51 protein-coding genes and 1 rRNA gene are annotated in these 57,671 nt (G+C 36.4%); 16 read left to right on the top strand and 36 right to left on the bottom strand.

All coding sequences use genetic code 11. The annotated features are described in order from the left end of the window. Window positions 1-166: 166 nt before the first annotated feature. Window positions 167-1,285 carry an alanine dehydrogenase gene (ald, locus tag BUB45_RS12775; RefSeq protein WP_073010059.1) on the bottom strand — a complete coding sequence of 373 codons (1,119 nt, stop codon included), beginning with the start codon at window positions 1,283-1,285 and terminating at the stop codon, window positions 167-169. 306 nt (window positions 1,286-1,591) lie between these two features. Further along, the gene (locus BUB45_RS19920; protein ID WP_170861759.1) at window positions 1,592-1,756 is read right to left on the bottom strand and encodes a hypothetical protein; all 165 of its coding nucleotides are present in this window, start codon (window positions 1,754-1,756) and stop codon (window positions 1,592-1,594) included. Window positions 1,757-1,934: 178 nt separating this feature from the next. On the opposite strand from BUB45_RS19920, the gene BUB45_RS12770 reads away from it, so the two are divergent. Further along, complete coding sequence (locus tag BUB45_RS12770) at window positions 1,935-2,366, top strand: universal stress protein (protein WP_073010055.1); 432 nt, start codon at window positions 1,935-1,937, stop codon at window positions 2,364-2,366. A gap of 375 nt (window positions 2,367-2,741) precedes the next feature. On the opposite strand, the gene BUB45_RS12765 is transcribed toward BUB45_RS12770, so the two are convergent. The 5 genes from BUB45_RS12765 to BUB45_RS12745 form a co-directional block, all read right to left on the bottom strand. Beyond that, window positions 2,742-3,932 carry an acetate kinase gene (locus tag BUB45_RS12765; protein WP_073010052.1) on the bottom strand — a complete coding sequence of 397 codons (1,191 nt, stop codon included), beginning with the start codon at window positions 3,930-3,932 and terminating at the stop codon, window positions 2,742-2,744. Window positions 3,933-3,938: 6 nt separating this feature from the next. Beyond that, the gene (locus tag BUB45_RS12760) at window positions 3,939-4,934 is read right to left on the bottom strand and encodes a class I SAM-dependent methyltransferase (protein WP_073010049.1); all 996 of its coding nucleotides are present in this window, start codon (window positions 4,932-4,934) and stop codon (window positions 3,939-3,941) included. 126 nt (window positions 4,935-5,060) lie between these two features. After that, complete coding sequence (gene tpx / locus BUB45_RS12755; RefSeq protein ID WP_073010046.1) at window positions 5,061-5,561, bottom strand: thiol peroxidase; 501 nt, start codon at window positions 5,559-5,561, stop codon at window positions 5,061-5,063. Between the two features lie 236 nt (window positions 5,562-5,797). After that, window positions 5,798-6,253, bottom strand: coding sequence for a GerW family sporulation protein (ytfJ, locus tag BUB45_RS12750; protein WP_073010043.1), 456 nt, complete (start codon window positions 6,251-6,253; stop codon window positions 5,798-5,800). Between the two features lie 15 nt (window positions 6,254-6,268). Then, a complete protein-coding gene (locus tag BUB45_RS12745; protein ID WP_073010040.1) occupies window positions 6,269-6,835 on the bottom strand; it encodes a DUF2953 domain-containing protein in 567 nt (188 codons plus the stop codon). A gap of 162 nt (window positions 6,836-6,997) precedes the next feature. On the opposite strand from BUB45_RS12745, the gene BUB45_RS12740 reads away from it, so the two are divergent. Beyond that, entirely contained in the window at window positions 6,998-7,795 is a 798-nt protein-coding gene (locus BUB45_RS12740) for an NAD kinase (protein WP_073010037.1), read from the top strand. A 318-nt stretch (window positions 7,796-8,113) separates the two neighbouring features. Here BUB45_RS12740 and BUB45_RS12735 read toward each other — a convergent pair whose 3' ends face one another. The 5 genes from BUB45_RS12735 to refZ all read right to left on the bottom strand — a co-directional run bounded on the left by BUB45_RS12735 (window position 8,114) and on the right by refZ (window position 13,944). Beyond that, complete coding sequence (locus BUB45_RS12735) at window positions 8,114-8,317, bottom strand: alpha/beta-type small acid-soluble spore protein (RefSeq protein WP_073010034.1); 204 nt, start codon at window positions 8,315-8,317, stop codon at window positions 8,114-8,116. 250 nt (window positions 8,318-8,567) lie between these two features. Beyond that, window positions 8,568-9,761, bottom strand: a complete 1,194-nt coding sequence (gene thiI / locus BUB45_RS12730) for a tRNA uracil 4-sulfurtransferase ThiI (RefSeq protein WP_073010031.1) — start codon at window positions 9,759-9,761, stop codon at window positions 8,568-8,570. Window positions 9,762-9,768: 7 nt separating this feature from the next. Next, window positions 9,769-10,908, bottom strand: coding sequence for a cysteine desulfurase family protein (locus tag BUB45_RS12725; protein ID WP_073010028.1), 1,140 nt, complete (start codon window positions 10,906-10,908; stop codon window positions 9,769-9,771). A gap of 270 nt (window positions 10,909-11,178) precedes the next feature. Further along, window positions 11,179-12,873, bottom strand: coding sequence for a septation ring formation regulator EzrA (ezrA, locus tag BUB45_RS12720; RefSeq protein ID WP_073010025.1), 1,695 nt, complete (start codon window positions 12,871-12,873; stop codon window positions 11,179-11,181). Between the two features lie 450 nt (window positions 12,874-13,323). Further along, window positions 13,324-13,944 (bottom strand): forespore capture DNA-binding protein RefZ, encoded by a 621-nt coding sequence (gene refZ, locus BUB45_RS12715; protein ID WP_073010022.1) that lies wholly within the window; start codon window positions 13,942-13,944, stop codon window positions 13,324-13,326. A gap of 116 nt (window positions 13,945-14,060) precedes the next feature. Between refZ and BUB45_RS12710 the strand changes: the two genes are divergently transcribed. Further along, entirely contained in the window at window positions 14,061-14,567 is a 507-nt protein-coding gene (locus tag BUB45_RS12710; protein ID WP_073010019.1) for a GAF domain-containing protein, read from the top strand. A gap of 87 nt (window positions 14,568-14,654) precedes the next feature. On the opposite strand, the gene BUB45_RS12705 is transcribed toward BUB45_RS12710, so the two are convergent. After that, window positions 14,655-16,409: a sensor domain-containing diguanylate cyclase gene (locus BUB45_RS12705; protein ID WP_073010016.1), complete on the bottom strand. Its 1,755-nt coding sequence runs from the start codon at window positions 16,407-16,409 to the stop codon at window positions 14,655-14,657. A gap of 385 nt (window positions 16,410-16,794) precedes the next feature. Between BUB45_RS12705 and rpsD the strand changes: the two genes are divergently transcribed. Then, the gene (gene rpsD / locus BUB45_RS12700) at window positions 16,795-17,397 is read left to right on the top strand and encodes a 30S ribosomal protein S4 (protein WP_073010013.1); all 603 of its coding nucleotides are present in this window, start codon (window positions 16,795-16,797) and stop codon (window positions 17,395-17,397) included. 449 nt (window positions 17,398-17,846) lie between these two features. Here the strand turns inward: rpsD and BUB45_RS12695 are convergent, their stop codons facing one another. Next, window positions 17,847-18,140, bottom strand: a complete 294-nt coding sequence (locus BUB45_RS12695) for a hypothetical protein (RefSeq protein WP_073010011.1) — start codon at window positions 18,138-18,140, stop codon at window positions 17,847-17,849. A 588-nt stretch (window positions 18,141-18,728) separates the two neighbouring features. Between BUB45_RS12695 and BUB45_RS12690 the strand changes: the two genes are divergently transcribed. From BUB45_RS12690 to BUB45_RS12670, 5 genes are all read left to right on the top strand, one after another. Then, window positions 18,729-19,160, top strand: coding sequence for a DUF4064 domain-containing protein (locus BUB45_RS12690; RefSeq protein ID WP_073010008.1), 432 nt, complete (start codon window positions 18,729-18,731; stop codon window positions 19,158-19,160). 496 nt (window positions 19,161-19,656) lie between these two features. Then, window positions 19,657-22,713 carry a transglycosylase domain-containing protein gene (locus BUB45_RS12685; protein ID WP_073010004.1) on the top strand — a complete coding sequence of 1,019 codons (3,057 nt, stop codon included), beginning with the start codon at window positions 19,657-19,659 and terminating at the stop codon, window positions 22,711-22,713. Window positions 22,714-22,934: 221 nt separating this feature from the next. Further along, window positions 22,935-23,588 carry a GNAT family N-acetyltransferase gene (locus BUB45_RS12680; protein WP_073010001.1) on the top strand — a complete coding sequence of 218 codons (654 nt, stop codon included), beginning with the start codon at window positions 22,935-22,937 and terminating at the stop codon, window positions 23,586-23,588. After that, window positions 23,588-24,241, top strand: coding sequence for an acetoin utilization AcuB family protein (locus BUB45_RS12675; protein ID WP_073009998.1), 654 nt, complete (start codon window positions 23,588-23,590; stop codon window positions 24,239-24,241). Before BUB45_RS12680 ends, BUB45_RS12675 begins: the two co-directional genes overlap by 1 nt. Continuing rightward, the gene (locus tag BUB45_RS12670) at window positions 24,238-25,413 is read left to right on the top strand and encodes an acetoin utilization protein AcuC (protein ID WP_073009995.1); all 1,176 of its coding nucleotides are present in this window, start codon (window positions 24,238-24,240) and stop codon (window positions 25,411-25,413) included. The genes BUB45_RS12675 and BUB45_RS12670 overlap by 4 nt, the downstream gene beginning before the upstream one ends. Window positions 25,414-25,802: 389 nt before the next feature. On the opposite strand, the gene motS is transcribed toward BUB45_RS12670, so the two are convergent. From motS to BUB45_RS12650, 4 genes are all read right to left on the bottom strand, one after another. After that, window positions 25,803-26,609 (bottom strand): flagellar motor protein MotS, encoded by an 807-nt coding sequence (gene motS, locus BUB45_RS12665; RefSeq protein ID WP_073009992.1) that lies wholly within the window; start codon window positions 26,607-26,609, stop codon window positions 25,803-25,805. Further along, window positions 26,599-27,429: a flagellar motor protein MotP gene (gene motP, locus BUB45_RS12660; protein WP_073009989.1), complete on the bottom strand. Its 831-nt coding sequence runs from the start codon at window positions 27,427-27,429 to the stop codon at window positions 26,599-26,601. The genes motS and motP overlap by 11 nt, the downstream gene beginning before the upstream one ends. A 63-nt stretch (window positions 27,430-27,492) precedes the next feature. Then, complete coding sequence (gene ccpA / locus BUB45_RS12655) at window positions 27,493-28,443, bottom strand: catabolite control protein A (RefSeq protein WP_240458817.1); 951 nt, start codon at window positions 28,441-28,443, stop codon at window positions 27,493-27,495. A 324-nt stretch (window positions 28,444-28,767) separates the two neighbouring features. Beyond that, window positions 28,768-29,838 (bottom strand): bifunctional 3-deoxy-7-phosphoheptulonate synthase/chorismate mutase, encoded by a 1,071-nt coding sequence (locus tag BUB45_RS12650; protein WP_073009983.1) that lies wholly within the window; start codon window positions 29,836-29,838, stop codon window positions 28,768-28,770. A 318-nt stretch (window positions 29,839-30,156) separates the two neighbouring features. Between BUB45_RS12650 and pilM the strand changes: the two genes are divergently transcribed. Then, window positions 30,157-32,286: a pilus assembly protein PilM gene (gene pilM, locus BUB45_RS12645; protein WP_073009980.1), complete on the top strand. Its 2,130-nt coding sequence runs from the start codon at window positions 30,157-30,159 to the stop codon at window positions 32,284-32,286. Window positions 32,287-32,774: 488 nt separating this feature from the next. On the opposite strand, the gene BUB45_RS12640 is transcribed toward pilM, so the two are convergent. The 8 genes from BUB45_RS12640 to BUB45_RS12605 all read right to left on the bottom strand — a co-directional run bounded on the left by BUB45_RS12640 (window position 32,775) and on the right by BUB45_RS12605 (window position 41,946). After that, the gene (locus tag BUB45_RS12640) at window positions 32,775-33,194 is read right to left on the bottom strand and encodes a YtxH domain-containing protein (protein WP_073009977.1); all 420 of its coding nucleotides are present in this window, start codon (window positions 33,192-33,194) and stop codon (window positions 32,775-32,777) included. Window positions 33,195-33,217: 23 nt separating this feature from the next. Next, on the bottom strand, window positions 33,218-33,622 hold the full coding sequence (locus tag BUB45_RS12635; protein ID WP_073009974.1) for a DUF948 domain-containing protein: 405 nt from the start codon (window positions 33,620-33,622) through the stop codon (window positions 33,218-33,220). A 631-nt stretch (window positions 33,623-34,253) separates the two neighbouring features. Continuing rightward, window positions 34,254-35,552 (bottom strand): UDP-N-acetylmuramate--L-alanine ligase, encoded by a 1,299-nt coding sequence (gene murC / locus BUB45_RS12630; protein WP_073009971.1) that lies wholly within the window; start codon window positions 35,550-35,552, stop codon window positions 34,254-34,256. A 167-nt stretch (window positions 35,553-35,719) separates the two neighbouring features. After that, window positions 35,720-36,832 carry a nicotinate phosphoribosyltransferase gene (locus tag BUB45_RS12625; RefSeq protein ID WP_073009968.1) on the bottom strand — a complete coding sequence of 371 codons (1,113 nt, stop codon included), beginning with the start codon at window positions 36,830-36,832 and terminating at the stop codon, window positions 35,720-35,722. A 388-nt stretch (window positions 36,833-37,220) separates the two neighbouring features. Then, window positions 37,221-39,797, bottom strand: a complete 2,577-nt coding sequence (locus BUB45_RS12620) for a DNA translocase FtsK (protein WP_073009965.1) — start codon at window positions 39,795-39,797, stop codon at window positions 37,221-37,223. 366 nt (window positions 39,798-40,163) lie between these two features. After that, a complete protein-coding gene (ytpR, locus tag BUB45_RS12615; RefSeq protein ID WP_073009962.1) occupies window positions 40,164-40,766 on the bottom strand; it encodes a YtpR family tRNA-binding protein in 603 nt (200 codons plus the stop codon). Window positions 40,767-40,788: 22 nt separating this feature from the next. After that, window positions 40,789-41,598, bottom strand: a complete 810-nt coding sequence (locus BUB45_RS12610) for a DUF1444 domain-containing protein (protein ID WP_073009959.1) — start codon at window positions 41,596-41,598, stop codon at window positions 40,789-40,791. A 30-nt stretch (window positions 41,599-41,628) separates the two neighbouring features. After that, window positions 41,629-41,946, bottom strand: a complete 318-nt coding sequence (locus BUB45_RS12605; RefSeq protein ID WP_073009956.1) for a thioredoxin family protein — start codon at window positions 41,944-41,946, stop codon at window positions 41,629-41,631. 452 nt (window positions 41,947-42,398) lie between these two features. Between BUB45_RS12605 and BUB45_RS12600 the strand changes: the two genes are divergently transcribed. Next, complete coding sequence (locus BUB45_RS12600) at window positions 42,399-42,839, top strand: YtoQ family protein (RefSeq protein WP_073009935.1); 441 nt, start codon at window positions 42,399-42,401, stop codon at window positions 42,837-42,839. A 260-nt stretch (window positions 42,840-43,099) separates the two neighbouring features. Here BUB45_RS12600 and BUB45_RS12595 read toward each other — a convergent pair whose 3' ends face one another. Both BUB45_RS12595 and BUB45_RS12590 read right to left on the bottom strand, forming a co-directional pair. After that, on the bottom strand, window positions 43,100-43,600 hold the full coding sequence (locus tag BUB45_RS12595) for a DUF84 family protein (protein ID WP_073009897.1): 501 nt from the start codon (window positions 43,598-43,600) through the stop codon (window positions 43,100-43,102). 23 nt (window positions 43,601-43,623) lie between these two features. Beyond that, complete coding sequence (locus BUB45_RS12590) at window positions 43,624-44,691, bottom strand: M42 family metallopeptidase (RefSeq protein ID WP_073009895.1); 1,068 nt, start codon at window positions 44,689-44,691, stop codon at window positions 43,624-43,626. 461 nt (window positions 44,692-45,152) lie between these two features. Here BUB45_RS12590 and BUB45_RS12585 point away from each other — a divergent pair, with 461 nt between their 5' ends. Next, the gene (locus BUB45_RS12585; protein ID WP_073009893.1) at window positions 45,153-45,467 is read left to right on the top strand and encodes a PepSY domain-containing protein; all 315 of its coding nucleotides are present in this window, start codon (window positions 45,153-45,155) and stop codon (window positions 45,465-45,467) included. 351 nt (window positions 45,468-45,818) lie between these two features. On the opposite strand, the gene BUB45_RS12580 is transcribed toward BUB45_RS12585, so the two are convergent. Both BUB45_RS12580 and trmB read right to left on the bottom strand, forming a co-directional pair. Beyond that, window positions 45,819-46,661, bottom strand: coding sequence for a YtnP family quorum-quenching lactonase (locus BUB45_RS12580; protein WP_073009890.1), 843 nt, complete (start codon window positions 46,659-46,661; stop codon window positions 45,819-45,821). A 341-nt stretch (window positions 46,662-47,002) separates the two neighbouring features. After that, window positions 47,003-47,659 (bottom strand): tRNA (guanosine(46)-N7)-methyltransferase TrmB, encoded by a 657-nt coding sequence (gene trmB / locus BUB45_RS12575; RefSeq protein ID WP_073009888.1) that lies wholly within the window; start codon window positions 47,657-47,659, stop codon window positions 47,003-47,005. 76 nt (window positions 47,660-47,735) lie between these two features. Between trmB and BUB45_RS12570 the strand changes: the two genes are divergently transcribed. Next, on the top strand, window positions 47,736-48,023 hold the full coding sequence (locus BUB45_RS12570) for a YtzH-like family protein (RefSeq protein ID WP_073009886.1): 288 nt from the start codon (window positions 47,736-47,738) through the stop codon (window positions 48,021-48,023). On the opposite strand, the gene BUB45_RS12565 is transcribed toward BUB45_RS12570, so the two are convergent. From BUB45_RS12565 to BUB45_RS12545, 5 genes are all read right to left on the bottom strand, one after another. Further along, window positions 48,015-48,827 (bottom strand): phosphotransferase family protein, encoded by an 813-nt coding sequence (locus BUB45_RS12565; RefSeq protein ID WP_073009883.1) that lies wholly within the window; start codon window positions 48,825-48,827, stop codon window positions 48,015-48,017. The two genes, BUB45_RS12570 and BUB45_RS12565, sit on opposite strands and share 9 nt — an antisense overlap. A gap of 352 nt (window positions 48,828-49,179) precedes the next feature. Then, a complete protein-coding gene (locus BUB45_RS12560) occupies window positions 49,180-50,115 on the bottom strand; it encodes an NERD domain-containing protein (RefSeq protein WP_139300159.1) in 936 nt (311 codons plus the stop codon). Window positions 50,116-50,207: 92 nt separating this feature from the next. Continuing rightward, window positions 50,208-50,765, bottom strand: a complete 558-nt coding sequence (gene thpR, locus BUB45_RS12555) for an RNA 2',3'-cyclic phosphodiesterase (RefSeq protein ID WP_073009879.1) — start codon at window positions 50,763-50,765, stop codon at window positions 50,208-50,210. 45 nt (window positions 50,766-50,810) lie between these two features. Next, entirely contained in the window at window positions 50,811-51,521 is a 711-nt protein-coding gene (locus BUB45_RS12550; RefSeq protein ID WP_073009875.1) for a pseudouridine synthase, read from the bottom strand. An 11-nt stretch (window positions 51,522-51,532) separates the two neighbouring features. Further along, window positions 51,533-53,146, bottom strand: coding sequence for a putative polysaccharide biosynthesis protein (locus BUB45_RS12545; RefSeq protein WP_073009872.1), 1,614 nt, complete (start codon window positions 53,144-53,146; stop codon window positions 51,533-51,535). 341 nt (window positions 53,147-53,487) lie between these two features. On the opposite strand from BUB45_RS12545, the gene BUB45_RS12540 reads away from it, so the two are divergent. The 3 genes from BUB45_RS12540 (at window position 53,488) to BUB45_RS12530 (ending at window position 56,767) form a co-directional block, all read left to right on the top strand. After that, on the top strand, window positions 53,488-54,753 hold the full coding sequence (locus BUB45_RS12540; protein WP_073009870.1) for a BaiN/RdsA family NAD(P)/FAD-dependent oxidoreductase: 1,266 nt from the start codon (window positions 53,488-53,490) through the stop codon (window positions 54,751-54,753). Between the two features lie 78 nt (window positions 54,754-54,831). Then, window positions 54,832-55,032 carry a hypothetical protein gene (locus tag BUB45_RS12535; RefSeq protein WP_084723667.1) on the top strand — a complete coding sequence of 67 codons (201 nt, stop codon included), beginning with the start codon at window positions 54,832-54,834 and terminating at the stop codon, window positions 55,030-55,032. 547 nt (window positions 55,033-55,579) lie between these two features. Continuing rightward, window positions 55,580-56,767: a dicarboxylate/amino acid:cation symporter gene (locus BUB45_RS12530; protein WP_073009867.1), complete on the top strand. Its 1,188-nt coding sequence runs from the start codon at window positions 55,580-55,582 to the stop codon at window positions 56,765-56,767. 590 nt (window positions 56,768-57,357) lie between these two features. Here BUB45_RS12530 and rrf read toward each other — a convergent pair. Then, window positions 57,358-57,473, bottom strand: a 5S ribosomal RNA gene (rrf, locus tag BUB45_RS12525). Window positions 57,474-57,671: the final 198 nt, after the last annotated feature.

Genomic DNA, 57,671 nt, shown 5'->3' with positions numbered 1-57,671 from the left:
TTCATTCTAAATAGGAAGGCCGACTAAAGAGGCTTGCCGGAGGGCGCCGACATACTCCGGTTGCAGGAGCATGATTCCTAAACCTTTCGTTGGTTCGTTCCACTCGCTACGTTGCTAACCGGGCGCCCCGAGCCTTTGGTCTTTTACTTGTCGTTTTCACATATTATTACAACTCAAGTAATGTGTGTGGGTCGACATAGTTCATTTCATGAGCATTTGCGACGCCTTGATGAGTTACAATTCCTTTCCATGTATTTACCCCTTTTAAGAGTGATTCGTTATTTTGAAAAGCCATCTCCACTCCAAAGTTAGCCAATTGCAAAGCATATGGCACAGTGACATTCGTCAATCCAATAGTAGACGTTCTAGGAACAGCTCCTGGCATATTAGCTACGGAGTAATGTAAGACACCATGCTTCGTATAAGTTGGGTTATCATGCGTAGTGACATGGTCACTCGTCTCAAATATTCCTCCTTGGTCAATAGCTACATCTACAATGACAGACCCATCAGACATATTTTGTACCATTTCTTCCGTTACTAATTTTGGTGCTTTCGCTCCTGGGATTAGCACTGCTCCTATGACAAGATCCGACTCAGCTAAAGCGAGACTTATATTCATTGGATTCGACATCATCGTATTAATTGAGAAACCAAAAATATCATCAAGCTGTCGTAAACGTTCTGGATTCAAATCAATTAAAGTTACATCTGCTCCTAAACCGACAGCTATTTTCGCTGCGTTTGTTCCAACAACTCCGCCACCAATAATAGTGATTTTGGCCCGTCTGACACCAGGAATTCCGCTTAACAGAATACCTTTTCCACCTTTCGTTTTCTCTAAAAACTGAGCGCCGATTTGTGAAGCCATCTTCCCAGCTACTTCACTCATAGGTGTTAAAAGCGGTAATGTATTATTTGGTAATTGCACTGTCTCATAAGCAATTGCAGTCACTTTTTTATTAACTAGCTCTTTCGTTAACTCTGCTTCTGCTGCTAAATGCAAATATGTAAATAAAATTTGACCTTCATAAAAATAACTATATTCTTCTGGTAAAGGCTCTTTCACTTTCATTACCATTTCTTGTGACCATGCTTCTTTTGGGCTTGAAACAATGGTAGCGCCAGCATTTACGTATTGCTCATCAGAAAAACCTGATCCTAAACCTGCATTTGTTTCCATAAAAATTTGATGACCAGCCTTTGTTAATGTTAAGACGCCAGACGGAGCCATCGCCACCCTATTTTCATTGTTTTTTATCTCTTTTGGTACTCCGATGTTCATCTTGTAAATACCTCCTTCATCAATATAATTCATTTATAATCTAACAGTATCAAATATTTAAAAAAATAGGAAGTAGAAAGAAATGGAGAAATAGGTTTTTTTGAAAAAATTTCCTAATAGAGCTTATGAAAATGTAAACTTTTTACGTTTTCAGTTTTGTTTAAAGTGGGGATAAATTAATAACAATCGGGATGAAAGGGATAGGAAGAACAGTGATGATGAAAGACCGCTTCTTTGCCCTACAGGAAAAGAGACTCACTAGTCTTTAACGGAAAACCGTAGCGACGAGAGCCTCTATTAAAAAAATTAATTTTTTTGATTATTAAAAGTATAGATCCCCTTATTATTATGCAGTTGTTCCACAACCCCACTTTGATAGCTTTCATTTAACTGATTTCGAACTGCCTCTACACCTTTTTTATCTGTAAACAATTTCTTGGAACCATGGTTTTGCTGATTATTTTTCGCCAAATATATCCCTCTTTCACTGAATAGAGATTGTAGCAAAAGCGAAATGGCTTTTGAACTCACTTATAGTATTGCCGTGATATGTAGCGATATTATACTATTATTTTAACAAAAACACCATATATTGATTGTTGTAAAAGTAAAATGGGTATATAGTGGAATTAGAAAGGGGAGATGAAAAGTGGAATATAAAAATATTGTTGTTGCGGTAGATGGATCTGAAGCATCTGAAAAAGCATTTAAGAAATCACTCGCCATCGCCAAAAGGAATAACGATGCAAGGCTCATTCTAGCACATGTTGTTGATTCTCGAACATTTGCTACTGCAGAAGCATACGATCGTACTTTAGCAGAAAGAGCGGATGAGTATGCAAAAGAGCTACTAGATAGCTACGTTGATAACGCTAAAGGAGCCGGAGTGGATGATTTAGTACGTTGTGTGGAATATGGATCTCCGAAAGTAAAAATTGCAAAAGATATTGCCAAACAATTTGAAGCGGATTTAATTATTTGTGGAGCAACAGGTATGAATGCAGTAGAAAGATTTTTAATTGGAAGTGTATCCGAAAACATTACTCGTTACGCCACATGTGACGTTCTTGTCGTTCGATAAAAGCTTTAACCGTAGACAGCGCTTCTGTTAGGAAGCGCTGTCTGAACTATAGCAACAAGTTTTTATAAGGGTTTTGTCATGGCTAAACCACGCCAAAACCTTTATAATTGTCTAGAAAATTATAAAATTTTGCAAGGTGTGGATAGACTAACTAAGTATTTAGCCACGTACGGCTCCAGCGCCCAGCAACTAGGCGACGTACTTCATTGCCCTAAGCTAAGTCATCATCGGTTCGTTCTAATTAGGAAGGCCGACTAAAGACGGGCTTGTCGAAGGGCGCCGGCATACTCCTGTTGCAGGAGTATGATTTCTAAAACTTTCGTTGATTCGTTCCACTCGCTACGTTGCTAAAACGAGCGCCCCGAGCCTTTGGTCTTAAATTGACTCTGTTAGTCGAACTGTGTCCCGTGCAATCATTACTTCTTCATTTGTAGGAATAATGATTACTTTTACAGGGGAATGAGGATAATTAACAAATTGTTCTTTTCCTCGTGTGTTATTCAATGTAGGATCCCAGTATACACCCATAAATTCTAAGCCGCGTAAAACTTTCTCCCGAATTAATACACTGTTTTCTCCAACTCCAGCTGTGAAAATGATTGCATCGACGCCACTCATTTTAGCTGCATAAGAACCTAAGTATTTATGGATACGTTCAGCAAATACATCTAATGCAAGCTTAGCTCTAGGATCTTCATCTGCCTTTTGCTCAATATCCCTTAAATCGCTAGAAAAACCAGATAAAGCTAACATACCACTTTCTTTATTTAGCACATGAACGACTTCCGAAGCTGATTTCCCTGTTTTTTCCATAATATATGGTATAAGTGCTGGATCAATGTCTCCAGAACGAGTCCCCATTGTTAAACCAGCTAGTGGTGTGAACCCCATTGACGTATCAAGTGATTCTCCACCTTGAATAGCAGCGATACTAGACCCATTTCCTAAGTGGCAAGATATTAACCTTAAATTTTCAAGTGGCACACCTAACAATTCTGCTGCACGCTGGGAAACGTATTTATGCGATGTCCCATGGAAACCATATTTACGAATACCATAGTCTTCATAGTAATTATATGGCAAACTATATAAGTAAGATGACGGCGGCATGGTTTGATGAAACGCAGTATCAAACACAGCAACCATAGGCACTTCTGGCAAGATATGACGAAATGCATGAATGCCCGTTAAATGTGCTGGATTGTGTAAAGGAGCTAATTCAGAGATTTCTTCAATTCCTTGAATAACCTGTTCAGTAATTAACACAGAATCGCTAAATTTTTCTCCTCCATGAACAATACGATGTCCTACTGCATTAATTTCATCAAGTGACGTAATGACACCCGATTTTTTCAAACCTTCTAATAATTTCTTTACAGCTTCTTCATGATTAGGAATGTCACCTACGAATTTTTCTTCTTTCTCTTGTGCTTTCATTTCAAAGATAGCTTCATGAAGACCAATTCTTTCTACAAGCCCTTTAGCAAGAACCGTTTCTTCTGGCATTTTTATTAGTTGGAATTTCAAAGATGAACTACCGGCATTAATAGCCAATACGTTACTCATTGCTGTTCAACTCCTCTTTTTATACGTTTGGAACCAATTATTTATTTGACCTAAAATATCTCCCATTGCATTGGTATTTGAAAAAGAAGGCATTTTCACCAATAATGGTTGTTTAGGAGTGGTGGTATGGTGACCTTTTTTTTGTAAAATTAATATACTCTTTTTTTGTTTATCTGTTTGGAATGCTGTATCAGGTAAACCTAGTAGTCCTACAATATGTGCATGTTCATGTAAAAAATTCTTTAATTGATCTGCCTGATCACTTTCAAACAAAAACTCAGGAATAACAAATATAAGATATCCTCCATCTACAGTATACTTAAGACTTTGCTCCATAAATAAATGATGTGCATAGGAATGGCCTTCTTTTGCTTGTAATTCAAAGCGTGACGCCCGCACATCATCAGGGTAATAACCCACTGGTAAATCTGCTACAACTAAATCAACCGGGTCTAGTAAAAAAGGTTGCAAACTATCTTGGTGAAAAAATTCAATTTGCTGCTTTTGCAGATTGGCATTCCATACACCTAGTTGAATTAATGTTGAATCGACTTCACTTGCATACGCTTCTTTATCTTGAGAAAGTTGACTAAATACAGTTGTCAACAAGTTTCCAGTACCGCTTGCTGGATCAAAAATACGTATTTCTTTTTTCTCATCCATTAGTTTGTTGCTTAGATAAGCTATAATCAAAGCAATTGTTTCAGGAGTCATCATATGCTGTGCTTGAGTTGAGCCTTTCATTCCTTTTAATATTGCTAGCTGATTTGCCTTTCTAATCTCTTCAACTGTATAGTCAGCTAAGGATGTGGTTTGTAATAATGTTTCCAGCTTATGAGTCAGTTGTTCGTCATGATTTATTGTAGGTGAGCAGTGAAAAATACATTCTTGTGCATATATCAAGCTGTCTAAATAAGTTTCATTCACATATTCTTGGATAGTTGTAGTAATCTCATCTATCCAACTATAAAGTGACTCTACATTTGTTTTTGAATTCTTCATTCATTGCAGCCTCCATTCGGTTGCTATAAAGCGTCATCTATTGTATCAAAAGGATTAAATGAATACAATGAATTGTGCTTTCATCCGATTGGACAGTAAAAATCCCCCTCCCAATGGAGAGAGATGTTAATTTGCTTTCTTCGCAGCCTCCAGAGCAGCTTCATAATCTGGATGATTGCTCACTTCACTCACATATTCGACGTATTGAACTGTGTCGTTACGATCGATGATAAAAATAGCTCGCGCAAGCAAGCGTAATTCTTTTATAAGAACTCCGTATTGATGACCAAAATTTGCATCACGGTGGTCGGATAACGTTTCTAATTTATCGATATTATGCTCGGTTACCCAACGCTTTTGTGCAAAAGGCAAATCCATACTCATTGTTAGCACTTGAACGCTACCTATTGCAAATGCTTCTTCATTAAACCGCTTTGTTTGGTCAGCACATACACCAGTATCAATCGAAGGAACGACACTGATTAGCTTTACTTTCCCTTTGTAATCATCCAACGTTGCATCTTGTAAATCAGTCGTCAATACCCTGAAGTTTGGTGCTTGATCACCAACTTGCACCTCTGTACCTAACAGGGTAACTGGTTTATGTTGGAATGTCACATTTGCCATAAGAATCATTCCTTCCTAAATAATTGTATTCCCCTACTATTATGAATTGATTCATGATCCATGTCCACTATTTTACGAGGAATAATTTGTGAACAAAATAACAACCGCTTTCATTTTTGTTTATACACATTCAACTTTGTTTCACCATTCCGTTTACAAATCACTCCGATTACCATATTTATAGTGAAAATGATAATTCCCCTTTAGAATTACCCCAAAAGTTCAATACTCTTAAATCAAACATCATATTGCGTCGGAGCTTGTTTCTCTTTTTTTTCGGTATCTTTCTTAGATGACTGTTTCTTGTCAGCAGATTGAATGATCTCTTGTACTTTTTCGACAACTTGAGGAGCAAAATGCAACATTTTTTCATAAATATGTGTTTGCTCATCTAAATGAACCATCTTAATTCCTTGATTACTTGCAATTAAAAAGGCTACAGGTGTAATGGATACGCCACCTCCACTACCACCACCAAAGGGCAATGTCGCTTCACTGTCTGATGAAAGGTTACTTGTTGATTGAAATTCACTACCACCTGCTGCAAAACCAAAACCAACTTTAGATACAGGAATAATTATACTACCATCTGGAGATTGTACAGGATTACCTATAATGGTATTTGCCTCCACCATATCCTTTAAGTTTTCCATTGCTGTTGTCATTAAACCTTGTATTGGATGATCTTCCATATACTTTACACTCCTTTAACTTTGCTTTGTTTGCATATCTACTATTCGTAACACTTGTATAAAACTAGTTATAGCTTGTGTGATTTTAATGGATACCATACAAGAAAAATACACCTCTATATATCTTTGTTGAAATAAAGGTTGCACTTGCAAGTCTGATTTGCAACTTTGCTTACTTTTCCCCATAATCCAGCTAGTTATGACACCTTTAATTCCCCAAACGAAACCAGAAAGCGTGCCTGTTACAGCCGCATCCCCTGTCCCTCCTTTCGTATACCATTGCCATTGCTGAATAACGATATGTTGTAAAATAGCTTTGGCTATAGCATTAATCTCTTTTAGAAGACGATACATTTTTTGTAACTGGTCAGATAAACAATCAAAAGAATGCGCTTCATACGTTTCCAGTTGCTGAAGTTGAATTGTCTTATTTACTATTTGAATAAAAAGCCAACTTATTTTTATATGTAAAACAAATTGCGTTGGAGAGTATTCAATACGAATATTCATTTTCCAATTAATGGAACAAATCATGATAATAAGTATTAATAAAATAAATAAAATCCAAAATATAATCCACACACTTTTCACCCCATTACAAGTTATTATTCTACTGCAATTCTATTTTTATCCAAAAATAACTACAAACGGTACTTTTTTTAAATCTTTTGTTAAACATGGTAGAATGAAGTGAAACAATCTATCATAATAAAAAAAGCATACATAGACGGAGGGTGTAATAGGATGGAACGAAATAACTTGTTTTTTTACTACTTAAATCCAACCGGTATAGAAGAAAAAATAGCGACTATTCATCATGCAGCAATTGAAAACGGTTTTAAAGTTGTAGAAGATGCTAAACACGCAAATATAATTGTGAGTATCGGTGGCGATGGTGCTTTTCTGCAGGCAGCTAGAAAAACAAAATACCGTCAAGATTGCATTTATATTGGAATTAATCGCTCAGGAGAAGCCAGTTTATATTGTGATTTTTATTTGGACAATGTTAATGAAATGATGCATACTATGCAGCATGAAGAACTTGAAGTAAGACGTTTTCCTATTATTAAAGTAAAAATTAACGATGAGACTAGCTTCTTTTGCCTTAACGAACTAAGTGTTCGTTCTACCATTATAAAGTCAATTGTGATGGATGTATTCATTGATGAGCAACATTTTGAAACATTTCGCGGAGATGGCTTAATTGTTGCTACTCCTACTGGGAGTACTGGATATAATAAATCTACAAATGGTGCTGTCATAGACCCTCGCATTCCTTGTTTCCAAGTAACAGAACTGGCATCCATTAACAATAACCGTTATCGTACACTTGGTTCTTCTTTTATACTTAACAAAGACAGAACTTTACGTTTGTCTGTGCGTCAAGATGGAAATGATTACCCAATTATTGGCCTTGATAATGAAGCATATTCCATTAAAAACATTCAGGATATCACTGTTACTTTAAGCGACAAAGTCGTAAAAACTGTAAAATTAAAAAATAACTCTTTCTGGGATCGTGTCAAACGAACCTTTCTGTAAGTTAACTTTATACTCTACTTCTACGCATTGCGAAATTTAGCTTTTAAAGGCACAAAAGCACAAGCGCCCGTTTAGCAACGTAGCTACTGGAGCGAATCAACGAATGTTTTAGTAATCATGGTGAGACGGAGTTGACGAACCAATGATGACATAGCTTAGGGGCGATTCGTAGTTGCCTAGTTGCTGGGCGATGGAGCCGGACGCGGCTAAATAACTTAGTAAGTTTATCCACAGCTGCTAAATTTTTAATAATTTCCTAGTCTACAAGCAAAAGGACTACCCTTGAACGGATAGTCCTTTTTTACCATACATATTATTTTAGTAAGTTTGTTGACCACCAAATTGTTGCTCTGCCATTTGTACTAGACGTTTCGTAATTTCCCCACCAACAGATCCGTTAGAGCGAGAAGTTGAATCTGGTCCTAATTGAACACCAAATTCTTGAGCAATTTCATACTTCATTTGATCTAGAGCTTGTTGTACACCAGGGACTACTAATTGATTTGAATTGTTAGTTGCCATGTTAAATCACCTCCTTGGTACTTATAGAATGTGTACCAAGAAGAAAATCCATTCATAATTTTGTTTGGTAGTTACTGTAAATAAAGGAATAGATGTTACATATATAACCCAAACATAGCAAAGCACCTTAAGAACTGATACAAGAATACGCCGCGCTTTAACTAAACAGTGTATATTCCACTATGCCAGAAATAAAAACACCTTCGACAAAATGTTAACTATGTCAAGCCATTCATTTTGCATTTTGTCTTTAAAATAAATCAACGTAAGCATTTTCGTTAGAAGTAATTTTAATTGTCTCTACTTCCATTATAGCTTCATTCATTAACTTCGTGAAATCTGTTTTTGCTTCAAAATGATTAGCTTTATCTCTTTTTGGTTTGGTTTTTGGAGATTTTGGCACAAAGACCGTACAGCAATCCTCATAAGGAAGAATGGAAGTCTCAAATGTACCAATTCTTTTAGCTATATCAATTATTTCTGTTTTGTCCATTGCAACCAATGGCCTCAATATAGGGAAGTTTGTAACTTCATTAATAACATGCATGCTTTCCATCGTTTGACTAGCAACTTGACCTAAATTTTCTCCTGTAGTTAAGGATAAAATGGATTGATCTTGACAAATTTTTTCACTAATTTGCATCATTACACGACGCATAATCGTCATTGCATAACCATCGGGCACCTGCCGAAATATTTCCTGTTGTAACTTCGTAAATGGCACCAGATGAACTTGCATAGATTTCCCAAAATGTGTCAATTGTTTAGCTAAATCAAGCACTTTTTGCTTTGCTCGCTCGCTCGTAAATGGAGGGGAATGGAAGTGTATAGCCTCCAATTGAACACCTCGTTTCATTGCCAGATAACCAGCAACAGGACTATCAATACCGCCGGATAATAGCAATAACGATTTACCAGAAGTACCAACTGGTAACCCGCCAGCTCCTTGGACAACACTGGACGTAATATACGTGGCTTCATGGCGAATTTCAATTTTAATTTCTATATCTGGGCGATGAACATCTACTGTAATATCACTTGTATTCAATAACAAATGTCGTCCTACTACCTGGTTAAATTCTTGCGATCGAATTGGAAAAGCTTTGTTTATGCGCTTTACTGTCACTTTAAATGTCTTAGCAGCAGTATTTTTCTTTAGTGCATATAGCGCTGCTGCTTTAATATTTTCAGGTTCATTTTCTTCCTTAATGGCCAAGCTTAAACTATGAATACCAAAAATATATTTACACTTCGCTATGATCGGTTCTGGATCATGACCATTTAATAAAATAAACATTCTGCCTTGCGTGCGTTTTACCTTTACGTTTTCATAATCCTGCAATTTACTTTGAATATTCTCCTGCAAACGAAGAACAAATGCTTTCATATTTTTTCCTTTTAAAGCCATTTCTCCGTAACGAATTAATATATGATCGTATTGCATAATATATCTACCCCAGTACATTTTTTAATTGCTGTATACTCTTACTTAATATATTAATAAACCTTTGTAACTCTTCCATTGTATTCATATAGGAAAGACTAATACGAAGTGCAGATGTTGCCCTTGACTTAGGTAAACCACAACCTACAAGAACCCTACTGTCCTCGGATTGCTTAGAAGAACAAGCGGACTTCGTTGAAATATAAATACCATGATTGGCTAGTGTGTGAATGAGAACCTCTGGCTTTATACCAGGAACAGAAAAATTGATAATGTGTGGTGCTGCATGTAACGGCGTATTTATAAAAACATCCGGCAGTTCCTCTAGCTCCTTACGAATGTATTGTTGCATTTGTATTAGGTCGTATCTTTGATTTTTTTCTTTTTCCAAAATCAATCGTAATGCTTTTATGAATGAAACTGCTCCTGGCAAATTTTCTGTTCCAGAACGTATTCCTTGTTCCTGAGACCCTCCATGAAATAATGGATAAAGTGTGGTTCGATCTTTCACATATAAGATGCCAGTTCCCTTTAACCCATGGATTTTATGGCCTGACATCGTACACAGATCTATTCCACTATCTTTGAAAGACAAAGGCACTTTCCCTAGCCCCTGCACGTAGTCAACATGGAAAAATAATTTCGGATAACGCTTGGAAATTTTTGCAATTTCCTCAATAGGTTGTATCGATCCAAGTTCGCTATTTACGTGCATGATACTTATTAAAATTGTGTCATCTTGGATAGCCGCCTGTAAATCATTTAAATTAATAACCCCCTCTTGGTTAACGGGTAAATAGGTGACATCAAAGCCTAATGTCTCGAGACCTTTACACGCTTCGTATACAGATGCATGTTCAATAGCAGTTGTAATTATATGCTTTCCTCTATGCTGATGCTCAAAAGCAATTCCTTTAATTGCTAGATTATTCCCTTCCGTTCCACCAGAAGTAAATACAATTTCGGAAGGAGCAACTTCTAATAACTTAGCTGCCTCTCCTTTTGCTTGATGCAACAATTTCTCCGATTCTCCCCCTAGTGAATGGATAGAAGAAGGGTTCGCAAAAAAATGCATGGACACTTTTTCATAGCTTTTTAACACAGATGCTTCCGGTTTAGTGGTTGCACTATTATCTAAATAAATCATTTTCTATATTGCCATACCTTTCTTTTTTTATGTTTCATATCCAAGCTAAAACGTGTTACAAAAAACTTGGCTTGTCGCGACATTTTTATGGCGACAAGCCATGTTTTTTATACTATAAAAAAGTATAAAAACAAAGGTCTATAGTGAGAAAAACTACAGCTTTTTCCAGAGTGTCTTGGCGATAGATCAAGTTCTTCTAATCACCTTTTTTAAAGTGAAAAAAGGATATCATCGAATGCATATCCTTCTTCCATACGACCTTGTATATACTTATTCCTCAACAGCGGATTGGTAAGCCTCAATGCGCTTTAGGGCTCCCGGCTCGACCTCTTCAATTGCTTTAGCCGCATTCTCAAGTGCTAATTCATACTCATATTTCCGAAACAAACGTTCCGACTCCGCCAATTTTTCCGCTAACAACGGGTATTGACTCCGATATCGGTTTGCATATTGAATGACCTGCTCAGTCAAATAGGCTTGTTCTAACATCAATTCTGTTTGTTCTACACAATAGGTCACAGCGTTTTTCGCATCATTTAATGCTTGTTGCACTTCTGCCATCTCTAAAGGCTGATTTTCTAATGCTTTTACGACACGTTGATTTTTATCATTCGCTGTTTCTATAAGATTCCAAATAAATGTAGGAACTCCAGGTACATTACTTTTTTTAAGCTTTCGTTGTACAGAATACAACTCATTCCGCATTTCTGTCAACTTTTCCTTAGCCTCTAGCTCATCTTTGCGTAGGTTTTGAATTCGTTTTCTGAATGCTTGATGGCTTTCTTTTAATTTCTCAATTTCTTCAAGGGCTGCTTCTATTTCATTTCGAAGCTTTGTATGCGGCGATTTTTCTTCTTTCAAATCGGAGACGACTGTTTCCACTTGTGAATTTAATTTCGAAATCAATTTTTCCAAGGATATATATTTTTCCATATCACTATCTTCAAAATAATAAGCCTTTTGTAGCTGCTCTACCTCTTGCTTTGTGTCATTAAAAGTAGCTGTAACTTCTTGCATCGTTTGTTGATAAGTCGGTAATTTTGTTTCCACATAATTTTTAGCAATTGCCTCTTTTTCCAATAATTGATACATTTCCTTGGAACGTGTTTCGATCTCTTCAATTAATGTCTCGCCATTAGCCATGTCACCTTTATCCAGTTTATCCACCATCTGTGTAAGCTTTTGCTGATAGTTGCGAATTTCTTTTTCAAACGCAAGATGCTCAACGCGGTACCCTTCACTTTTCATTTCCTTAATTCCCGAAAGTAGATCATCTAATTGAGAAGGAAGCTCTTGTTTACACATTTTATAAACATGTGGAAATTCCTCAAGCTGTATTTGCAAATGGTCAAGAGAAAGTTTAAGATTATCAACCAATTGTTTTGCCTCTATGTAATTCCCTTCTTCTATTAGTTCATAGTAAGAAGCAAGCTCTTTAAACAGTTCATCTAATTTTGTTTCAAAATAACTCTCTGCTTTCCCATATTGATAACGATTTTGCGATAGTTTCTTCCGCAAATCTTTTAGCGTTGGTTCAACATATTCCATTTCTTTTCGACTCTCTGCTTCAGAATTGAGTAATTCATCCACTTCTTTAATAATTTGTTCAATTTCCATTTCTACTTTTTGAAGTATTTTTTCCACTTCTGCTAAAGTTTTTTTTGCTTTTGAAAAGCGATAACGGTCTGCTGCTTCCTCTGCATCAAACAAATGCTCTTCAATATCTGTTAATTCCTTTGTAACAATATGTTCCCAACGCTCTTTCCACGCCTCAAACTTATCTTGCGTTTCTCCAGACAAGTTAAGTATTTTTATACGGGAGAGCTCGGCATTGATGTTTCGACCCATGATATCCATTTTCCAAGCTTCATTGCGATCGACAACATCATATACCCTTTTACGTAAAATTAGTCCTGTAATAATAAGTGCGATAACTACAAGTATAATGCCAATGATGTATGCCATAAAATGCCTCCCAACTAAATCTCCTAAGACCCTTTTCCTAATTTTTCAATTACAACGCTTCGATAACTAAAACGATACGCCTTTAATATTTATATTGAAACCACTACTCACGCGGATTCAAGGTATCACGTAACTCTTATATAAGCATATAACAAACATTCTCTTAAACAAGGGAAAATACACACAACTTTCGACTGTAGTTCGTATAGGTATTATAATAACAAAATTAGAGAATGGTTTTTTTACATTATATTTAGCGAATCATAATAAATCTACCTATTATAATACCATGTTCTACGTACCTTTTGCTAAAAAAATACAAATTAATTGCATAATCGTTAAAAATATTACGTTTGATAAATAAAAATAATCCCTAGAAATTATTTCCTCCCATTCTATAATTTGCAAACCTTATACGAAATGACTTTATTTGTCTATCAAATCTATCCTCTACGCATAATTTTTTTGCTTCATAACTAAACAATCAAGCCAGTCATGAATTGTTTTCACATAATTTCGAACGAAGATTTGGTGCGAGTATTCTCCAATTATTTGATGTTTCCATTCATTTGGCATCATATATGGTGTTACTAACATACCTTTCAACTGCATAAACAAATAGGTTCGATCATTAATTGATGTCCGTTCCTCATCCAACACTCCGTAGAACGCTTGAGTTAATAGATGATTTTCCTTCGCTAAGTATGTAACGGAGATTTCTCTTACAAAAACGGAATCTAATGACAACTCTCTATGGATAAAACAAGAGAATTGATGCTTTGTTTGTTTATACTGTATAATGAAAAAAATTAATTCTTTTAGTTGTTGCAATTTGTTTAAATGTTGATTCTGTTTAATGGTAGCTTCTACTGTTTCAAGGTATTTTTCATAGTAATCTGTAACAGCAAATTCAAGTAAACCTTGTTTTCCTTTGAAATAATAGCTGATCAAGGATACATTGACTCTTGCTTTATCTGCAATATCACGTACGGATGTACCATGAAACCCTTTTTGAAAAAAGAGTTCAGTAGCCGCTTCAATAACCTTTTGTTTTGAGGGATTTATTTTCATTTAATTCAACTCCTTATATCAACTTTACGACAAACGGAATCACTTATCCTGCATTTTTTACTCGACAAAAATAACACCTTTGTCGAAATTCACTGTAATAAAGGGGACGTTTTTTTATGTTTCAAACTATTTATTATTCGGGAGATAAACAGAAAGATTATGATTTGTTAATTCGCCAGCTTCAAGCGTTAAGCGATGGGGAGCAAGATGAAATAGCCGTTCTCTCTAATGCATCTGCGCTTTTAAATCAATTTTTAGATAACACAAACTGGGTTGGATTTTATATTTGGAAAGAAGAACAAAATGAATTAGTGCTAGGGCCTTTTCAAGGCTTACCAGCCTGTATTCGAATTGGTTATGGAAAAGGCGTTTGTGGTACAGCTATTTTGGAAAAAAAGACGCAACTCGTTGCAGATGTCCACCAATTCCCTGGTCATATTGCTTGCGATGGGGACACTAATTCGGAAATAGTCGTACCTATTATACTAGATGATAAAATATTTGGCGTACTAGATATTGATAGCCCTATACATGATCGATTTGATGAAACAGATCGAATTTACTTGGAGAAATTTGTACAAACGTTGCAGTACTATTTAAGCGTACCTAAGACGACTAGTTAGAAAACTTGGCTTACCGCCAACTTTTTATAGCGGAAGCTGTAGCTTTTCACACTTTCATATGGATGGGTCTTACACCATTTGTTACACCTACCCTCTTACAACACTGTTTTTACCTTTATGCTTTGCCTTGTACAGTGCACGATCTGCACGAATAAACAACTCACTAATAGAGTCATTGTAATTGTTTTCCCAAGTAGACACACCACAAGAGAGAGTTACTGGCGGGTCCGTATTATTTTCCACATAGTTGCAAATTTCTTCTGCCAATACTACCGCTTCGTTAATTTTCTTATCCGGTGCGTAAATCGCTAACTCTTCCCCACCCCATCTCGCTGGAATTGCGTGATGATTCGAATATTGCCGAATAATTTCCGCTACTTGTTTTAACACATGATCACCAACATGGTGTCCATATGTATCATTTACTTTTTTAAAATCATCAATATCAAAAAGAATTAATGAACCATTTCGTGTTATTTGTCGCTGTTGACTAATTTTTCCTTCTAAATAATTCCTCGAATAAAGTTTCGTTAAATCATCTGTAATCACTGCTTTTTGAAGTTCTTCTTTTAAAATAGTGTTAAAGAACGCTAAAGAACAATGCTGAATAAGTGATTGCATAAATTTAAACATCTCAAAGGAAAAGAAATAAGAAGAAGAATGCATAAGTACTACCATGCCATAAACCTTAACTCCTTGCTGTAAAGGAATCCATATTAAAGAGCGATATGGCAAACCGGGAAAAGCATTGTAATTTCCATGAAAGGTTGCTCGCATGTCTTGCTCCATTAAAAACGTAGTAAAGCTATCAGAACCATGAAAATAATCTGTGCTTGCTTGTAAAATTGTCATCTCTCCAGTTTTCGTATAAAAAATAAAGCCAATTTCCTGTGCTTCACATATTTCTATAATGGTGTCTCGTATATACTCCGCAATATCTTTCAAATCTAAGTTGGAATTAAGGTGATGCGTGACGTCATTAATTAATTTTAATTCTGAAATGAGTCGTTTGTTATGTTCCATTAGACTAGCATTTTCAATTGCCTTCCCTGCCGTTTGCGCTACATTAGTCACAAATAAAATATCTTGGTTTGAAAAATCATGCCCACCCTTCCCAAATAATTGAATGACACCATAAACGCCTTGGTTTCCTGTTAACGGCAAGAAAATGCTGGATACAGTTTCTAATTGTTTTTCAACTTGCACCTCTCCAGATATAAATGCCTTGGTACTCAAACTTACTGACTGTTTATCCTTATATTCAATTGATTCTATTGGATAATCAACATCTATTTCCGTGTCTTGTGATAACGATAAATGAATTTTAATGGTAGGATAAAAGTGCATGAAGGCATGCAATATTATTTCTACGATGGTTGATTTCTGTTTTTGCACAAACAAAGTAGCCGTTAAATGGTAAAGGAATTGATATTGTGTTCTTTCATTCATTTGTCCTTGCATCACATCCAACATATTTATAACTTCGGAACGTATAAGAGAACGAATGGAAGCTTGCATAGGCTTCCTTGTTGTAATTAATAACAAATAATCCTCCTTTACCTGTATCGGGTATCCCTTTTCATTTGTTCCTTCGTAAAGCTTTTGTTCTTCTATTGTCATCTTTTCAGGAGTAGCATACGTACTGTTTTTTAGCTCGTGTAAAAGAATGCGTTTGTAGTAGGTACCATGCCATTGATAAACAGCCACAACGTCAACTTCATTTAAAGCATATATTTGATTTACAATAAATGATAAGTGGTCCATACGCTTGCAATCCCATATACTACAGAGTAATTTATCATATGCTTGTTGTAGATGATCCCTTACATGTTGTAAATCCATTATTCTCACCATCTTAATAGAATATTTTATAATCCTAAAGTATGCCAAGATATTCAGATCAGATACTTGAAATAACCCTTGACTGTACATCTTTTTTTATTTCTATTATAAACCAAATAGGACTTTATTCCTATAACAAAACATAATATTTAATTCACCTCAAATAGTTGACTTATAAACAAAAAAACTATATACTATTCGTTGTGTAAAATAATAAAGTAGCCTTAGTGATCTGGCACCTGTTGTCATGTTGTTCCTCCAAATAAAGAGGTGTATCGCGTAACTCTTAGCTGCTGGAGCGATGGTACATGAAAACATCATGAGCAAGTGAATAGAACACGCTCTTTTATTTTATACAAATAAAAGAAAAAGGAGGAAATGTCTTATGGCTCGCTATACTGGACCAGTATGGAAAAAATCACGTCGTCTTGGCATTTCATTAACAGGAACTGGTAAGGAGTTAGATAAACGTCCTTACGCACCAGGTCAACATGGACCGAATCAACGTAAAAAAATGTCTGAATATGGTTTACAGCAACAAGAAAAGCAAAAGCTTCGTTTTATGTATGGTTTAAATGAACGTCAATTCCGTACTTTGTTTAACAAAGCAGGAAAAATGAAAGGTGTTCACGGTGAGAATTTCATGCTATTACTTGATTCTCGTCTTGATAACTTAGTTTACCGCTTAGGTTTTGCTCGTACACGCAGACAAGCTCGCCAGCTTGTTAATCATGGTCATATTACAGTTGATGGTTCTCGCGTAGATATTCCATCTTACATGGTCAAACCTGGCCAAGTTATCGGTTTACGTGAAAAATCTAAAAACCTAAATATCGTAAAAGAAGCAATGGAAGTAAACAACTTTGTTCCTGATTACTTGTCACTTGATGAAGAAAAATTAGAAGGAACATTCACGCGCTACGCAGAGCGTGAAGAGTTACCAGCAGAAATTAACGAATCCTTAATTGTCGAATTCTACTCTCGTTAATCTTTGTAGTTTGCAAGATAACAGACAAACCCTTGAAATGTTGTTATACCAACGTTTCAAGGGTTTTTTTACTTTGCAAAATAAAGCAAGTTAATACACTAATCCGGGGCCAAGTGTGACCAAAAAATTGATCGCATGGGTGAAAGATTGGAAAGAAACAAGTAGCACAAAATAATTATATGGCGCAATACATTTCTCCGTCTGCTGCCAAAGCTTGATAAGGTGAGCGCACTGAACGACACGAATAGTTGGTTAATTGTAATGTTTGCATCTTTCCATCGCCTTCCGGATGTCTACTTTTCGATTTACTTTCACTTGTTGAAGTTCAAGACTCCTTATTGATGACTTGGTTAAAAGCCTTATCAAACAGGTCTTTCATTTGTTAAATTACACGGCCTATACCTTGTCTTACGATAATTAGATATAGAAGAGTTTGTTAAACATTATAACTATACATTCCACGAAGCGACAAAAAACTTTAATAATTTCCATGAGAAAAATGCTATAAATAATAGGAGAGCTCCAAATAAAATACCTACCGGCAGACCAAGATAGGTAGGAACTGGAAAGTTAGGACCTAATTGCATTCTAATATCTACACCAAAAGTATACAATAGGCCAGCAACTACAGCAATAAACGTACATAGGCATAATCCAACTGTAAAGACAGCAAGTACTGGGATTGCCAACAAACTAATAATTCTTTTTAATATAGAAACACCCATCATCAGCTTCCCTTTCATTATTTTTTAGTACCCTCAATAGAGCACGTAACACCTCCTAATCCAACTAATTCCCAACTTAACTTTAGTGACCTAATGATTGAAAAGAATGGCATTGAATCGTTCCATAACTGCTCGGCTATCAAAATTTCCAATACATTCTGCATTTATCCTGAGAAAATCAGCAAATCATTTATATACTTTTTCACTAAAATGATCATTTTTTCAGATTATGGAAGAAACAATGATTTGTAATATTTACTAATTTCCCATTTTGATGACTCTATTCATTAAAAGGATAACATAAAATAAATTAAATAGAGTAAAAAACTAGTAAAAAGGATGTCAAATCCAACACTTTTTAAAAAATTATAACTATTTATCTGGAGTTTATTATCAATAATATTGATTGTCAACAATAAATAACATTAGTCGACAAGAATTTGGCACATACCATTACTGGTTCTCAATAGCTTACTATGAAAAAATGTGATATCTTATTAGCATGTTTCCTTTATTTGCATACATATATTTTTCTCAAAGGTAAATTTTACGACTCATTTATCAACTAACAGATATTGAGTTAATCGATGTATAGGAGGTATAAAAATGAAGCGTACAGTTGAAATGATTTTCACTAGTATTGGATTAGTGATTTTCTTGTTAATGACAGTTAGTGTTGGCGTCGTTGCGTTTACGGATAATGATACGATGAAATCAATGGTTGAAGAGTTTATGCAACTCCAAGAAGAAACTTCGCAACCTGGAGTTGAAGAATTAAATGAACAAGAGTTTAAAACCGTGCTTGAAACAGGAACAAACTATCTATTCTTTGTGTTTTTAGTTCAAGTAGCGTTGGGTGCCCTTGCATTTTTCTTCTTAATAGGAGACAAAAAACCGAAAGCTGCAGGAATATTACTCATTGTTACCGCTATTGTAGGTACCGTTGCCAGCCTTTTCTTTGGTATTTTCGGAGGCGCCGCTTACCTAATCGCAGGTATTATTGCCCTCGTTCGTAGACCTAAAAAAATGATCGAATAAATGTTATATGGTCGGTACCCACTTGAAATGGGTACTGGCTATTATTTTTGCAAAAACCCCTATGTCTACAACTTTACATCACTTGTTTAACATATAATTAAAATACTACTCGCTCGCTTTTCAAATTCCCTTAAATTTGTCCTCAACTCGATATCGCTTGTAGAACATAACGCGTAACCTACGTCTTTGATCCTCTTTTTCATTTAAAAGTCCCCCAAGCATACCTGCCCCTAAAAAAGGGCAATTCATTTACGACCTACTTAACAAAATCTTTTCTACGTAGATATTATATAATGCCTGCTGTACAATCGACATTGCAATACAGTGTTACTTCATTTTTCTGCAAGATGTTTATCTTTCTGCCCTCTGTCGTCAACTTGGCATTTGTATATGTATCTTAATTACAAAGCCATTGAATATGCAATAGCAGGAAAAATTTTGTTATTGCCTTTGATAGGATTGTGCTATAATAAGAAAGGATTTAGGAGGGTAGTACATGAATTTTAAAGAAAAATGTCAAGCTTTATTCGATAAATGGAAATCTAAATTAAGCCAAACAAGTATATCTTCCCGACCATTACTTCAAGAATGGAAGGAATTATGGAAAACAGGCAAAATCCAGCGAACCTCACGCATTTCCTATCATGTTGTTTGGAATGTTATTCTATTTTTTCTTATCATAGGTTTAATCGGTGTGTTTTTTGCTGGTGGCGTAGGTGCTGGGTATTTCGCTTCGCTGGTCAAGGACGAACCTGTCCTACCTTATCAGGTGATGAAGCAAGACATATACAATTACGATGAAACGTCCAAATTGTATTTTGCGAATGAAACATACTTGGGTGAATTGCAATCGGATCTTTACAGGGAAGAAACAACTCTGAAAAACATATCCCCGCATTTAATTGATGCGGTTATCGCAACAGAAGATGAGTATTTTCAAGAGCATAAAGGTATTGTCCCAAAGGCGATTGTTCGGGCTATTTTTCAAGAAGTAACCAACGCCGAGACAAAAACAGGTGGAAGCACACTAACACAACAGCTTATTAAAAACCAAATTTTAACCAATGAAGTTTCTTTTGAGCGGAAAGCAAAAGAGATGTTACTCGCTTTACGTCTAGAACGGTTCTTTGAGAAAGAAGAAATATTAGAAGCGTATCTCAACGTCGTTCCGTACGGGAGAAACGCGTCAGGCGATAATATTGCAGGAATAGAAACCGCTGCCCAAGGAGTTTTTGGTGTTTCAGCAAAAGAATTAAACCTTGCTCAATCAGCTTATTTAGCTGGGTTACCGCAAAGCCCGTCCATGTATACACCGTTTCAAAATGATGGTACTCTAAAAGACAAAGACATGCTACAATATGGCATTGACCGCATGAAATCTGTCCTAAAAAGGATGTATGAATCTGAGTATATTACGGAGAAAGAATATAAAGAAGCCTCAGCTTATGATGTTGCGAAAGATTTTACAGAAGGTTCGCCTTCTTCAATTGATAAATATCCCTATTTAACTTTTACCATAGAAGATAGAGCGGAAAAAATCTTAGCAAAGCAGTTGGCCAAAAAAGATGGGCATAGCGAGAAAGACTTGGAAACGGACAAAGATTTGCAAGCTGATTATTTAGAGCGTGCTAAACGCGATTTACGGGTTAATGGTTATGAAATCCATACTACAATTGACAAAAAAATGTATGATGCTATGCAAAAAACTGCCAAAGAATTTGCTTACTATGGACCAGACCGTACTTACACGAAAAAAAATCCAAATACTGGTGAAGTAGAAAAAATTACAGAAAAAGTGCAAACAGCTAGTGTTTTAATTGAAAATAGTTCTGGAAAGATTCTCAGCTTCGTTGGTGGTCGTGGCTATGAAGACGATAATTGGAACCATGCATTTCAAGGCAAAAGATCTAATGGAAGTACAATGAAACCCTTATTAGCATACGCTCCCGCTATGGAAGAAGGGGTTATTCAACCAGGTAGCGTTATTGCTGACTACCCAAAACAGATACCAGGTTGGGAGTTTGGTAAGCCAGGAAACTACAGTGGAGGACATTACGGACTTATTTCAGCCAGAGAAGCCTTAGCAAAATCGCATAACTTTCCTGTAGCTGAAATTTACTCAAAAATAATTAACAACGACCCTGCTTCCAAATATTTGGAAAAAATGGGTTTCACATCACTAACCAAAGGAGATCATGTGCATCCCTCCTTATCCATCGGAGGTATGGAGCATGGTGTATCTGTGGAGGAAAATGTGAACGCCTTTACAACGTTTGGTAATAACGGAAAATTTGTTGATGCCTATATGATTGAGAAAATAACGACAAAAAGTGGAGATGTAGTTTATGAGCATAAAGCAGATGCTGTTGATGTTTTCTCTCCACAAACAACTTATTTAACTGTAGATATGATGCGAGATGTACTCACAAATGGTACCGGAGTATACGCTAATTCACAATTGAAACATCGCGGTGTTGACTGGGCAGGTAAAACTGGGACATCTCAAGAGTATAAGGATTCTTGGTTCGTAGCAACAAACCCTAATGTTACATTTGGAACATGGATTGGATATAAAACCGCGTATTCCTTAAATGATGCAGGAATGGGCCTAAGCTATGGACAGCGAAATATTAAGTTATGGGCGGAATTAATCAACAGCGCAACAGATGTAGACCCAGAGTTGTTGGCACCTTCTAAAAACTTTCAACGACCTAATGGGATTGTTTCAAGAAGTTATTGTGCTATATCAGGTTTACTACCTTCAGAGCTTTGTGAACAAGCTGGTTTAGTGAAAAGCGATATTTATAACAGTAAATACGTTCCAACTAAAGTAGATGATAGCCTCGTATCTGGTGGAAGTATGGTTGTAGTCAATGGAAAAACAATTGCGGCAGGTCCAAATACGCCTAGTGAATTTACCATTGGAGATGGTTTAGCATTTAACTCGGCATTTTTAAAACGAAAAGGCTACGATAAATTAAGTGACCTCAGTATCTTGTTCCCACGAACAGAGCGGGAAAAATGGGAGAAGATTAGTGGTGTTGGAAGCAGTTCTGGAGGTGCGATTAAAAATGATGGCAAAGCACCAAATACGCCGAGTTCATTAAGAAAAAGCGGCGGAAAACTTACTTGGGGCAAGTCATCAAGCAAAGACGTGGTCGGGTATCGCATTTACCAAGCTACTGGGCCGGGTAACAGCTTCTCCCAAATTGGTCATACAACTTCTACTTCTTACAATATTAACAGCGGGAACGCGCGCTATTATGTGAAGGCAGTCGACTATTTCGGGAAGGAATCTACACCTTCTGCAGAGTTAATCGTTGGCGATACAAAAAAAGAAGAACCAGAAAAACCAGATAAAGGAAACAATAAAGAAAGCCATAAAGAAGCTGAAAAACCATCCAATGCTGTCCAAGAAGAACAGCAAGCTGAAACAACAACGGATGAGACAGATAAGCAACCCGAAAATACAGAAGATGATGATAAAGACAGTACAGAAGAAAATCAAGACGCAGAAGGAGATGATACACCAGAAGCAACAACCGAAGAATAACTTTTCTTGCAGCTGAAAAGATATGATTCTCTATAAAAACCAAAAATCTCGTACCTACGGGATTTTTGGTTTTCTATGTATTATAAGGAAAGGCCAGCATTAATCTAACAGACGTGCCTCTCTCCTCTTCTCAATACATTTATTATAGATTTCACTAAAAATTCTGATCGCACTGTTGTATAATGGTATGTAAGCGGATTATATAATTAGGTGGTGGGCCAATGAAACATGAAAAAAAGCACTATAAGCTAACAAGAGAAACACAAACAGAAACAATCACCATTGAAGGACCATTAGAGAAAGAAGAATTACAGCAATATAAATTCCATGAAGATTTAATTGCATTTCGACCGCCTTCAAAACAATTTGAAGCTATTTTGAATATCTCTACTTTTCCTGAAGGGCGCATTATCGTAGCAAGGACAAATGACACAATTATTGGATATGTTACTTATTTACATCCAGACCCTTTAGAACGTTGGTCAGAATTTAAGATGGATGAATTAATTGAGCTAGGCGCTATTGAAGTTATTCCTGCTTTTCGTGGTGCAAGAATTGCATCTGGGTTACTTGAAGTATCTATGATGGATGCATTCATGGAAAACTATATTATTATTTCGACAGAATACTATTGGCATTGGGACTTAAATGGTACAAAGCTTAGTATCTGGGATTATCGAAAAGTAATGGAGAAAATGATGGCTGCTGGTGGTTTAGTCCCTGCTTCAACAGATGACCCAGAAATCATCTCCCACCCAGCCAATTGTTTGATGGTTCGAATTGGTAAAAATGTTTCCGAGGACTCCATCAAGCGTTTCAATACGTTACGTTTTCTACAAAGGCATAAATACCGAAATATGCAGGGGGGATTATAATGCTAGTCGAAGAAATTATGAAAACAGAGGTTATCACACTGACTCCTACAGCGACTATACAAGAAGCACTGGATCTATTAAATCAACATAAGATACGTCACATTCCAATTATTGGAAATGATAATCACGTCATAGGCATCGTTTCTGACCGAGATGTTCGGGATGCCAGTCCTTCCATTTTTGAATCCGCTACAGATAAACATAATTTACAACACGAAATACAATCCATTATGAGTCAACCAGTAATTACGATCCATCCATTAGATTTCGTGGAGGAAATAGCAAAAATATTTTACGATAAAGAAATAGCATGCTTGCCAGTTGTTAGAGAAGGAAATAGGCTAGTTGGCATTGTTACAGAAAAAGACATGCTATACACGATGATTCAATTAACTGGCACTCATGTACAAAGCTCTCATATTGAAATAAAAGTACCTCATCGGCCTGGTATCTTACCTGAAGTGACGGCTATCTTAGGTAAACGCAAAACAAATATTGTCTCTGTACTCGTTTATCCTTCTAAAGATGATCCAAATTATAAAATTTTGGTCTTTCGTATACAAACTATGAATCCACTCCCTGTTATTGAAGATCTTCGTGAAGCTGGTTACGAACTACTTGCTCCAAACCATATCGCGGGGCCAAACCGATGACGTGTACGGCTAAATTTGTGTTCTCTGATAACTTATTGCAATACCACTTTCACGAAGACCACCCTTTCAACCAAAAACGAGTACTGTTGGCAACGGAATTGCTAAAAGCAACAGGCACTTTACCGGAAGACCGAATCATCTCACCCAGAATGGCAACGGAAGAAGAATTAAAATTATTTCACGATCATGCATACGTTGAAGCAGTTAAACAAGCAAGTCAACGTATGCTTCCAGAACCAAGAGCTACCGAATATGGTCTTGGAACAGAAGATACACCTATATTTCCAGGAATGCATGAAGCCTCTTCCTATCTTGTAGGAGGTTCCCTAACAGCTGTTGATGAAGTGCTATTAGGCAGAGCGACTCACGCATTGAATCTTGGTGGTGGTCTGCACCATGGATTTAAGCGAAAAGCATCGGGATTTTGCATTTATAATGACGGTGCAATTGCGATTCGTTATATAAGGGAAGTTTATAATTTACGTGTGCTTTATGTCGATACGGATGCGCATCATGGTGACGGTGTGCAATGGGCATTTTATGATGACCCCAATGTGTGCACCTTTTCCATTCATGAAACAGGTAGATATTTATTTCCCGGTACAGGGAATGTTAATGAGCGTGGTATAAAGGAGGGGCATGGGTATAGCTTCAATCTGCCTATTGATGCATTCACAGAAGATGAATCGTTTTTGAATGCGTATACAACAGCGTTAACTCAAATTACAGCCTTTTTTAAACCAGATATAATTATAACGCAAAACGGCGCAGATGCGCACTGTTACGATCCATTAACCCATTTATGTAGTACAATGGCTATTTACGAGCGAATACCTTTATTAGCCCATCAATTAGCACATGAGTATTGTAACGGTAGATGGGTAGCATTAGGCGGAGGGGGTTATGATATGTGGCGAGTTGTTCCCCGTGCTTGGGCACAAGTTTGGAATGTCATGCACAATATGAAGCCTGCGAAAGGGGAACTGCCGACATCCTGGTTAGATAAATGGCAAAAAGAGAGCCCTGTTACACTTCCAACTCATTGGGAAGATGACCCTTCTATTGTTCCTGTCATTCCTAGAAAAGAAGAAATTTCTGAGAAAAACAAGCTTGCTTTACAACAGTTATTGAAATATACTGCTAAACCTTCAGACCAGCTGAAGCTATACTGAAACTATAAGGACACTCTCATCTAACTTACATACTCTAAAAACGAATATAATATACATCCTAGCTAAGAATACCCATTTTCCAGTTCCTTTCCTATAGGAACAAAGGAGCAAGCACACGGTTAGCAACGTAGTGAGTAGAAAGCAGCAACGAAAGTTTTAGGAATCATGCTCCTGCAACAGGAGTATGCGGCGCCCTCCGGCAAGTCCGTCTTTAGTCGGCCTTCCTATTTAGAACGAACCGATGATGACTTATCGTACAGAGATTCATGAAGTCGTCTAGTTGCTGGGCGCTGGTGCGGGACGTGGCTAAATAACTTAGTTAGTTTATCCACAGCTGCAAAATTTTAATTCCCTTAATTTCCTAGATCATGAAAAAAGAAGGAGAAACTTTAGTCAGTTTCTCCTTCTTGCATTTTTGGCAAATTATTTTCTTCCAGAATAACAATTTCTACCCGACGGTTCTTACTCCAATTAGCTGATGAATTATTTGGCGCTACTGGCTTCGTATCTGCATAGCCAACAGAAGAAAACCGTGATTTATCAAATTGGTTTTCATTTAGTAGATAGCGGATAACACTTCCAGCCCTTGCTCCTGATAATTCCCAATTCGAAGGGTATCTAAAATTAGAGATCGGCCTACTATCTGTATGACCTTCAACAAGTACAGGATTTGGAATATTATGTAGTAAAGAACTCACCTTATTTAAAAATGGCTTTCCTGATTCTAAAATAACTGCTTCTCCTGTATTAAACAGAAGACTGTCCTGCAAAACAAGTTCTACGCCTCGATCTGTTCGTGTGGCAGTTATCACATTATTTAAATCATTTTTATCCAAGTACGTTTCTACTTCTTGCAATAGTTGATCTAAAGAAGACTCTCCATCATCTTGACTAGCGTCTCTGTCTGTTGTGTCAGGTAGCTGTGTTGGTGAGTCAAACTCATTAGACTGCTCGCCATTCTCTTTATTGCTTGATTGTTCAGTTGGGTTTTCCATTGGAACAGCAGAAGGATAAGAATCAAAAATCATGCGATTACGAAATGATTCTGAAATAGCTTCAAACTTAACCAAATCAATTTGTGACATGGAAAAAAGCAACACAAAAAACACTAAAATCAGTGTTACCATATCTGAGTACGTAACCATCCATTTCGGAGCACCCTTGTTGGCTGTTTTCTTGATTTGCCTACGCTTCATGAATACTTTCCTCCATGAAACCAGGTTGTTCATCAAGTTGTTGTTGCTTTTTCCGATCCTCATTAGATAAAAAAGCGCTTAGTTTTTCTTCTAAAATTCGCGGGTTTTGACCAGATTGAACACCAATAACACCCTCGATCGTAATTTGCTTCATAAACACTTCTTCTTCTGTCTTACTCTCTAATTTAGCTGCCATTGGAATAAAGACTAAATTTGCAAGTACCGTTCCGTAAAGTGTTGTAAGTAGTGCTACAGCCATACTTGGTCCAAGTGCAGCGGGATCCTGAAGATTATTAAGCATCAATACAAGACCTACAAGTGTCCCAATCATTCCCCAGGAAGGTGCATATTCACCTGCTTTTTCAATTAAAGCTCTCCCTCGGAAATGCCTATCTTCTACAGCAATAATTTCCGCCTCTAGGATGTCCTTAATAACTTCAGGTTCGATTCCATCCACAGCAAGCAAGATGCCTTTTTTTATAAACGGGTCTTCTACTTCCTCTAGTTCATTTTCTAAAGCTAGAAGCCCTTCTCGTCTAGCCCTCTCAGATAAATGGACAAATAATGTAATTAATTCTGGTAGTCGCTGATCATGTTTATGAAAAGCTTCACTCAATACTTTTTTTGTCAGCTTAATTTGTTCAAATTTAAACGTAATGAGCATCGAAGCAACTAAACCACCAATTACAATGAAAATAGAAGAAATATCCAAAAACAAACCTGCTCCTTCAGACGATCCACTTTTGGAAACAATCGCTAACATAATCATGATGAAACCCATAGTAATGCCAAAAGGAGTTAATATATCGCGTTTTCTCATAGTTCTCTCTCCTCAGAATAGAAGTTGAATCATCTCTCTCTATTCCTTATATCGGCACCCTAGTTAGTTTGTTGAATTTCTTTTTTCAATTCGATGAGGTAAAACTACCCGTTGTTCCTGAACTTCTTCTTTGTTCATATACTTTGTTAGTAAGCGCATTGCAACTGCTCCAATATCATACATAGGCTGTACAATAGTAGATAGTGTTGGGCGAACCATCGTTGCTAATCGAGTATTATCAAAGCCAAACACCTCAATATCTTCTGGAACACGATATCCTTTATCCTGAATTCCATGAATGACGCCTAGAGCCATTTCATCAGAAGCAACAAAAACAGCTGCTGGTTTTTCATTCTCATCTAATAATTGATTTATTGCTTCGATACCTGAATTATAAGAGTAATCTCCTTTTACAATGAGTGACTCATTTACAGATAAACCTGCTTCATTTATAGCACGAGCATAACCCTTATATTTCAGCTGATTGATATGTGTTTCTTCTAACCCTGATACAAACGCAGGCGCTGATTTATTTTGCTCAATAAGAAATTGCGTAGCTTCATACGCCGCTTGTTCATAATCAATGTTTACAGAAGGAATTTCATTATTCTCATCGTATGTTGCCGCCAACACAACAGGTACAGAAGAACTTTTGAATTGCTGTACATGCTGATCAGAAATATTTCCTCCCATAAAAATAATGCCGTCAACTTGTTTTTCCAACATCGTATTTATTAATTGAATTTCTTTTTCTTCATTTTGGTCCGAGTTACTTAAAATCATATTGTACTTATACATCGTAGCGATATCTTCAATTCCTCTTGCGAGTTCCGCAAAGAAAATACTTGATATATCAGGAATAATCGCTCCAACAGTTGTTGTCTTCTTGCTTGCTAAGCCTCTCGCCACAGCATTTGGTCGGTATCCTAAACGCTCAATCGTAGCTAGTACTTTCTTTCTTGTTGTAGGTTTCACATTTGGGTTTCCATTAACGACACGAGAAACCGTAGCCATTGACACATTTGCTTCTCTTGCCACATCATATATAGTAATGTTATTCAATGTTTTTTCCTCCTATACTAATTATCGTTCTCTTTTTTCTATATCATACTCTACTATGAAAAATTTTTCAAAGCAAAAAAGGTTGAAGGCTTCTGATTGTCCTTCAACCTTTTTTATTCAGCATATTCTACTGGTTTTATTATAGAAAGGCAAGTAACTCGAAGCCTCCTAGTTCGCAATATATACTAGGTACGATTAGCTTGTTGAGAAGAGGTGTTATCTATTCTATTATACACATTCTTCACATATTTACCAAGTAATATTCCTATTTTTATTTTACTTCATTCTTTCTGTCATATCTTTCATTTCTTCCATAAAACGGTGAAATGTCGGAATGTCCATCTGTTGCGCGGAATCTGACAGTGCAACTGCAGGGTCTGGATGTACTTCAGCCATTACACCATCAGCTCCGATAGCAATAGCCGCTTTGGCTGCAGGTAATAGTAAGTCTCTTCGACCAGTAGAATGTGTAACATCAACCATAACTGGTAAATGTGTTTCCTGTTTTAAAATAGGAACAGCAGAAATGTCTAATGTATTTCGAGTTGCTTTCTCATATGTCCGGATTCCCCGTTCACATAAGATAATGTTTTTGTTACCCCGGGATATAATATATTCAGCAGCATTAATAAATTCAGATATCGTTGCTGATAAACCACGTTTCAATAAAACTGGTTTATCGACATCGCCAGCAGCCTTGAGCAATTCAAAGTTCTGCATGTTTCTTGCTCCAATTTGAATCACATCCAAGTAATCAAGTGCCTCTTCAATATGTGCTGGATTTACAATTTCACTAACTACTGCTAAATCATGCTCTTTAGCAGCTTTTTTTAAGATTTCTAACCCTTCGACACCTAAACCTTGAAAATCGTAAGGAGAAGTCCTTGGTTTAAACGCTCCTCCTCGCAAAAGCTTTACGCCATGCTGTTTAATTGCTTTGGCAACTGTCGCAACTTGTTCATACCCTTCGACAGCACAAGGGCCCATAACAAAATGAACATTACCATCTCCAATTGTTGCACCATTTATATCAATAATGGTATTTTCAGGCTTTTTCTTTCGTGATACAAGCAATGCTTTACGATGATCATCTTCTTGCAGTTCTAAACTGGCCTTGAATATTTCTTTAAAAATATGCTCAATCGTCGCATTTTCAAACGGTCCGTCATTACTAGAAGTAATTTGATCTAACATATCTCTTTCCCGCACAGGGTCAAACCGCTTCATACTTTGCTTTGCTTTGATGTCCCCGATTTGCTGAACTAGTTTTGCTCTTTCATTGATTAATTGCAAGATTTCTAGGTTCACGTTATCTAACCTATCTCTTACTTGATCTAATTCGCTCATTTTATATTCCCCCTATGCTTAGGTTTTTTAATAATTAGTGAATATTATAGCTAATTATATACCCTTTGTCGATTAATTTTTAAAATTCATGTATAATGAAGCGCATTCATTGTAATTCACCCCTATTTTTAAAAACAACTTGCCAAAATACTACGTTTTTTCGATAAGAATAATGAGCGAGCCTTTTAGAAACAATGCGATTTAATTTAAAATGCAATGAAATAACCATAAAAAGAGAGGCTTACCACTTTAGACTACATGTGGTAGATGATATGATAGGAATGGATTCATATTCGTTGTATGAAAGGGTTATGCTTAATGAAAGAACAGATTTTTGCTTTGGATATTGGTACACGTTCCGTTACTGGAATTATTTTAAATCAAGACAAGGAAGGCTTTGAAGTTATCGACTTCTGCATGATCGAGCACGATCACCGTTCTATGTGTGACGGTCAGATACATGATGTTGTCGCTGTCGCTAACACAATTAACCAAGTGAAAGAAAAGCTGGAACAATCATATGGGACATTAACTAAAGTCTGCGTTGCAGCTGCAGGACGCTCACTAATTACCATGAATGGCACAGCCACGTTATCCCTGCAAAATCAGCCTATTAAAGATTCTGAAATCATTCAGCATTTAGAACTAAGCGCCGTGCAAGATGCTCTAGAAAAAGTAAGCCAACAAGAACAGGTTGCGAATACCTATCCATATTATTGCGTCGGTTATTCTGTTCTCCACTATTATATCGACGAACAGCAAATTGGTTCCCTCATTGATCAGCGTGGTGAGGTAGCAAGCACTAAAATTATTGCTACATTTTTACCTAAGGTAGTTGTTGAGTCCCTCTTAGCTGCCCTTTCCAGAGCTGAACTAGAAATGGAAGCTTTGACACTTGAACCAATTGCAGCAATGGATGTACTCATACCTGAATCAATGCGAAGATTAAATGTTGCTTTGGTTGATATAGGTGCAGGCACTAGTGACATCGCAATTACAAACCATGGAACGGTTGCGGCTTATGGAATGGTCGCAGTCGCAGGTGATGAAATTACGGAAGCTATCAGTGATACATATTTATTAGACTTCCCCGACGCTGAAACGTTTAAAAGGGCTATTGTGCAACATAAAGAAGCAAAAGCGCAAGATATTCTTGGCTTTGAAACGACCATATCTTATAAGCAATTAACCAAAGATATCACTTCAGCTATTAACTTTTTGGCTGCAAATATCACGGAAGAAATTTTAAAATTAAATAGCAAGCCTCCAAAGGCTGTTATGTTAATTGGTGGAGGAAGCCTCACACCGAAGATAACAAAAATGATTGCCAAACAACTTGAGCTCCCCGAAAATAGAGTTGCTGTAAGAGATATTAGTGCCATTAAACAACTTACTCTTAATGAGAATTTACCTATCCAACCTGATTTCGTCACACCTATTGGTATAGCCATTGCTGCAAAACGGAATCCTGTTCATTATATTAGCATCTACCTAAATGAACTTACACTAAGACTATTTGAAATGCGTACATTAACAGTTGGAGATTGCTTTATCCAAGCAGGGATAGATGTTCATAAGTGGTATGGAAGACCAGGTGCTGCTTCGATTATTACTGTAAACGGAAAAAAAATCACTTTACCTGGGGAGTTAGGGGAGCCACCACAAATAATGTTAAACGGAACTGTGACTACCGTTGATAAACCAGTAAAAAATGGTGACTTTATTCAAATTGAAAGAGGTAAAGATGGACAATCTGCTACCATTACCCTCTATGAATTGATTGGTGAAGTAAAATCAATGACCGTTTGGTTTGAAAATCATCAGCATACAATTTCTCCTACGTTTTTCGTTAATCAGCAACCAGCGAAAAAAGATGATGTAATTCAAGATAATGACATGATCGATTGGTTTCAGCCCAAGCGACTTCAAGACGTAATCAAACAATTGTCTAGTATCGAATATGATAGAATCAAGCCTTTTTCCATCTTTGTGAATGGAAAGGAAGTTCAACTTTCTATTGGAGAGACGCAATTTTTCATTAATCAACAAAAAGTAGATCCCTCACAACTTCTTTATGACGGTGATCATATTCAAATTATCCAAGGCAAGCAACCAAACGTGCAGGATTTATTAGCTCAAGAAGGAAAAAATTATTGGCGTTCTATAACTATATTCTTTAACGGAAAAAAAATCCAATTAAACCAACCAGCATATATAGTAAAAAGAAACGACGAGCGATTAAAGGGAGATAGTTTACTTAATCGCGGAGATAAGTTGCAAATATCTACTCAGAGTAATGGCTTTATTTATCAAGATGTATTTCAACATGTAGATTTAGACCTATCTTCAGCAAGCGGGAAATTCCAAGTTTACAAAAACAAGCAACCAGCTCAATTTCACGAAAGTATACAACCTGGTGATGAGTTAGAAATTATTTGGTCAGAATAAAAGATGTTCACAAGTTTTACGGCACGAATAGCATACAAGGTACTATTTTGTGAACAAAGGCTCGGGGCGCCCGGTTAGCATCGTAGCGAGTGGAGCGAATCAACGAAAGTTTTAGGAACCATGCTCCTGCAACAGGAGTATGCCGCCCTGCCGCCCTCCAGCAAGCCCGTCTTTAGTCGGCCTTCCTATTTAGGAACGAACCGATGATGGCTTAGCTGAGGGGCAATGGAATGAAGTCGCCTAGTTGCTGGGCGCTGGAGCCGGACAGAGGCCGTGTTCGGTTGTTTGGTTACGTCATAGCACCAAATTTTATGCTTTCTTATCTGTTAAGAAAAACGTGGCTTATTCGCAAAAATTTGTGGATTTATACTTTACTATAACGCTTAAAAAAACAAGCACCTACAAATCGAGGTGCTTGTTTTCGTTTACACTATATGTTTTCACATAGCGATGAAGTCACGTTTTTTTATACGAGGAGACAACATGTATTAATTTTTCTTTTCTAATTCTTCGGCTGCTTCCTCCATTGCTTCTGCAACGTCCTCTGCTTTTTCTAATGCTTCATCTTCTTTTTTACGCTTTTCTTTTAGTTTGGATTGTACACCTTGTGTTACAACTTTTGTTTTTTCTGCTGCTGTTTTTGTTACCTGTGATGTAGATTCCATTGCTTTTTTCTTTAAATCAGAACCAGTGGTATAAGCTTTGTCTTTCCAATTAGTTCCTTTTTCTTGAGCTACTTCTTTCCAATCATATGCTTTCTTCTTTACTTGGCTAGCCCCCGTATTAATGTCATCACGGAATTCTTTTCCGGTTTTAGGTGTCATTAATAGAGCAGTCAATGCACCAACAGCTGCACCTATAAATGTTCCTAAAATAAAATCTTTACTATTGAACTGATTATCTGCCATTTATTATTCCTCCTACACTGTACTTATTTATTTTTTTTCTTCCATAGTTCCATTAAAGTAGTTCCCCATTTAATTGCTTGTGACGTTTTCTCAGGGTTCTTATTTGCTGCTCTTGAAACACTATTTGTTAACTCTCTTAACGAATGATTAAATTCTGTTATTGTATTACCAACACCTTTAAAACCATCAAATAGACTATTTAATTTACTTGATTTTTGATTCATATCATCTGCTAATTGATTTGTTTTTGTTAATAATTGTGTTGTTTCTTCCGTGACTCCTTGCACTTGTTGTTCAAGGCTGGATAATGTTTCAGATACATTATGTAAAGTTTCCCTTGCTGCTTTTAACGTAATAACCATGTATACAACTAAAACCACAAATGCGATAGCTGCAATAACAGCGGCAATATATGCTAAAATTTCCATATTACTTCTTCACTCCCTAACTACTTTATTATGTTGTCAACATAGCTTTAAATAATTTCCTTATATTATCTAACGTATTAAACAAAGATAGTATATAAATTAAGTTACCCAATTGTGTCACAAATAAAACATGTATGAATAGCTTATCGTCCTTCTTATACTATTCCTATAGTATTATTATTCGACAACAAAAGTCATAATTCCTTTATTTATTCTTAGAAAAACTGGGCTTGTCCCAAAGTCTTATGGCGAAAGCTGTAGTTTTTCTTATACTATAAACCCTAAAATTTTATACTTTTCCTATAGTGTAAGAACAAAGGCTCGGGGCGCCGGGTTAGCAACGTAGCGAGCGGAACGAATCCACGAAAGTTTTAGGAATCATGCTCCTGCAACAGGAGTATGCCAGCGCCCTCCTTCAAGCCCATCTTTAGTCGGCCTTCCTATTTAAAACGAACCGATGATGACTTAGCTTAGGGCAATGGAGTGAAGTCGCCTAGTCGCTTGCGCTGGAGCCGAACATGGCTAAACACTTAGTTAGTTTATCCACAGCTGCTAAATTTTTCTGAATTTCATAATTTCCTAGACAATAAAATGAAAGAGTCTGCTTTTTTATCAGACTCTCCTTTATTATTTATGTGGTCAATATTTTTTCATATGCCTCTTGAAATTTTTGAATGTCGCCTGCCCCCATAAAAATAAGTACGCTATCGGCAAATTTCTGTAAACCTTTGGTATCTGTTAATTCTAATAGTGAACTATTATCCACTAGTTTTTGTAAATCATGAATGGTTAATTGACCACTTTCTTCCCTTGCTGAACCGAATATATCACATAAATAAACATGGTCTGCTTGTGATAAGCTATCAGCAAATTCTTGCAAAAATGTTTTTGTTCTTGTAAATGTATGTGGTTGAAAAATCGCTACAATAGATTTATTTGGATATTTCTTTCGGGCTGAATCAATAGTAGCGTTTATTTCCTTCGGATGATGCGCATAGTCATCAATAAGTATCTGATTTCCTATTCGTTTTTCAGTGAATCTCCGCTTAACACCGCCGAAACTAGCCAAATGCTTCATGCACTCAGCGTTTATTCCTTCATAATGGCATATAGCAATTACTGCTAATGCATTCAATACGTTATGATTTCCATACATTGGAATAGAGAAAGTTTCATAAAACGTATTCCTGACAAATACATCAAACGTTGTTCCGTTCTCCGTTTCCATTACATTTTGAGCTTGAAAATCGTTCGTATCAGTAAACCCATAATAAACAACAGGAACTTTTGCTTGTATCCGTTGTAATTGTTCATCATCACCACAAGCAATAATACCTTTTTTTACACGTTCTACCATAGATTGAAAAGCGCTAAAAACGTCATCAATACTTGTAAAATAATCTGGGTGATCAAAATCAATATTTGTCATAATCGCATAATCGGGTTCATAACTTAAAAAATGACGTCGATACTCACAAGCCTCAAACACAAAATACTTGCTATCCACATGCCCCTTACCTGTGCCATCTCCAATTAAATAAGAAATGGGAAAAGAACTGCTCAAGACATGACTGAGCAGACCAGTCGTTGATGTTTTACCATGTGCGCCAGTAACTGCAATGCTTGTATATTGCTTTAGCCATTCTCCAAGAAATTCATGATAACGATAGAAGGTTACGCCTAACCTTCTTGCTTCTTTTATTTCTAGATGGTTATCGGAAAATGCATTCCCAGCGATAACCGTATAATTCTCTTTTATGTTACTTTCTGCAAAAGGAAAAATGGGAATTTTTTTTTCTTCCAATGCTTCTTGCGTAAAAAATCGTTTTTCCACATCTGACCCTTGCACATTCTCTCCAGAATCATGCAGGATCTGAGCAAGAGCACTCATTCCTGTTCCCTTTATACCAATAAAATGGTAAGTTGTCATAAATGAACCTCCAAATTGTTGTAAAAAGATTCAATCATCTTTTAACTATTTTGCACAGTTTTTTATTATAGCAAATTCTTTTCCAGATGAGAAAAGAAAACCTGTTTTTAAAGTATACTTACATAGTTCTTGTATTTTTAACCTTTACCAAATCGGTCAGGAATAATTTACGTTTGTTCAGTATAAGGAACTTTTTCTAACCGTGGATTTGGTCTATATCGTCTTCCTTCTTTTGCTTCTTGTGTACCATTCAAAAGTACATTGTCGCCTGTAAAGCCAATATTCAATTTAAGTAAGCTTCTACCTACACCATACATATCCACAGGAACACCTAGCTTTTCAAACTCTACAATACGAGCTTCTGTAAATCCACCACTAACCATAATTTTTACGTGTGAGAATCCTTCTTCATCCAATGCGTTTCTTAGCGCAAAAATGAGCTCTGGGTTTACTCCCCTTGGATCAAATGTACCCATTAAATGGTGGTTGCGTAAGAAGTATTTATCAACTAATGTACGTGACGTATCTAGACGAACAGACTTTAATTCATCGCCAAATGCATGTGCAACTTTCAGAGAATCTGTGATTACATCATTATTATAGTCAACAAGTGCTGCTAGATCATCTTCAGGGAATAATTCATGATAAGCTTTACAAGCTGCGACAATATCCCCGCGGAACATCTGAATTAACGCATGAGGCATGGTTCCCATTCCTTCTTTACCCCACCATTCATTCATCGCGTGTGTAGCTTGCGCTGTTGATCCACCAATGAATGCTGCATAACCATCTCCAGCTTGTTGTGTATAATGATCATCACGGTCTCCCATAAAAATGACTGGTTTTTGTTTCCCTGACGTCCGGGCCGCTTTTACCACATTGTATACATTGGTTGCGACAGATGTTCTTCTCGATAAAATCCCATCAATAATGCCCTCTAAAAAGCCAAATTGATGATAAGCTCCAGATACAGTTAACACAGATTCATACGGTCTAATCTTGTCTCCATCTTTTAATGAATGGATTTCCAGTGTCTCCGCATTATCCGCAAATTTATGTAATAAAGCTATTGCTTCATCCGACCCACACAATACTGCATCGTTTTTTTGAAAGAACTGCATTGTCACTTGGTTGTTTGGTAATTTTTTTGCAGCTATCTCTCTTGTTTTCAAAAAATATACTGCCGAAAACCAGCCTTCCTTAATGCGCTCATCAAATTTGAAGGTTTTGTTTGTCAAACGTTCTATTTTCCCATTTAGCTTTTGTTCAATTTCCTTCATAGTGTCAGTTTTCTCCCTTTATATGTGATCATTAAACATATCATATAAAAAAATCGTGCCGGAAACAAGAATTAGTGTCCACTATAAAAACATAGCTACCCCCAAAAAAGGCAAATGCGATAGAAAAAGATACTGTTTTATGTAATAGCTTAGCGTATTTTTTGCAAATTGTATTATAAAAATCCCATTCAGCAGAAGTCGCTTCTCTTCTTCTACTGAATGTTTCTACAACAAAGGTATTACGTAAAGCTTTTGAATACATAGAAGATGATTTACTTCAATTCAATATAGTAACTAACACGTACTTGGTAGCTTTGATAATACTAGCCAGAGGAAAATGCTAGTGATTAGGCAAGTTGCAACTCATTCCTTTTGGCATGAAGTTGTCCTATATCATGTCCTCCACTTGAGTTGACGTAACTAAAACTTCTCTCGGCTTACTACCATTTTGCCCCGATATAATCCCCCGCTGTTCGAGCGTATCAATTAATCTAGCAGCTCGATTGTAACCTATTTTAAAATGACGTTGCAACAAAGATGTGCTGGCTCCATTTTGCTCTAGTACGAATAAAATAGCATCTTTTAAAAGTTCATCTTCTTCCTCTTCTGTATGGATTTGTTCTAGTAACTGCTCTTGTTCAAATAAATAATTAGCAGGGGCAATACTTCTTGTGTAACTTGCCACTCTGTCGATTTCATCATCAGATACAAATGGTCCTTGTAGACGAACCGTTTTTCCAGAACCATTCTCTATAAATAACATATCCCCTTTTCCTAGTAGCTTCTCTGCCCCGCTTGTATCAAGTATAGTTCTAGAATCAACTTGTGAAGACACGCTAAAAGCAATTCTTGTAGGTATGTTAGCCTTTATTAATCCAGTGATCACGTCCACAGAGGGCCTCTGTGTTGCTAATATTAGATGAATTCCACAAGCCCTTGCTTTTTGCGCAATTCTACTTATCGCGTCTTCTACATCTTGTGGTGAGACCATCATTAAGTCTGCCAGTTCGTCAATGACAATAACAATAAAAGGAAGCTTATTCTTCATTTGTTGCTGTTTGACCATTTTTTCATTATATCTCTCTATATCACGGACGCCTTCGTGAACGAATTTTTCATAGCGTTCTTCCATTTCTGCAACAGCCCATTTTAAAGCAGCGGTAGCAGCTTTTACATCTGTTATAACCGGTGAAACAAGATGAGGGATTCCGTTATACGGAGCCAATTCCACCATTTTAGGGTCAATAAGTAAAAATTTCACTTCTTCATGATGGGCTTTATACAATAAACTAATTAAAATGGTGTTAATACAGACACTTTTCCCAGACCCCGTGGCACCCGCGATTAAACCATGGGGCATTTTTTGAATATTGGTAATTAAAGGTTCACCTTCTATACTTAGGCCTAAAGCAATGGTTAACGGTGAATTGCTTTTTTTAAAGGCTTCTGTTGCAAACACGCCTTGTAACCCTACCATTTGCGGTTTTCTATTCGGTATTTCTATCCCAATAGTATTCTTACCCGGAATCGGCGCTTCAATTCGAATATCTTTTGCAGCCATATTTAGTTTTAAGTCATCACTTAAGTTTCTCACTTTGCTAACTTTAACCCCAAGCTGCGGTTGAACCTCAAATCTTGTAACGGAAGGGCCTTGGGTAACATTTACTACTTTTGCTTGGACATTAAAATACTTTAGCGTTTGTTCAAGGAGCTGCTGTTGTTCATCCAACCATGCTTTATCATCTGAAGAATGGTCCTCTATATCATTTAATAAATGCAAAGGTATTTCCTGCACAGCGTTGTGCTCCGTTATCATATCAGTCGCCTCATTTGTCCATTGACTAGGCCGTGTTTCTTCAGCATTTTTATTGTGTTTTTGCTTTGTTCGATCCCATAAGTTTTTCTTATCTCTCGGTGTCATCATCACATTAAATGGAACATTATTTTGCCCCATCTGCTGTTGTCTCCGTCTTTGGGATAAACGACTTTCCCGTTTTGGTTCTGTTTTTGTTTGATTCGTTTGTTCATCTTCTTTCTGTTGGTCATCATCGCTCCGTTCTTCTTTCACTACCGTTGCAGCTGATTCTTGCTTCGTTTCTACTTGTTCTTCTGTATCTTTCTGATTAAAAGACTCAGATGGAATATGGTTTTGTTCATTAGCTGTACTTGCATCTGTGTGCTTTTCGTGCTTTTCCATACTTGCACTTTGGTACGTTTCTTCTTCTTTTAGATCATTTATTGTTTCCTTCTGTTCAACGTTTGTTTCTTTTTTGTTTCGCTTGAAATAACCCTCATTTTGTATTTCACTGTTTGCCAATTGCTTTACATCCTCTATTGCTTGTTTACGTTGATAAGCAGGAACTTCAACATCTACAGCATTGATTTCCGTTCTAGATGGCCCTTCCTTCAATACCTCCAAATCTTTAAATGGATCAGTCTCCTGCTTACGCTTATAGGCAGGAACTTCCTCTATTACTTTCGCCTTGTTTTCATTTCGTGGGCGGAAACCATATATAGGTGAAGGAACTTCTGTTGGCCGAAATGGTTGGTCCGGATTTTTTTTATATACTTTATGCTTCGAATGTTCATCTTTATAGCCTTGCATCGTTGTATGTCTTGGTTTAGAATGATTGTGATTCCTTCTTCGAAATGCTGGTGTATCATATTTAGATACGTCATCTTCTGTTGATTTGGAATATGTATGTTCTTGTATGCTTGGTTTTTGAGTTTTTGGATTACCTCTATTTTCGAATACTTCATTTTTGTCAGAATAGCTACGATGCTGATTCGTTTCATTTCCTTTATCCGGAACTACAGGAAAGCGAAATGATTTTTTTGCAGGATATTGATACATCATTTTGGCCTCAGGATGATGTCTATCTGGTTGCTGCATATATTCATCTCGATGGTTTTCTTCATCACTTATAAAAAGGCGCTTTATTTTTTTCTTCCAATTATCCCACATTTCTACTCACTCTTTCTTTATATTAAAACTGTCTTTATCCATTGTAGCAGTTTTTTAGTCCATATTGAAAATTATATTCATAAAAGATAGAAACAGTAAAGTCAAACTGGTATTTCAACAATGAACAAGTATTTTGAAAACACTTTCAGAAAAAACGTATCACGAAAGGCTCTATGATCAAAGCTTTCGTTTTATGTATAGCCAAAAACTATACTTTCCTATGCTCAAACGATCTAGACTTGTTCAGACTGCAGCTTTCATTTCTTAAAGTGAAGAGCTTACAACACCGATATTCCAATAAAACTTTATACTTCCCCCATAGGTGAGAAAAAACAACCTTATGCACAGGTTGTTTTCATTGTTAGATTAAATGTTAAATGCTGATCCAACTTCATAGGAATTATTTAAAACATATATACCTTTTTCCTTTGGTGCATTTGGTAAGCCTAATTCCTTTTGCGAGCAGATCATACCATGAGAAGGCACCCCTCTTAATTCAGTTGGCTTAATTTTTAACCCACTTGGCATCGTTGCCCCTACTTTTGCCACGACAACATGTTGACCAGCTTCTACATTTGGCGCCCCGCAAACAATTTGTAATACTTCCTCACCTACATCCACTTGGCAAACGCTCAACTTATCTGCGTTTTCATGTTGTTTTTTTTCTTGAACATAGCCAACCACAAATTTAGCACTTAAGTCAAAATCAAGGTCATCATTTAATTGGTGCGTTGTAAAAAGCTTTTGTATTTTTCTTAGCATATCTTCTGTTAACGTCATTTTTCCTACTTGTAAAAAGGAAAAATGCTTAGAAGCTTGAAAAATATTATAGCCTATAACTTCATTATGCTCATTCTTTATTCGTACAATATCACCTATTCTATCATGCTGAATCTGGTAGCGATCTCCTTCTTTCAACGGTATAATCAATACATCACCAATACCATCAACGTTATAAAATATGTCCATCCTTCTCATCCTCTTTTTTACTTTAATTATCTTTTTCTGGTCTATTCTTAGCAAGTATAAATATTGGTTCAAGATGTTTATCTTCGTAAATCATTGGCAAAGAAGTAATGGGGATTCTACCTTCAGCGAAAAATTTCATCGTCATTTGCGCTAAAACATCGTACCCCATTTTATTTTGCACATCTGCAATAATAAATACATCTTGGTGTGGGACGGCAACTGCCATTTCCCCCTTACTATTTGCTTTCATTTCCTCCAAAAACGCTTCGTTCAAAATTCTACTGGCGTCATAGCCATCTTGGGAAGCAAGAAAATAAAAATCATTATCTGCTACTTGATCATGCTTATAATCTATTGGCAAGGAACGTAAATTAAATGATGCAATCTCATCAATTCGCTCCTCTGACCAACCTTCTTTTTCAATTAGCGGTTGGTCAATTAAACGGTACGATTTTCCTAGATCAATGGCATAGAAAATACGTGTTTCAGCCGTATGTTCTTTATAAATAAGCTTATTATTGGCATTCGTTTTAATTGGAAATGAGGTAGACCGGATAACTGGAAAGATCTGTTTTTCCATACCTTCCAACTGTTGTTCTTCGTTCATAATTCGCAATGCTTCTTTTACATGATCCTCTAAATCATCAATGACTGATTCGCCTTTTTGATTATATTTCGCTACAACATTAGGTAAAGTAATAGTAATTCCTTGTTTTGATGCTTTCCATTCTACCCGAAAAGTATCTTTATCGCGATTATACGTCGTTTGCCAATTGTCATTTTGAAACCGTTCGTCTAATAGCTTTTTTAATTTGATACTTGTCATTTGCATATTGCTCGCTCCTTACTTTAAGCTAGGATTTTAGCTCGGAAGACCATCCATAAATTGGATAATCTCTTCTTTTGTTTTTCGATCTTTACTTACAAATCTCCCTACTTCTTCTCCGTCTTGAAACGCAAGAAAACTAGGAATGCCAAAAATAGAATAATCTTGACAAATATCCATAAATTCATCTCTATCTACTTTTATAAACGAATAATCAGGATAAGCTACTTCAATTTCTGGCAATATGGGCTCAATTACCGTACAATCTGGGCACCACCCTGCTGTAAAATAAAGCACCACCTTCCCTTGATTTATTACTTCTGTAAATGATTTTTGTTTCGTCAATGTTTTCACGGTTATCTACTCCTTCAATGTATATATTAAGTTACTTTGAAAATACATGTAACTTTGTTTCCGCTCACAGGACGTTTTATCTGTATGCTAACTACAGGAAATACTTGTCCCACATACTCTATCCTCCGTCTCCACCAACGTTCTAGTTTTCCAACATCTATCTTACTATGAATTAGGATAAAGTTAAAACGACTTGAACTTGAGTACTTTTTTATCTAGAAAATAAGTTTTGCACCATAGTTTCTTTCAACCATTTTACTTAGACGAAATTAGCTAACACGATCATCCTAACATTAACCATCTCTATAGCGAGGTAAAGGTATCGCTTGTTATTCACTTAACTTTGTCAACTCGCTTCTTTCAAGCAATTATGTCCGGACTAAAAACGGCGGAACTTCTCAAACGCACTGTTTTCAGTTACGATAGATGTAATGATACAAGGAGGAGATATGATGGAACTTACTGTCTATTTAGCTGGTCAAATACATGATAGCTGGCGCGATGACGTAAAAAAGTTGGCAGAAACAAAAGAACTGCCGTTACAATTCGTTTCCCCGCAAACCAATCATGAAAGATCCGACAATATCGGGGAAGCTATTTTAGGAAAACAACCTGGTTCTCTCTACAAAGATGAGGCTGCCTCACGTATTAATAATTTTCGTACGCAAGTATTAATGGAAAAGGCTGATATTGTTATCGCACTCTTTGGGGAAAGCTATAAACAATGGAATACAGCAATGGATGCAAGTCAGGCAATTACGTTAAATAAACCTACAATAATTATTCGACCGAAATCTTTAATTCATCCGCTCAAGGAACTGTCGGAAAAAGCAAATGTGACCGTTGAAACTGTGGAGCAGGCGTTAGACGTTATTGCATACATTTTTGAATAAACGGAATTATAACCAGTGGGATGTTTTTTCTTCCACTGGTTGTCCAATAATCAATTCATTCTTCAACTTACAAGGCTTGGCGTTACGTTTTGAATAAGCTCTTTTCCATACATTTACAGTAAATCCATCAGTGCTCTACATATCTTCTAATAAATAATAACGTCGACACGATTAAATCAGTTTACGAAATAGAATAACAGCATATAAGCCCGTAGATAACTACAGGCTTAATAAGCTTTATATGGTTTATTCTTACTACTCTAGAGCTGATTATATTCCCATTGTCCACGCAATAATTCTATCACATGAGAAAACATGTCTATCCTAGATATTCGCTCTGCTGTAAAAATACCAATTGCTCCTTCTTTTTGTCTAACTTGCTTTCGATGTGCGAATGTATCCATAACTTCACCAAGTTCTCTGCCTTTTAGAAGTTCCTTGGTAATTTCTTGCGGCAAAAGAATGCGAGCACCACTAGCTGTATAGAGGTGACCCGGTAACGCTAGCGCTCCCCAATTACAAAGGTATAATTTATTACCAATAAACATGACGCCACCTTCTAGTCCGATCCCAAATGTATTTGTTTCCCCTTGAATACAATTAAGGGCACGATGAATTGCACCCTGCTTCGTCTCTTCATCAGAGAATGGTTGTGCTGACACTCCTGATGAAGCGCCTTTAGATGTAACAGAAGCATTTGGAAAAACTTTTTCGACAGCTTGAATTTTTGCTTTATTTTTTGAACCAATTATAATCCTCATTTGCTTTCTTACCTTTATATCCATTAAACGGAACGGTGGATATGATCCAGCGTTGTTTGATCTGTGGATTTGACAAGCTTGATTAGTAATTCTTTAGCAGCTGCATAATCATCCACATGTATAATAGATGATGATGTATGAATGTAGCGCGAGCATATACCGATGACTGCAGAAGGAACGCCTTTGTTTGCTACATGAACTCTACCTGCATCTGTTCCACCTTGCGAGATAAAATATTGATAAGGTATATCGTTGCTCTCTGCTGTATCGAGAACAAAATTTTTCATGCCTTGATGTGTAATCATTGTTCGGTCAAAAATACGCAATAATGCACCCTTACCTAATTGCCCAAATTCATCTTTTTTCCCTGACATATCATTAGCAGGAGATGCATCCAATGCAAAAAATATGTCCGGTTGAATTTTATTAGCTGCAACTTGTGCACCACGCAAGCCAACTTCCTCTTGTACTGTCGCACCTGCATACAATTCATTCGGTAAGGCATCTTTTTGCACTTCTTTTAACAATTCAATCGCTAATCCACAACCATAACGGTTATCCCATGCCTTAGCTAAAATTTTGTTACTATTTGCCATCGGCGTAAATGGCGTTAAAGGGACAATCTGTTGCCCTGGTTTAACACCTATTTTTTCAACATCCGCTCTATCATCAGCACCAATATCGATGAGCATATGTTTTATTTCCATTGGCTTTTTGCGTTGTTCATCTGTTAAATTATGAGGTGGAATTGAACCAATTACACCAACAACTGGCCCATTATCTGTTATAACTTGCACTCGCTGAGCAAGTAATACTTGATTCCACCAACCACCTAATGGCTGAAAACGCAACATACCATTATCTGTTATTTGTGTCACCATAAAACCAACTTCATCCATATGACCTGCTACCATAACTTTAGGTCCTGATCCTTTTTTTACACCAAATATGCCACCTAAATTATCTTGCATGATTTCATCGGCATATTTGGATAACTCTTGTTTCATAAATGAACGCACAGCATGTTCATTGCCTGACGCACCTTGAAGCTCTGTCAATTGTTTAAATAAAGACAATGTTTCTTGATTCATTCCTGTATCCCACCTTCAATTTATGTATAGTATTTAGTATACTTGAAGAAATGATTGGATTTCCAGTATTCTTCTTTACCTAAGAAAATGAGCTCATATTATTTTCAATATTACATATGCACGTTCCCTCTTTTCATTTCAAGAAATTTGTCCCTGACTTGCTAAAGTGCCTACTACATTTCATCCATATAATTAATTCTTTAAAAACAACTACTTAACTCAGCAAACTTTTTTTATGAACCTATACCTTAATTTCCCTTGATGACATAGGTATATCTAATGTTTACAAACCAATTCTATTCATTATAAAAATAGTTACTGCTAATCAGAGGCTTTAACCAGCAGTCTTTCATATATTAAACCGAGCATTTTTTATTTTCTATTTTATTCTAAATACGTTATACTAGCAGATAAGAAACTGTAAAGCGATTACTTAAATTGATAGTAAGAGGTGAGTAATAATGGGTGTAAAAAAAGCAGTTATTGCTGCAGGGCTTGGCGTTGCTGTAGGCTACCTTGCAAAGCAACAACTGGATCAAATGCAAAAAGTTACTCCTGAGAAAGCATTAAACCATGCAAAAGAAACATTTAAGAAGCAAGGGCCAATTAGCGGTTCTTGGATTTATATGCAACCACAAGAAGTAGAGAAAAACGGGCTTCTCTACGATGCTTACCGTGGTGGAGTTACACGGAATTTAGACGGGGAAAACAAGCAGTATGAATTTTATGTAGATGTTGAAACTGGTGCGGTGATTGACGCCGTACAAACAACATAAACAGCTTTAGTACTTATCAAATAAGTGAAATAGGTTAACCTATTTCACTTATTTTTTGTGGTCTAGGAAATTATCAAATTTAGCAGCTGTGGAGTTATTTATTAGCCACGTCCTGCTCCAGCTCCCAGCAACTAGGCGACTTCACTCCATTGCCCTAAGATAAGCCATTATCGATTCGTTCTAAATAAGAAGGCCGACTAAAGACGGGCTTGCCGGAGGGCGCCGGCATACTCCTGTTGCTGGAGCATAATTTCTAAAACTTTAGTTGATTCGTTCCAGTCGCTACGTTGCTATACGGGCGCCCCGAGCCTTTGTTCATACATATTAGAAGTTACGACTTTGCTCCATATACTACTTACGTACTAATTGATTCATACAAATTCCCAATCCATTAAATTTTATAGCTCGATAATACACATCGTGATAAAATGTATACCATGCCTGCCTTTGATATCCATAAGCCATCCATTTTTCCTTTTGGTAAACAGAAGTTACGGGGTAATCATCATAAGCTAGTACCCATAATTTATTTTGATGTGCATGTGTTGGCATAATGTCCGCCATATGTATCCAACACGTATCTCCTTCTTCAAAAACAATAACGCTATGACCATCACTATGACCGCCACTATGAATCATTTTTAACCCATCTGTAATCTCAATTTCGTGTGAAAATGGTTGAACTTGTTTTTTTATTGCTTCCCAATTACTCTTCCAATAAGTATTTTTAGATCGAATATTTGGGTTTCTCATTTCTTTCCATTCTATATCTGTTACATAAATGACGGCATTCTTAAATACAGATTCGTATGCATCCGCCGCCACAGGATAGGTTAAACCCGATGCATGATCAAAGTGCATATGCGTCATTAAAATACCATGAATATCATTTGGTGCTAATCCAAGAACGGCCAAATCATAAACAACCTTTGACTGCTCTCTAACCCCAAAGTTTCGCTGTTGCTTCTCTGTCAATTTATTTTGCCCAATTCCGCTATCAATTAAATAATTTCTTCCATCCAGTTGTAATAGTATCGGATCTGTTCGTAACTCAATTTGATTCCACTCGTTTGTCGGGTACTTTGACTGCCATAGCACTTTAGGCACTACTCCAAACATCGCCCCTCCATCTAAATGGATTACTCCTCCTTGAAGCCATGTCAAAGTTGCTCTTCCTACCTTTAACTTCTCCATCCAATCCCCCCTAAGCAGTTAAAAACTTGGCTTATCCACCAAACCTTTATAGTGCAAGCTGTAGTTTTGCTTATGCTATCAACCTTTAAACTTTCCTATAGAGCAACAAGAAAACGCATTCATTTTATTATACATCTTATCAGAACCTTATTGGTTTCGTAAAATACTTTTCACTTGCAGTACCTTTAATGACCAACATGTGAAAGAAATGGTTTATTATTAGAAATAACTTGGCTTATCTCCAAGGCTAAAAGCACCATTTCCTTATACCATAAGCTTTGAATTGTATATTTTTCCAAATGCAAACAGCTTAGCGAGTGTACAACAAACTCGCCAAGCTGTTACAGGTTTACAGACTCCGTATTTTTAACGCGGCAACGATATATGGGTTGTCCTTTTGCTGTAAATTTTTCTTCATATTCCGTCATCCGATTTGTAGGGTCATCTATTCCATGCAAATCTAAGTTCACTTCTTCAATTTGCAGTCCATTTTGCGAAAAACTCTCTAATGAATATTCAAACAATCCCATATTATCGGTTTTTAAAACAATTTCACCGTTTGGTTTTAAAATTTCTCGATATTTTTCTAAGAAAGTATAATAAGTTAACCTTCGTTTTTCGTGCCGATTTTTTGGCCAAGGGTCTGAAAAATTTAAATAAATCAAGGATAATTCCTCTCTTGCAAACAAATCCGTTAAGTTTTCAGCGTTAACATGGATTAAGCGAATATTTGGCATTTCTGCATCAACAACTTTTTGAGCAGCAGTTACAATAATACTTTTTGCTACTTCAATGCCGATAAAATTAACATCTGGGTATTGTCTAGCCATTTCAACGATAAATTGCCCTTTACCTGATCCTATTTCAAGGTGAATAGGAGCATCATGATTCGTAAACACTTCCTGCCATCTACCGCGATAGTTGTAAGGATTAGAAATAACCGTGTCTGCATGCTTTTGTAAAAAATCATCTGCCCACGGCTTATGTCGCTGACGCATATATAAAATCCTCTCTTTCTGTTTTCAAGTATAGAAATAGAAATGTGATTCATACTATATTTAGAGGTGATTTGATATGGAATTAAATACAAATAATCAACTAACTTTGCTTATAGATTTATTAGATGAACATCGAACCGACCTTTGTGGTAGCGTCTCTGAATATCAACAAATAACCAGACTTGTGAACTCCCTTATGCAAAATAGTGCTATTTCCGATCAAGAGATACAGGAGTTACTTCCTGAAATTTACGACTACGGGAAGAACGGTGAATCATCACAAAATATGGAAGCACATATTACGGCCAACAATACACAGTTAGCTACATGGATTGATGCGCTTCACCAAACAAATTTACATTAATTTTCCTATTTGTTTATTCAAAACATCTAACTCGTTTAATCGGTCTACAAACTTAGCATCTTCATCACGTTCTTTATGCCAGCATAAGTAATGCAGAGAATCCAGTAATAAATACCAATGCATACGCCCAAATAAATGATAATCTGTTGCAATACCATATTGTCGCAACCACTCATTCCAATTTTCTTGGGGAATATACCAATTGAGTATCATTCCATAATCTACAACTGGATCAGCAATCAAAGCACTGTCCCAATCAATAAGATATAAATGCCCTTCTTCTGTCAGTAGTAAATTATTATGATTCAAATCTCCATGACAGACAACGAGTTTTCGCTTCCTTGTAATAGGAAGCAGTTTTTCTAAGTATTGTAACGCAATAACCACTTGTCCGTGTGTATGATGTAAATTCGTGCGTTGCAAACGTTCCTTTATAATAGCATAGCTTTCGTCTGATGTAATAGGTTTTTTCCCTAAACGCATGAGCATATGCAACAATTCAGAAGACTGGTGGATTTTTCGTAATAAATCAGCAACGCGTAAATGTTGCATTTCAACTGGTTTTAATTCTCTTCCCTCTAGCCACTCCTGAGCTGTAATAACATCGCCATTTTCCATTCTTTTTGTCCAAATTAATTTTGGAACAATTCCCTCCGCCGATAAGACGGCTAAAAACGGAGATGAGTTACGTTTTAAAAATAATCGCTGGTTACCTTTCGTTGCCAGATAAGCGTCTCCTGTAAGCCCACCTGCTGGAGCTATTTCCCATTCACTACCTAGAACTCGCTTCAGCCAGTTCACCATAAATTCCTCACATCTTTCAAATTTAGCGTTCAATAATATATTTTATCTATATTTGTACAAAAATACAAATCTGAATCTATTATTTACTTTTCAACAAATCAACTGCTTTTAGAAATAGCCCCCACTTTACTGTTACCCATTGAGGTGGTCTAACATAATTTCTTTATAATTATAAAGAATGTTACTACATCAAAGATACTGTTATTACACGTTTTTGTTCAAAAATCAGAACTAATTAAACATAAATATTACCAGTAAATGAGGTAAAAAAATATATATGTTCTTTTCAGCATTAGTAAAATTTGGCATATCTAGAAACTTTACTTTCCTATAGTGCCAGCAACTATGTTTTTTAAAATTCTTCACCAACAAACTCAAACGAATCCCGCTCTTCTTCCCATTCTGGCCTTTTAACCGCGGTAGTTTGCACATGCTTTAATAAACATTCTGCTACCTTTAACTGCTCATTTTTTAATGGAGAAGTAATCTTTCTTTTTTGCGCAAACCAATCTTGATATTGGTGACTACCGATAATTTTAGTTTGGAATGGTTCCGTTACAAACTGGACAGGGTTTGATTTAGCTAGAATAACTTTTGTAATTGGAAAGTTTAAATCATAGTGAGAAAGAATTCCTTTTATAATATTTTCCGTCCGCTTTAAAGCGATATGTGGATTTAACAATTTTCCCCTATGACCTCCCTTTTCTACTATCCATGTTCGTGCATCTTGCGCTATAAATGTCGAACCAATTTCTTCTTTTATCTGACTAATTATTTCAATTCCTATTGGTGTTATTAAAATTATCTCACATTCCACCGGCGCTTTTTTAATCTCGAATATTGGATAATACAAAATTAAATAAGTATCAGGGAACCGTTGTAAGAAATACTTGATTTCCATGTCATTGTGCCAGTATTTATCAACAAAAGAAACCTCTGTTACCGTAGACGTAGCCCATTTCATTTGTAAATGTAATAATTTATTTAAATAATACTGCTTTAAGCCTTGTTCCGTTTCCGGGAGAACCAACTTTGCATCTTCTTCATGAGGAACTTCCTCTTTTTTTTCTTTGCGCTTCCACATTTTCCATCTTGAATGTTGCTCGGCTTGGTCTACTATTTCTGTCTCATGTAATGGTAGCGAATTTTTTTCTTTTTCCCACGCCTCTTTCAAATGAAGCCAGTTCTCTTTCTTTAAGCGAATAAATTGACTTGGGTAACGATAAGGATTCCATTCGTATCTAGAAATATAATCTTGTAATTTAATTAATTGTGCCAGTGTTTCCACCCCCTGCTTTTAGAAAGAATTGGTTTATCGCCAAATCTTCCTGGTAAAGCCATCGTTTGGCTTATAAAATAAGCCTTTCGTATGTTACTTTTTTATAGTGTAAAATAAGCTTTGACTTTATACTTCGGCTGTTCATCTGGAAATATTTGATATAATACGAAACAATCCACATACAATAACTTTTCTGAGTAATCCTTATTTTTCACTTCGGTTAATACTTCATTGCCTATATGAGCAGATCCATCCCATTTTTTAGCTAATGTAATGTGAGGAATATACGGCCTTTTTTCCGCTAAAAACCCTTCTGCCTTTGCTTCAAACTCAATCTGATTTACTAGCTTTGTTAACGTATCATTTAATTGTACTTTCGAATAAATTACCCTTGGTCTTTCAAAAGAGCCAAAAGTATCTACTCCACCTACTTTTAAATAAAAAGGTGAAAAATAAACTCGTTGTAGTCTGTCAATCAGGTGGCATACTTTACTATCGGATACAGGTCCTAAAAACTTTAAGGTAATATGAAAGTCATGCTTATTTGTCCACTCCCTATAAGGTAGCTTCTGTTTTAAAAATGTCTGCGTTTCGCTACACATCACTTGAACTTCTTTAGTTAACGGAATGGCGATAAAATAATGTGGTAACCTTGCCATGATGAGCCTCCTTAACAAAATCCTTCATAGAAGCGTACGTAAAGTTTATGAATCCTGTAATAACTTCACTTCTTCAACGCGCAACTGCCTATATTCTCCTTTTTTAAGAGCCTTATCAAGATGTAATTTCCCCATTGTTGTCCGTTTTAAATATGCTACCTGTTTATCAACAGCTCGAAACATTCGCTTAATCTGATGATATTTCCCTTCAGTAATCATAATTTCAACTTCTGATTGTGCGCCTTGCTTCAAAATACGTAATGTTGCAGGTTTTGTTCTATAGCCATCCTCCAATGTCACACCGTTGGCAAAAGCCATGCAATCAGCTTCTGTTACCTCCCCTTTAATTTTCGCAAAATACGTTTTCGTTACATGCTTTTTGGGAGACAATAACTCGTGTGCTAATTGACCATCATTCGTTAATATAAGCAGGCCTTCTGTATCCTTATCCAGTCGCCCTACTGGAAACGGCTTAAACTTTTGTAGATCGTGAGACAGTAATTCAATAACCGTTTTATCTTGCTTATCTTCTGTAGCAGAAATCACACCAGAAGGTTTATGCAACATAATATATGTGTATTTTTGGTAATGAATTGGATTTCCATTTACTGTAATACTATCATTCATTTCATCAACATGAACGGAACTATCTTTGACTAGTTGACCATTTACCGTAACGCATCGTTTTTTCAACAGAGCTTTTACTTCTTTCCTACTTCCCACTCCAGCATTGGCCAAAAATTTGTCAAGGCGCATAATAATACCCCCTATCGCTTAAAGATTTTATCTAAAAACCGAACCCGATTTCCAAGCACTCGCTCTAATAATGTAGATGCATAAGCTAACCACAAGTAAACGAGCCCACCCAAACTCACGCAGGCAATTAATGTAATTATCATACCTACTCGGTTATTTGGAACGACCATACCTAATAAATATTTTCCTAAAATAATAGCCCCACTCATAATTGCAATAAAAATGATAATTAATGTCGTTTGTTTTAGTAATGATTTATAAGAAAAATGAGTAGCTAAACGAATGCGCCATAGATTGAGGATGGTAGCAATACCTGCTGCTAATGCTGTCCCAAAGATTGCTCCTTTAGCACCAAACATATAAATAAGCTGTATGTTTAATAACACTTTTACGAGTACACCCGCAGATAAGCTAACTACAGCAAATCTCTGTTGGTTAACCCCTTGTAAAATGGAAGAGGTAACGGTGAATAACCCGAAAAACAGACCAACAGGTGCGTACCAAGCTAATAACTCACCAGAAATAGCAATTTTTTCTAATCCAAATAACGCTCCATACGCTTCCGTAGATAATAATGATAGCCCACTAACTGCAGGCAAAATTAAAAACATAACAATTTGTAGCGCTTGGCTTATTTGATTTTTTAGCAATTGCTTATTATTTTGTGTATATGCTTTGGTCATTGCAGGGAGAATAGCTAATGATAAACCTATTGCTATCGTTACAGGGATAATAACTAGCTTATGTCCGTAGAAATTCACGACGGAATAGGAAAAAGACCAAATAGCTCCTTCCCCATTAGCAACCATTGCTCTTTCAAACGTGAACTGATCAATTAATTGATATAACGGCGTAGCTAATCCGACTAACACAAAGGGTCCGGCGTAACGAAATAATTCTTTAAACATATCGCTTGTGCTAATATCGTACATATATATTTGTTGCTTGCGTTGTTTATCAATATACGGCTTTCTTTTTTGCCAGTAAATGTATAGGACAAGACAAGAAGCTACTGCCCCAAGAAACGCCGCGAAAGTAGAAAAACCGACAGCAGCAATAACTGATCCATTTAAGATATTTACAATAACGAATGATCCTGCCAAAATAAAAAAGATCCGTACAATTTGTTCGATGACTTGAGATATAGCTGTAGGTCCCATGGAATTGTACCCTTGGAAAAAGCCTCTCACAATGCTCATAGCAGGAATTAAAATTAAAGCAAAACTTACCATTTTAATAACAAAAGCGACATCAGACCTCGAGAGTTCATCTGCATTTTCATTCGTAATCATTCCCGTTGCTAATAAATCCGCACTAAAAAAGAGTACCAAAAAGGCTATGATTCCAGTTGTAACCATTAACGTCATTCCAGTACGGAACATACGCATTCCTGTTTCATAATCTCCGACTGCATTATATTTGGAAACAAATTTTGATACAGCTAATGGTACTCCAACAGTTGAGAGACTAATAAATATGTTGTAAGGAGTGTAAGCTAGTGAAAACAGCGTACCCCCTGTTGCTCCAACTAAAGCATTAAATGGAATAACATAAATCATTCCTATTAGTTTAGAGATAAATGTCGCTCCCGTTAGCAACATCGTTCCACGTACAATATTCGACATTTTTTCACCTGCATCATCTACATTTAATAAAATCTTTACGAGGTAATTTGTATTTCAAATTACACATATGCACTATTCTATCATATTTTCATTTACTTCTTCCGTATAAATAACAACATTATATTACAAATTAACTGATATTGTGTATTTAAATGTTGTTTTTGCTTATCGGCAGTTTTTTATATAGGTATGGTTGTAATGCATTTTATACTATAAAACCGAGGTTGTAGCCGTTTTTTCCTTTGCGTGGATAGATTTCCTTTATACTTCCTAACATATAATAAAAAATTGTTTCTTTTTCCGGTTCATGGTACGATACCAGCGGAAAGGAATGAATATCGATGACCTATGACGTAACAATTATAGGTGGAGGGCCTTCAGGATTGATGGCAGCAATAGCTGCTGCTGAGCATGGTGCCAACACATTATTGATTGAAAAAGGAAAGAAGTTAGGAAAAAAACTGGCGATTTCTGGTGGCGGGAGATGTAATGTCACAAATCGGCTTCCACAGGAAGAAGTTATAAAAAATATTCCAGGTAATGGAAAATTTCTATATAGTGCTTTTTCTGTTTTCAACAATTACGACATTATTGATTTTTTTACTACATTACAAGTACCTCTAAAAGAAGAGGATCATGGAAGAATGTTTCCAGTATCCAATCAGTCTAAAACCGTTGTGAACGCGTTGTTAAGACGCTTAGACGAGTTAAATGTTAATGTGAAATTGGAAACTGCTGTAGAAGCAATCCATTATGAGGCAAAACACCATACTGTTATCCTTCCACATGGTGAAAAAATACAATCGAAAGCTATTATTGTCGCAGTAGGAGGCAAAGCGGTCCCTTACACTGGGTCTACTGGCGATGGCTATGCATGGGCAAAAAAAGCAGGTCATACAATTACTGAGCTATACCCTACAGAAGTTGCATTAGTATCTGAAGAAGCATTTATTCGAAATAAAGCTTTACAAGGTATTTCATTACGTAATATTTGTTTATCTGTTCTTAACCAAAAAGGAAAAACGATTATTTCCCATCAAATGGATATGATTTTCACTCATTTTGGAATATCAGGACCAGCTGTCTTAAGGTGCTCGCAATTTGTAGTAAAAGAACTAAGAAAAGGGATAAGCGAAGTGCCTATGGTATTAGATATTTTTCCAAACTCTACGGAAAAAGAACTTATGGATAAACTCTTGGATATGATTGACCAAACTCCTAAAAAAACAGTCAAAAACTTATTAAAAGGATTCGCCCCCGAAAAATTTATTATCTTTTTATTGAACCGCCACAACATGTGCGAAGAACAAAAAGCTGGAAATCTATCGAAGCAATGGGTAATGCAATTTATCCATGAATGCAAGCATTTTACATTTTACGTACATGATTCTCTTCCTTTAGAAAAAGCTTTTGTTACTGGAGGTGGTGTTTCCATTAAAGAAATAGTTCCAAACACCATGCAATCAAAAATAACAGAACGATTATATTTCTGTGGAGAGATTTTAGATATTCATGGTTATACTGGTGGTTATAATATCACATCAGCACTTGTTACTGGTAGGTTAGCTGGAATAAACGCAGCTTTGGAACTACAATCTGGCAATTGATCCCTTGTATGAAATATTGTGTTTCGCCGAATCTAATAATGTCTATAATCATTTCTAAGGGCAAAGAAAGGACGGATAATGGTGCAAAAAAATGGAATGTGGATACCAATTATCGCTTCTGTAGGTGTAGGTGCTGCAACATTTTATACAATGACAAAAAACAATCAAAATTTTGGTCAAACCATGCAAAAAATGATTCCTTTTGTATCACAAATGTCTAATTCCAATGCTGGAAACAGTGGAGGTTCACAACAAATGGGTCCTTATGGAATGAGCTAAAAATAGGCAGAGCGCGCTAAGGCGCGCTTTTAATTTTGGTCTAGGAAATTATAAAATTTAGCAGCTGTGGATAAACTTACTAAGTTATTTAGCCACGTCTGGCTCCAGCGCCCAGCAACTAGGCGATTTGGCGAAATCGCCCTAAGCTAAGTCATCATCGGTTCGTTCTAAATAGGAAAGCCGACTAAAGACGGGCTTGCCGGAGGGCGCCGGCATACTCCTGTTACAGGAGCATAATTCCTAAAACTTTCGTTGATTCGTTCCAGTCGCTACGTTGCTAACCGGGCGCCCCGAGCCTTTGTTCAGTGTGGAATATTTCGATATCCTCACCATACCTTATTTTTTGTCTAGTCAGATGTGAACCATCCCAGCTCGATGAACAAGCTTATACAATGGCTTGCCCCAAAAATGACTGTTAACTATATATATTGACAAACTTAACAAAATATAATACAACAGAATGGTATTTTTTTTCTGATTATATATAATAGACTAATTTATATGTTTTGTGTAAAATAGAGTGTATTACATCAAGGAGGTTAAACAGTTGAAAGGTTTTGGATTACTAATACGTATTGTTATCGCTATTGCGTTAGGTATTACACTTGGCTCATTTGCAAATGACTGGTTTATCCGTATTTTCGCAACATTCAATGATCTATTCGGAAACTTTTTAGGTTTTATTATCCCGTTAATTATTCTCGGTTTCATTATTCCTGGTATAGGATCATTAGGTAAGGGCGCAGGGAAACTATTAGGTCTAACAGCATTTATTGCATATTCTTCTACAGTTATTGCTGGTATTGTTGCTTTTTTCTCTGCAAAAATCATTTACCCTAACTTATTAAGTCAGCAATCATTACAATCATTTTCTGATCCAACTAAAGCTTTAAGTAGTGGATTTATAGAGATTGAAATGCCACCTCCTATGGGAGTTATGACTGCTTTATTGCTAGCTTTTGTTCTTGGTCTAGGAATTGCCGCTATTAAAGGAGACGCGCTTTACCAATTGTCGCTAGATGTTAGAGACATTATTCATTTAGTAATTGAAAAAGTTATTATTCCACTATTACCATTTCATATTTTTGGTATCTTTGCTAATATGACTGCTGCTGGACAGGTGAGTACTATATTATCCGTTTTTGCTAAAGTCTTTGTAATGATCATTATTTTGCACTTACTTTACTTACTAGTACAATATACACTTGCGGGAACTTTAAGCAAGCAAAATCCTGTATCTATGTTAAAAACAATGACTCCAGCCTATTTTACTGCGCTAGGAACTCAATCATCAGCGGCTACCATCCCTGTCACGTTAAAACACTCTAAAAAACTAAAAGTGCGGGAAGGTATTGCGGATTTTACGGTACCTTTGCTAGCTAATATTCATTTATCTGGAAGTACTATTACACTTGTAAGCTGTGCATTAGCTGTATTATTCTTACAAGGTGAAGTTGCTACTTTTGGAAGTATATTTCCGTTTATTTTAATGCTAGGTGTAACAATGATTGCAGCTCCTGGTGTGCCAGGAGGTGCCGTAATGGCAGCAATTGGCCTTTTAGAAAGTATGTTAGGCTTTGATTCCGTAATGGTTTCACTTATGATTGCCCTATATTTAGCTCAGGATAGTTTAGGGACGGCTTGTAATGTTACGGGAGATGGAGCAATAACATCTATAACGGACAGTCTAAGCAAAAATAGTAAGGCATTAAACAATAAAGAAGGCGTAGTTTAATCTTAACGTAATAAAACCAAAATACTTTATACTCCCCTAAGGTGCCGTTTTTCCTTACTTAAGTTACATAGTAATGGCTTTAAGAAAGGAAAAGCAGCACCTTTTACAATTGCTCAAAGAATTTTTTCTAATAATAATTTTTTGTAACTCCTTTTAAACTTCTCGGAATACTTTATGAAATGCCCAATACTCTTGTCTCAAATATTGAAGTCGATTTGCAACATTCAATGAATTGCCAATGCTTTTATACAGATTTTTTAAATATTTTAGACAAGTTAACCAAGTTTATTTGGACTTCACTCATATCACGTGTTTGTAAATATTCCTTAATATAAAGCTTACCAAAAATATCATAGTGCTTATTTTATATCCCATACTTCTACTCGTTTATCTTTTATCCCCAATAGACCTACATTTCATTAATTACCACTTTGTCTGCAACTCAAGCTTAATAAAACAGAGAGTACTGTATGTTTATTGGCCTATTTCTTGTACATAAAGAGTACTACCACATTTAATATAAAGCTTAATTTCCTATCATATAAAAAAACTGACTCATAAGAAAATGAGTCAGTTTTTTTATATGATTTGCCTGGCGGCGTCCTACTCTTGCAGGGACAAAGTCCCAACTACCATCGGCGCTGGAGAGCTTAACTACTGTGTTCGGCATGGGAACAGGTGTGACCTCTCCGCCATTACTACCAGGCAAAGTTGCTATCTGTTATGTTGTGCTTCAAAGAGGCACAAATCTTATTATAATCGTTTTTGTGAAAAAATCAAGATCTTTGTTGAAAAAAGTCATTTTTTCCTTGTTACCTTGAAAACTAAATAAGAGATCATTCAACGTACATCTACCAAAAAGGTTAGTTAAGTCCTCGATCGATTAGTATTCGTCAGCTCCACG

The organism is Virgibacillus chiguensis, assembly GCF_900129865.1.
Lineage (GTDB): Bacteria > Bacillota > Bacilli > Bacillales > Amphibacillaceae > Virgibacillus > Virgibacillus chiguensis.
The sequence above is the reverse complement of the archived record's forward strand: the minus strand, read 5'-3'. Positions and strand labels throughout refer to the sequence as shown.

What these genes read in the sequence shown, in the direction of transcription:
- ald (WP_073010059.1), bottom strand. Translation starts at nt 1,285, where the DNA reads ATGAACATCGGAGTACCAAAAGAGATAAAAAACAATGAAAATAGGGTG.
- BUB45_RS12765 (WP_073010052.1), bottom strand. Translation starts at nt 3,932, where the DNA reads ATGAGTAACGTATTGGCTATTAATGCCGGTAGTTCATCTTTGAAATTC.
- BUB45_RS12760 (WP_073010049.1), bottom strand. Translation starts at nt 4,934, where the DNA reads ATGAAGAATTCAAAAACAAATGTAGAGTCACTTTATAGTTGGATAGAT.
- tpx (WP_073010046.1), bottom strand. Translation starts at nt 5,561, where the DNA reads ATGGCAAATGTGACATTCCAACATAAACCAGTTACCCTGTTAGGTACA.
- ytfJ (WP_073010043.1), bottom strand. Translation starts at nt 6,253, where the DNA reads ATGGAAGATCATCCAATACAAGGTTTAATGACAACAGCAATGGAAAAC.
- BUB45_RS12740 (WP_073010037.1), top strand. Translation starts at nt 6,998, where the DNA reads ATGGAACGAAATAACTTGTTTTTTTACTACTTAAATCCAACCGGTATA.
- BUB45_RS12735 (WP_073010034.1), bottom strand. Translation starts at nt 8,317, where the DNA reads ATGGCAACTAACAATTCAAATCAATTAGTAGTCCCTGGTGTACAACAA.
- thiI (WP_073010031.1), bottom strand. Translation starts at nt 9,761, where the DNA reads ATGCAATACGATCATATATTAATTCGTTACGGAGAAATGGCTTTAAAA.
- BUB45_RS12725 (WP_073010028.1), bottom strand. Translation starts at nt 10,908, where the DNA reads ATGATTTATTTAGATAATAGTGCAACCACTAAACCGGAAGCATCTGTG.
- ezrA (WP_073010025.1), bottom strand. Translation starts at nt 12,873, where the DNA reads ATGGCATACATCATTGGCATTATACTTGTAGTTATCGCACTTATTATT.
- refZ (WP_073010022.1), bottom strand. Translation starts at nt 13,944, where the DNA reads ATGAAAATAAATCCCTCAAAACAAAAGGTTATTGAAGCGGCTACTGAA.
- BUB45_RS12710 (WP_073010019.1), top strand. Translation starts at nt 14,061, where the DNA reads ATGTTTCAAACTATTTATTATTCGGGAGATAAACAGAAAGATTATGAT.
- BUB45_RS12705 (WP_073010016.1), bottom strand. Translation starts at nt 16,409, where the DNA reads ATGGATTTACAACATGTAAGGGATCATCTACAACAAGCATATGATAAA.
- rpsD (WP_073010013.1), top strand. Translation starts at nt 16,795, where the DNA reads ATGGCTCGCTATACTGGACCAGTATGGAAAAAATCACGTCGTCTTGGC.
- BUB45_RS12695 (WP_073010011.1), bottom strand. Translation starts at nt 18,140, where the DNA reads ATGAAAGGGAAGCTGATGATGGGTGTTTCTATATTAAAAAGAATTATT.
- BUB45_RS12690 (WP_073010008.1), top strand. Translation starts at nt 18,729, where the DNA reads ATGAAGCGTACAGTTGAAATGATTTTCACTAGTATTGGATTAGTGATT.
- BUB45_RS12685 (WP_073010004.1), top strand. Translation starts at nt 19,657, where the DNA reads ATGAATTTTAAAGAAAAATGTCAAGCTTTATTCGATAAATGGAAATCT.
- BUB45_RS12680 (WP_073010001.1), top strand. Translation starts at nt 22,935, where the DNA reads ATGAAACATGAAAAAAAGCACTATAAGCTAACAAGAGAAACACAAACA.
- BUB45_RS12675 (WP_073009998.1), top strand. Translation starts at nt 23,588, where the DNA reads ATGCTAGTCGAAGAAATTATGAAAACAGAGGTTATCACACTGACTCCT.
- BUB45_RS12670 (WP_073009995.1), top strand. Translation starts at nt 24,238, where the DNA reads ATGACGTGTACGGCTAAATTTGTGTTCTCTGATAACTTATTGCAATAC.
- motS (WP_073009992.1), bottom strand. Translation starts at nt 26,609, where the DNA reads ATGAAGCGTAGGCAAATCAAGAAAACAGCCAACAAGGGTGCTCCGAAA.
- motP (WP_073009989.1), bottom strand. Translation starts at nt 27,429, where the DNA reads ATGAGAAAACGCGATATATTAACTCCTTTTGGCATTACTATGGGTTTC.
- ccpA (WP_240458817.1), bottom strand. Translation starts at nt 28,443, where the DNA reads ATGGCTACGGTTTCTCGTGTCGTTAATGGAAACCCAAATGTGAAACCT.
- BUB45_RS12650 (WP_073009983.1), bottom strand. Translation starts at nt 29,838, where the DNA reads ATGAGCGAATTAGATCAAGTAAGAGATAGGTTAGATAACGTGAACCTA.
- pilM (WP_073009980.1), top strand. Translation starts at nt 30,157, where the DNA reads ATGAAAGAACAGATTTTTGCTTTGGATATTGGTACACGTTCCGTTACT.
- BUB45_RS12640 (WP_073009977.1), bottom strand. Translation starts at nt 33,194, where the DNA reads ATGGCAGATAATCAGTTCAATAGTAAAGATTTTATTTTAGGAACATTT.
- BUB45_RS12635 (WP_073009974.1), bottom strand. Translation starts at nt 33,622, where the DNA reads ATGGAAATTTTAGCATATATTGCCGCTGTTATTGCAGCTATCGCATTT.
- murC (WP_073009971.1), bottom strand. Translation starts at nt 35,552, where the DNA reads ATGACAACTTACCATTTTATTGGTATAAAGGGAACAGGAATGAGTGCT.
- BUB45_RS12625 (WP_073009968.1), bottom strand. Translation starts at nt 36,832, where the DNA reads ATGAAGGAAATTGAACAAAAGCTAAATGGGAAAATAGAACGTTTGACA.
- BUB45_RS12620 (WP_073009965.1), bottom strand. Translation starts at nt 39,797, where the DNA reads ATGTGGGATAATTGGAAGAAAAAAATAAAGCGCCTTTTTATAAGTGAT.
- ytpR (WP_073009962.1), bottom strand. Translation starts at nt 40,766, where the DNA reads ATGGACATATTTTATAACGTTGATGGTATTGGTGATGTATTGATTATA.
- BUB45_RS12610 (WP_073009959.1), bottom strand. Translation starts at nt 41,598, where the DNA reads ATGCAAATGACAAGTATCAAATTAAAAAAGCTATTAGACGAACGGTTT.
- BUB45_RS12600 (WP_073009935.1), top strand. Translation starts at nt 42,399, where the DNA reads ATGGAACTTACTGTCTATTTAGCTGGTCAAATACATGATAGCTGGCGC.
- BUB45_RS12595 (WP_073009897.1), bottom strand. Translation starts at nt 43,600, where the DNA reads ATGAGGATTATAATTGGTTCAAAAAATAAAGCAAAAATTCAAGCTGTC.
- BUB45_RS12590 (WP_073009895.1), bottom strand. Translation starts at nt 44,691, where the DNA reads ATGAATCAAGAAACATTGTCTTTATTTAAACAATTGACAGAGCTTCAA.
- BUB45_RS12585 (WP_073009893.1), top strand. Translation starts at nt 45,153, where the DNA reads ATGGGTGTAAAAAAAGCAGTTATTGCTGCAGGGCTTGGCGTTGCTGTA.
- BUB45_RS12580 (WP_073009890.1), bottom strand. Translation starts at nt 46,661, where the DNA reads ATGGAGAAGTTAAAGGTAGGAAGAGCAACTTTGACATGGCTTCAAGGA.
- trmB (WP_073009888.1), bottom strand. Translation starts at nt 47,659, where the DNA reads ATGCGTCAGCGACATAAGCCGTGGGCAGATGATTTTTTACAAAAGCAT.
- BUB45_RS12570 (WP_073009886.1), top strand. Translation starts at nt 47,736, where the DNA reads ATGGAATTAAATACAAATAATCAACTAACTTTGCTTATAGATTTATTA.
- BUB45_RS12565 (WP_073009883.1), bottom strand. Translation starts at nt 48,827, where the DNA reads ATGGTGAACTGGCTGAAGCGAGTTCTAGGTAGTGAATGGGAAATAGCT.
- thpR (WP_073009879.1), bottom strand. Translation starts at nt 50,765, where the DNA reads ATGGCAAGGTTACCACATTATTTTATCGCCATTCCGTTAACTAAAGAA.
- BUB45_RS12550 (WP_073009875.1), bottom strand. Translation starts at nt 51,521, where the DNA reads ATGCGCCTTGACAAATTTTTGGCCAATGCTGGAGTGGGAAGTAGGAAA.
- BUB45_RS12545 (WP_073009872.1), bottom strand. Translation starts at nt 53,146, where the DNA reads ATGTCGAATATTGTACGTGGAACGATGTTGCTAACGGGAGCGACATTT.
- BUB45_RS12540 (WP_073009870.1), top strand. Translation starts at nt 53,488, where the DNA reads ATGACCTATGACGTAACAATTATAGGTGGAGGGCCTTCAGGATTGATG.
- BUB45_RS12535 (WP_084723667.1), top strand. Translation starts at nt 54,832, where the DNA reads ATGGTGCAAAAAAATGGAATGTGGATACCAATTATCGCTTCTGTAGGT.